Genomic DNA, 57,671 nt, shown 5'->3' with positions numbered 1-57,671 from the left:
CAGCAGCTTCAAAGAAAGGAACGTGTTGGAAGTAGTTTGCATCCAAGTCGCCTTCATCCAACGCTACGTTAGGCACAACATAATCATTGTAAGTACTGATATCCAGCGTAACACCTTCTTCTTCTAAAATAGGCGCTGCGAATTCTAAGATTTCCGCATGCGGTGTGTTGCTGGCACCAATTTTGATTGTTGTTTCTTCTGTGTTTCCATTTGAAGTATCTCCAGCATTCTCGCTGTTTCCACATGCAGCTAATAAAAGAGCTGCTCCTACTGTTGCTAATGATTTGATAAAGATCGATTTTTTCATAACTAACTTCCCCCTAATGATTTTTTTAATGGTTAAACCCTATTTTAAATTGACTCTTTCTTTTTAGCGTTTGTCTACTCGGTCAACTACTCGTTCTCCGATGCCTTGTATCAGAAATACCATGATCAAGACGATGACTGTCGCAACTAATGTGACTGTCGGCTGGTTTCTTTGGAATCCTTCCAGATAAGCTAGATTTCCCAATCCACCTGCTCCAATAACCCCCGCCATAGCTGTGTACCCAACTAACGAAATAGCCGTAGTAGTGATTCCGGCGATAATAGAAGGCAGGCTTTCTGGTATCAGAACTTTATAAATAACTTGCCATTTATTGGCTCCCATTGCTTCAGCAGCTTCAATGACTCCTTTATCTATTTCTCTAAAACCAGTTTCTACTAAACGTCCATAAAAGGGTGCTGACGAAATAATCAGCGCGGGTAAAGCAGCCACCGGTCCAATAATCGAACCGACCAGTTGTTTAGTAAATGGAATCAATAATACAATTAAAATAATGAAAGGTACAGATCTAAATATATTTACAAACATACTGACGATAAGGTGCAGTACTTTTGCAAAAACACTTTTTTTCCCAGCAGTTTCATACAATAATAATCCAATCACCAAACCTAAAATAAAGACTGCTGCTACAGAAATAGCTGTCATCAATAAGGTTTCTTGAGTAGCTTCTTGAATTCTTTCCCAGTTGACCTCTTCAAAATCAACATACTGAGAAAAAAGACCTTCTCCTACAATCAGAGATTTAAACATGTTCGATCACCTCAGCTTCTACATTCATTTTAGTTAAATCCGCTAATACTGAGCTGATTTCAGTCGAATCTCCTGTCACTTGAACATACAAAGAACCAATTGAGCCAGACTGTGTCTGTTGGATGCTTCCTTGAATGACATTCAACTCGATGTCGTGATGACGAATCAATTGGCTTAAAACAGGTTGTTTTGAGTTCTCAGCATTGAACGTCAAATGAAGCAGCTTGCCATTCGGGTAATCTTTGAATACTTGAGCCAATACGATGTCTGTCTCTTCGCTTTCCGGATCTGTGTCTTGGCGAATGAATCGTTTCGTGATTTCTTGTTGCGGACGTTTGAAAACTTCCAGCACATTACCCTCTTCAACAATTTTTCCTTTTTCCATCACGGCTACTTTGTGACAGATTTTTCGCACTACATGCATTTCATGAGTGATCATAACGATGGTTAGATTCAATCGTTTGTTGATCTCTAACAATAACTCTAAAACCTCATCCGTTGTTTGCGGGTCTAATGCGCTAGTCGCTTCATCACATAACAGCAATGTCGGTTCATTTGCTAAAGCTCTAGCAATACCTACACGTTGTTTTTGCCCTCCAGAGAGTTCAGCAGGATAAGCATCCTCTCTTCCCTCTAACCCTACTAAACGAATCAGCTCATAAGCTTTTTCCAGCTGGTCATGTTTAGGAACATTAGCAATTTCCAGCGGCAGCAAAATATTTTCGAGAACGGTTCTTGACCACAATAAATTGAAATGTTGGAAGATCATCCCAATTTTTTGTCTCTTTTCTCTTAATGCTTTTCCGGTCAATTTTGAGATCACGCTGTCTCCTAAAGTGATTTCTCCTTTAGTTGGTTTTTCTAACCCATTGAACATGCGGACTAATGTACTTTTTCCAGCACCGGAGTAACCGATGATCCCGTAAATTTCTCCGCTCTCAATGGAGAGATTTACGTTGTCTACAGCAGTTAGCGTTCCTTGTTTCGTATCAAAACTTTTGATCACATTGGATAATCTAATCATTTTTTCTGCTCTCCATTCTTCACTGTTTCTTTCCCATACAATAAAAAAACTTTCGCCCACTATTCGAGTTAATTACTCAAATAAAGGACGAAAGTTGTCGTTTCGTGTTACCACCTTAATTTATCCATCCATTACTGAATGAACCTTAGCCAGTACGGAGCCCATTGCTGACTCTTATACTGTGACTCTATATCGGGAGTTCCCGGAACAAGCTTGTGCATAGCATTCACTCATTCTGCTCAAAGACCATCTTCGATTTTGCTTCCAATACTCCTTTTCAGCAACCGGAGCTCTCTAAAAATTTTCAGCCAAAATTTACTCTTCTTCTCATAGCATGTTATTCTGATTAATCTTGAGACTTAGTTTATCAGTCTCTATGGAGTCTGTCAAATCTTTTTTATAACTGAATATCATTTTCCAGCTTTTCAAATTCACTAATGTCGACGTTCGTCAGTTCAACGATCCAATTGCTCTGTTGATCTTCACTGTTCAAGCCTTCAGGACTATTCAATAGCTCTTCATTGAATTGAACAACCTCACCGCTTAATGGAGATTCCAATTCTGTGACAGCCTTTGCTCCTTCAACACCCAGCAACGAGTCTCCAGCTTTCATCGTTTTGATCTCTTTAGGCACATCTGCAAACATGACTTCACCTAGATCATCTTGACCTTTTTCTGACAAGCCGATACGGTAATGTTCACCGTTTTTTGCTACCCATAAACCATTTGAACTGTATTTTACTTCAACTGCCATTCGCCAACGTCTCCTTCTCTATTACAACAATACTTGATAATTTTCTTCTTTAAATCCAACTAGGACTGCCGTTTCGTCAACAAGTAAAGGGCGCTTTACCAACATACCTTCTGTGGACAACAACTCTGCAGCTTCTTCTTGGGACAAATGCTGAAAACTTTCTTTCAGACCTTTTTCTCTATATACCATGCCGCTCGTATTGAAAAAGCGTTTCATCGGTAAATCAGTCTGTTTAAACAGTTCCATCACTTCTTCTTTAGCAGGAGGATTTGTTTTTAAATTAATTTCCTCAAATTCAATCTGGTTTTGCGTTAACCATTTTTTGGCTGCTTTGCAGGTTGAACAAGTTGGAATACAATAAAACTTTAGCACACAATCTCCTCCAACACTTTTCATCTCTATTAGTATAACGCTAATGTTTACAAAGTAAAAGGACCTATCTAAATTCTTCATCCTCTTCTGAGAACATGTAACTCTTGTAGTGGTATCTCATCGACATGATCAATCCGACTCCCATCATATTCCCCAACAAGGCCGATCCCCCTTGAGAAATAAAAGGTAATGGAATACCCGTCAAAGGCAGTAACCCTATACTCATACCCACATTTTCAAATACATGGAATACGATCATCATGATAACGCCTGTTGAAATATACGTATAGAAAATGTTTTTCGTGTCTAAGCACACACGAATCATTTGATACACCAACATAAAGTAAATCAAAATCAGCACTGCACCGCCGATGAACCCAAAGTTTTCACCGATCGTTGAGAAAATCATATCTGATTCTCTTACAGGCACATATACTTCTGAAACGCCAAAACCTTTACCGAACACCTTTCCTGAACCGATTGCTTTGATACTTTGCAGCAATTGATAAGCTGCTCCTTGAGTATCGTGGTATGGATCCAACCAAGAGTCGATACGAGAAAATTGATAATCTTTAAATCCTAAGTTGTACAAGAATTCGCGGTTATAAACAACCAGCAACAATAGCGTTGTTCCTATTGTAGCCACCGAACTGTACAAAGGCACTAATATTTTCCAAGTGATACCCGACATCAATACTAACCCGATTACAATAGCAATAAATACCAATGTGGTTCCTAAGTCATTTTGCAGCAATACCATCAACATCGGCGGAGCTGATACTAAGGCGATTTTCCCTAATAAGATGAAGTCGGCTCTTACATTGTGATTTAAAAAAGCTGCATTGTGTTGTGTTACTGTCCTAGCCAACATCAATATAAAGGCTATCTTCATAACTTCCGAAGGCTGGAAGGTCAGTGGTCCAAACTTGAACCAGCTTCGTGCCCCAGTTCTTAAAAAAGTAGGCTCGTCATATAAAAAGAGGACTAATACAAGCAAGACTAACCCTAAACCATAAGCATACGGAGTAATTTTCCAAAGTTGTTCTGAATCAAACTGCATAATGACGATGATGGCTACGGCACCTACTATATACCAAGCAACATGCATGATCGTTGCTCGAAGACCACCATTACCGATCAATGAAATAGTTGAAAACATGGTTGCTATACTGATAATAGCCAACAGCAGTATAGATAGCACTATCCCATAATCTATTCTAGATTCTTTTTTTTCACTCATATTTTTTTCACTTATCTCCTTGCAATCAAATAAAATACAGCTTTTCCTTATTCCTTAAGCTTCAACTATTATATAAGAAAAAGCGGCTAAAAAAAAGGACTGTTCCTATTTCTTAGTAAAAATGACATAAACTTTGACACATAGTCATGAAAAGTTTTGCACTTTAAAATGTATCCCTTTAAATTCGGAATCTGCAACTTAAAAGGAGCAAAGATTTTCATCCCTGCTCCTTCTCATATTATTGATTTTTCACTTCTTTTACTTTGACCAACTTTTTCCGTTGTTTAGGCAATTTTTTCTTCTTATCATTCTCAGAATGTTCTTCATCTTCTTGTTCAATCGCTTTCTGCACGCTCTTACCATTTTTGTATTCAAAGTAAATCGTGTTGACTAAACCGCCCAACAAGAGAACCATTGCGGCTAAGTAGAGCCATAGCATCAAAATAATGAAGACCCCAAATGTCGCATTCGCAGCTGCGTCTCCTCCGGCAAATTGCAGATAGATGGAGAAACCTTGCGATAAGGCCAACCAGCCAATAGTTGCAAATATAGCACCAGGAACAGCATATTTGATTCCTAGATGATGATTCGGCACTAAGAAGTAAACGGCTGTAAACAATGCCAATAGAACAATCAGCAAAATCAACCAACGTAATTGGAGTATTTGCATAATAAATCCTAAATCAATGTTCACTAGTCCTTCTACAAATTCTACGATGATTTCACCAAATACAAAAGCAAATATGATGACCCCCACAATAGAGACAATGGCTAATTGTACCAATAAGGAAACTAAACGAACCAAAATAAAATTCTTTCTTGGTTTTACTGCGTAAACTTCATTTAAAATGTTTTGCAAGGAATTAAATGCTTTACTTGCTGACCACAATGCAGTTACTAACCCGATAGAAATAACACCACCGCTAGAACTGCTTAGATAACCTATCAATATCGGTTCGATCACACTAAAAATATCGGGCGGAACCGCAGATTCCAAATAAGATAATACTGCGTTTACATCAATTGGGAACAACGGTATTACGTTAGCAATAACCAATAGTATCGGAAATAGAGACAGCAAAGAAAAATACGCCAATTCTCCAGCTTGAGAAGATACATTCGCTCTACTCCAATTATCTTTTATGATGTTAAATAATTTGATCATCCGTTGTTTAAACGGAAGGTATTCTACTGTATCTGCCTCCATAGAAATCCACATCCTTATAGTTGGGTTATTCCTTACACATTACGTATTGAATTTCGTTTTACATATAATGTAAGTTGTAATCCATTATTAAATTATTGATAGCTTCATCAATATTTTTAGCTTTCGCTTGATTGCCATTTTTATTGATCGTTGTGATGGCTTGCTCTTTTTCTTGTTGGATAGTCCCAATTTTTTCATTGCCCACAAACAATTCTAATTCTGTAAAATCTTCAGAATTTCTATTTGTCTCTTTAATCATAACTTCGCTTTTCTTATTTCTTTTTGACATAGTAATCTTGATCCTCTTTTCACTCTCTACAATGGGAGATGTATTAAAATAGTCTGCTGGCTGATATAAAATCGATTCCCAACGATTGCGCCACTTCTTTGTGTGTTACTTGGTTATTCATCACATTGATTCCTGTATAAATCGTAGAATTTTCTTTCGCTGCTTCGACGATTCCTTTATTGGCAATAGCCACAGCATAAGGAGTCGTTACATTCGTTAAAGCTTGAGTAGCAGTTTTAGCTACGCTGCCTGGAATATTGGCCACTGCATAGTGAAGTACTCCATGTTTTTCATAAACAGGATCTGCCAATGTAGTGACTCTATCTGCTGTTTCGATGATACCTCCTTGATCCACACTGATATCCACGATAACGGATCCTGGAGTCATTTGTTTCACCATTTTTTCACTGACCAATTGTGGAGCTTTTGCTCCAGGAATCAATACCGCACCAATCACTAAATCAGCCGATTTCAGCTCTTCTTCAATGTTGTATTCATTGGACATGACTGTTTGGATCGAGTTGCCGAATAGTTCGCCTAGTTCGCTCAATCTAGCAGGGTTGTTGTCTAAAACGACCACATTTGCCCCCATACCTACAGCAATTTTCGCTGCGTTTGTACCCGATACACCACCGCCAATAATCACAACTTTTCCAGAACGGACCCCAGGAGTACCGCCTAGCAAGATTCCTTTGCCGCCATTGCTGTTTTCCAGGTAATGCGCTCCGATTTGGATAGACATTCTACCAGCGATTTGACTCATTGGTGTCAGTAAAGGCAAGGAATTGTCTGGACCTACCATTGTCTCGTAACCGATAGCTGTTACGCCTTTTTCTGCTAATATTTCTGTCAGTTCTTTGTTTGCTGCCAAATGCAAGTAAGTGAATAAAATCAATCCCTCACGCAAATAATCAAACTCTTCTTTTAAAGGTTCTTTAACTTTAATGACCATATCTGCTGACCAAGCCTCTGAAGCAGTAGGAACAATAATTGCACCTGATTCAATGTATTGCTCGTCTACGAATCCAGCTGTTTCTCCTGCTCCTTGTTCAACTAAAACTTTATGCCCTGCTGACACGAGTGCTTTAACTCCAGATGGAGAAAAAGATACTCGTTTTTCATTATTTTTGATCTCTGTTGGTATACCGATATTCATATAAATCCTCCTATTTTTTTCGTACCGCAAACCTATTTAATACCGTTTTTTATCTTTATTAACGTATCAAATAAACGATAATTACTTAACTCTCTTCCATTATAACGTTATTTTGCGAAAAATCCAAAAGTTGCAGCTTAATCGCTGTTTAAGCGAATTTCAAAATAAATTTACTTCTGAAAAAAAATTGGTTATGATAAAGTGAAACTTTTTTACAAAGGAGATTCTATTTTGATTTAGTGGATAGACATACTTGCATTTACTTTAATGCAGATGGGTCGATTCCATACAGGAGGAACACATTCAGCAATGACATACAATAAAAATATCGACATCATGAAAGGCATCTCCATTCTATTTGTTGTTATCATCCATAGTTTGAAAGATGATACTTTGCGGTCAATTGGAGGCCCTTTTTTTATTTTGCAAGCAGTTCCTGTTTTTCTCATCATATCAGGATACAATCATTCACAATCTTATACTCGTTCTGGAATATTATCTTTAAAAGATTTTTATCGACCTTATATGCTGTTGAAAAAATTTTATCGCCTTTTACCTATTGCATTAATAGTTTACGCTTTGCAAGCTGCGGTAACACCTGATGAACGGTCTTTTTTCTTCTATTTAATTGGACGCGGAGGTTTTGGTGGGTACTATATCTCTATTATGATTCAAGCCATTTTCATACTGCCTATTCTCTTCTGGTTCAGCCGAAAAACCACCCCTTTGATTATGTTGGGTGGCAGCTTTATCATTAATCTCTTTTATGAGTATTCTTTTTATTACTGGGAGTTTCCCAGCTACCTTTATCGGCTGCTGGTTTTTCGTTATTTTTTCGCTTTAGCTTTAGGAGTCTGGTATTTTTTTGACAGAAATCGTTCATACTCTAAGAAACTGACACTAGTTGCTGCATTTTTCAGTGTTTGTTACCTTATCAGCGTCCATTACTTTGAATGGTCGGTCCCTTTTTATTCCTTTGGTACTTCTTGGAGAGGTCAAAACCCTCTTTCTTTCTTTTATGCTTTATTCTTGTTTCATTTAGGTTTGACCTGCTTTTCCACAAAGTCGCCTAGTGTAATAATAGATTCCTTAGTTTTCATTGGTAAAAGATCTTATGCGATTTTTATTGTTCAAATGGTTTACTTCTGGTCGATCTCCTACTATATAAAATGGCCTGAATATTATTTCTTATTGGATTTGATGGTTTCATGCACTTTAGGAGTAGGACTTTTTTATATAGACAATCGTTATATCAGTGGAAAAATAAAAGCGTATCTTTGATTTGTGAAAAATTAGGCAATTTTGAAATCTTTCAGCAAGTATTCTATACTTAAATCAAGAAGGTGATTTTATGAGGATCGTCCATTTCAAAAAACAAAATATTTCACGAATTGGAATCAAAACAGAACAAGGCATACTAGATGTAAAAAATGCTTCAAAAGAACTTGGTATCCCAGCAGCCAACTCTATGAAGAAAGTGCTCAGTGACGTACCAAAAGCATTGTATCAATTAAATAATTTACTTCAAGAAGTACAAGATAAGGCATTATTAGACTTTTATATCAGTGAGGAAAACATCTGTTTTTTGCCGATCAACACAGATCCAGACAAGATCATTACGATAGATTACAATTACCTTATGCACGCTTCTGAGCAAAACGGAGATATTCCTACTGCTCTTTCTTTTGGCGGAAAATTCAAAAATAGTCTAGCTGCTCATAATCAAACCATCCCATTACCTACATTTGCTGAAAAGTATGATTATGGTGCAGAGTTGGTTATTGTAATTGGAAAAAAAGCCAAAAACGTTTCTAAAGAATCCGCCTTTGACTATATCCTAGGGTATACTATCGGAAATGATTTATCTTCGCGTGATATTCAAGAAGCTGTACAGAATAAGCTGTCCGGTAAAACGCTCGATTATTTCGCACCTGTAGGACCTTACTTGGTCACCAAAGATGAAGTTGATCCCGACCATTTAGATATCCAATTATCTCTAAATGGTGATATTCGACAAAGAAATAATACGAAGAATATGCTGTTTTGCACTGCGGATATCGTCAGTATGCTTTCACAATATCTGACTCTGTCTCCAGGAGATATGATTTTTACTGGCACTCCTGAAGGGGTTACCAGTGGTTTAGGTATGATGAGCGGTTTTAAAGAGCATGCTCCCGGCTCAAATTGGATTTCTTCTGGGGATATCATCGAAGTTTCTATTCAGTCAATAGGGACACTCAGAAATACTTTTTTCTAATTATAAGTTTTTAAGCGGCTTTAAACGTTTGATAAGAACGTTTCGAGCTGTTTTTTTTCTTGAACGGAATCGACTCAATTCAACATAGCCTCATATACAGGAGTGAATTATCTTAGAGGAAAAGAGGTCTCTTTATGACATTATTTACAGAACGTGTGCTTCTCATTATCCAATCTATACCTGCAGGAAAAGTGATGACATATGGCCAAATTGCTGCACTTGCCGGCAATCCGCGCGGTGCTAGACAAGTGGTACGGGTTTTGCATTCCATGAGCCGTAAGCATCAACTACCTTGGCATCGAGTCATTAATGCTAAAGGAGAAATTGCTTCAGCAGACAAAATGTTTTCTCAAAAAGACCGGTTATCTTCTGAAGGAATTCTTTTTACTGAAACTGGAAAAATCGATCTTTCTCTTTATCGGTATGAACCTACTTTACATTGGATACCTGAATCTGATATGTAAAAACACTGCATTCAATACGAATGCAGTGTTTTGCTTATAGAGACTTAATGATTACCGTGTCCTCGACTGTTAAGTCAAAATCAAAGATATCTAGATTGGACAGTTGTCTTTCTTTATTATGTGATTTTGGAATGACGACCACTCCACGTTGGATCTGGTAACGGAGCAGAACTTGTCCCCAGTTTTTCCCATAGTTCTCACCGATTTTTTCTAGACGAGCTTTTTGTTCGTCCGTTACTCGGCTTAACGGCCCCCACGCTTCCGCAATGATATCATTATTTTTCATATAATCGATTACTTCATCGTTCCATGTGTGAGGATTGGATTGAATCTGATTGACAGCAGGCTGGATACGAGCAAAACTTTTTACCGTTTCTAACATTTCTATTGTGAAATTTGACACTCCGATAGACTTGATTTGTCCTTTATCTACAAATGTTTCCAGAACTTCCCAAGTATGTTTTAATTTTTCGATAGATTCGATAGGATGGTGAACCAAATACAAATCAATATAGTCTGTTCTTAAATTTTCTAGACTGTTTAAAATCGTTTGTTCCACTAATTCTTTTGATCCAATATAACTATCTTCAGAAGGTATTTTTGTCGTTAAATAAAATTCTTCACGAGGTATTCCGCTTTCTGCAACCGTCTTTCCAACACCCGCTTCATTTCGATAAGAAATAGCTGTATCGATCAATCGGTATCCAGCTTCTATAGCTGACTTCAACGCACTGAAATTCCCGTTCAACTCTCCATTGTATTGATTATTTTCTTTTCCATGAGTATTCGTCCCTGTTCCTACTATAGGTATTTCAAATCCATCTGCTAAAGCAACTTTTTCCATTCATTTCATCTCCTTCAAACTGATCTTGTTCATTATTATAACAATAATCTATTCAACTGCATAAGACATTGAATAGTATCCTTTTGTCTACCGAACGAAACCACGTTTAAAATTATCGTACCAATCTTCTATAGCTTCTACAGTGTCGATTTCCAAGAGCTTATAGATTTCATAAGCAAACTCAAGAGAAGCTGTTTCATTGGCTGTTATTATATTTCTGTCACGTACCACCTGAGCTTCTACAAATCGACTTTCCCCTTGGTATTCAGTATATTCTTTGAAAAAATCTTTACTGTCGCCTGTATGATTCACTTTATCCAAAAAGCCATGGCTGCCAAGGAAAACGGTTGCTCCACAAATAGCCGCTATAGGAATATCAGAACTCGTTACCTGCTGAATAAAAGCAGCAATTTCTTTATGACGCTTTTTGTGCCAAGAAAATCCTCCAGGTAAAATCACCATAGCCAAATTGCCAAAGTCTATGTACTCTGCTATTGAAAAATCAATTTCAGTCCTCAGTCCTCCAATAGAAGTTTTTGATTCTTTATCCACTGCAATGGTCCTTACTGTATATTGAGGCACAGAATTGATTTCTGCTATAGCTTGGGCAGCTTCCCAATCTGCCCAATCATCTGTTAACAGTAATAATACATCTTTTGATTTCATATAATTCACGCTCCTTGACTGCGATTCCTAATTGATTCAAAATATTTTAGATAAAAAAATATCCTGCCATTCTTACTAAAGGCAGGATACTCATTCTAAGTTTCAGATTATTCAGCTACAGTTACTTCTCCAGTTACTGTACCTTCATCCATTTTTGCAGAATCCATTAATTCTTGAGTTTCAAAAGTTACATTTCCTATCCCTTTTAGTTTACCGATAATCATTTCCCTAAGCAACTATGAGCAATCGAGTAGGAGATAAATAATTAATTTATTTATCGTCCTCTCACACCACCGTACGTACCGTTCGGTATACGGCGGTTCAATTTCATATAACATGCTTTTGTCTTAAATAGTAACTATCTGGAGATACTAGACCTTTGAAGGCTAGTATCTTATTGGTTACTGTGGTTGTCATAACCCAGGACAGGGCTATTCGGGCAGTTCCTTTGGAACTGTGGCTATTCATGTAGGCGTTGTAGTCGCTCATCCCTAGTTTAGTGAGGGCTCTTCTTCGATTTTTGGCTGTTTTCCATTGGTGCCAGATACACATCCTCAGTCGATAACGAAGATGACTCGCTATTTTCTTGAGTTTTGTGTGCATATTACCTATTTTGAAATAGTTCACCCATCCTCTGATGACTTGATTCAATTTAACGATGCGGTAAGCCATATCAATGCCCCAGCTTTTCTTGCTTAGCTGATGAAGCTTATATTTAAACGTCTCGATTGATATGGCATGAGGCTTTGCTTGATAGCCTTTATCTGCTTTCGACCAATAGAATCCAAATCCCAAGAATTTAAAGGTTGGGTCATTAGGTTTAATGATTTTCGATTTACTCGTGTTCACAGTTAAACCCAGAGTTTCCTCAATATATCGTGTAACCGAACGCATTACGCGCCTTGCTGCGAATTCGCTCTTAACGAGGATAATGCAGTCATCTGCGTATCGCACGAAGTGTAGACCTCTTCTCTCTAGTTCTTGGTCGAGTTCATTTAAGAGGATATTACTCAATAATGGCGAGAGGTTTCCCCCTTGGGGAGTGCCAACTGGACTTTCCTCATATTCTCCGTTTACCATAATGCCACTCACGAGATATTTCCGAATCAATGATATCACATCACCATCGGTTATTTTCCGAGAAACTAGATTCATCAGTCGATCATGGTTAACAGTGTCAAAGAACTTCTCTAAATCAATGTCGACAATCCAGTGATAACCTTCGTTCATATCTCTTAGCCCTTGCGCTATAGCCATATGGGCGTTGCGGTTTGGACGGAATCCATAACTACTGTTGTGGAAGTGTTCGTCAAAAATGGGTGTGAGAACTTGTGCAATCGCTTGTTGAATAACTCGGTCAACCACTGTCGGTATACCCAGTAGTCTGACCCCACCCGATGGTTTAGGTATTTCTACTCTTCTGACAGGTTTAGGTTGATAGTGACGTTGACGAATAGTCTGAATAAGCTCTTCTTTGTGCTGACGAAGATATTCTTTAGCCTCTTCGATAGACATACCGTCAATGCCTGCGGCACCTTTATTCCGTTCCACTTGTCGAAAGGCTTCGTTTAAATTATTTCTGGATAGGATTCTATCCAGTGTCCTGTTTTCCTGCATGCTTGTTACTCCTTTTCTGCTCTCGTAAGGCAGCTATCTACTTTTACGCTGTCGTAGCCAATAGTCTTTGGCGGCCTCCAATAAAGATGTTTGTAACGATAAAATTGTTCGGTCCTTCGCTCTTTCTAGCTTTCACTAGCTGTCTTCACTACTACGACCTCTGCTGACTTCTCATGAGTCAAGCACTTATCACTAAGTGTATTTGGTATAACGTCATGAGACCTCCCCAGTTAAGGTGCGAACTCTTTCACTCCATCTATCTGCCACATTTATGCTTCGAGTTAGGACAGTTATCGGACTTTAGCTTCTTTCGCAGCCTTATCCACTCGACTCACCTCTTATGTGATTTCTGTTCGTCAGACCAGAGTTTTGCCTTAGGCTTCCTTCAGATTCCACCTCACGGTGGACACCCTTGCCGTCAGCTATATGCTTACCACTGTCAGGTCGCATTCGGGACTTGCACCCGTTAGAGTTCGCCCATGCTGGGCGAACAAAAAGCCGTTAAAATAACAAGTATTTTAACGGCTTTTAAACTGTTTTTTGTACTGAAATTAAGACTTCTTTTTAAATAGAGAGTTCACACCAAGTTTCACTACCTCGAAAAAACTCAAAGAATGCACCATATGATCTGGATCTACATACTCTTTTATTGCACGAAGTACTTTTTTAGGATTCTTCGAAGAGAAAGTATACGTTCCTGTTTGTTTAGTTTCAATCGCATAACGAGGAATCCATCTTCCCTTGAACATTACAGAGGCAATTACTAAATTTACTTCTTCCCAAGGGATTTGAATAAACTTGCGCGGGTCACGTGTATTATAAAATTCGAAACCTTTATCACCAATCATGATTTTTCCATAATCTGTTAACCCTGTAAAAGCGGTAGCGTCGATTACCAAATCTACCTTTGTATTAATTGATTGAACCATTCTGACCGCTCCATTTCATTTATCTTGTTACATTCATTATACGTTTCTTTATCGAATTAGGCTACAAAAAAACGACTGAGATAAAGAATCCCAGCCATTTTTTGCGTGATATATTATTCATTTTATAGAATTCAATCGACTGATGCTTATTGCTTTTATTATAAAAGACCGATTAAATGTCCACCGATACCTACTACAAATAGACCAAGGATGATAACGATAGGGCTGACATTTTTCTTCAATAACCACATACAGAACAATGTTAGTAATAATGGTGCTAGTCCTGGAATCAATTGATCCAAGTTGTTTTGTAAAGTAGTTACTTTAGTTGGAGATAGCGACATCCCTGAATTTACTTGTTCAAAGGCTTGACGCATTCCTTCTCCGCCTGCTGGAAGTTCATCCCATTTGATGAAAGCTCCCTCGTCTAATTGAACTTCAGAGACGACAGGTTTGAAGTTGATGGATACCCACCGCTGTACTAATGCTGCCAGTACAAACATCCCTAATATAGATGCTCCTTTAGTAATGTCTTGCAATAAACCACCTGAAAGGTCTTCTGTGATTTTAGAACCGGCTTTATAACCGAATTCTTGTGTATACCACATGAATCCCCAACGAATTAAGTTCCAAGCTACGAAGAACAAGATTGGTCCTAAGATGTTTCCGCCAATTGCTAATGAAGCTCCTAAAGCACCTAACATCGGACGTACAGTAAACCAGAACACTGGGTCACCAACACCGGCTAGAGGGCCCATCATACCAACTTTAACCCCTTGGATAGCTACATCATCAACTGGAACGCCATTTGCACGTTCTTCTTCAAGAGCTAAAGTAACACCAAGAATAGGTGAAGCGATATACGGATGTGTGTTAAAGAATTCTAAGTGACGTTTCAATGCTAATGAGCGGTCCTCTTTTGATTTGTACAATTTTTTAATGGCTGGAATCATTGAAAATGCCCAACCGCCGTTTTGCATACGTTCATAGTTCCAAGAACCTTGGATAAATGTTGAACGCCATGCCACTGCTAAGCGATCTTTTTTAGTTAAAGTAATTTTTTCTTCCATGTCGTTTTCTCCTCCTTCAGGATTAATAATCGTTTAAGATATCACCAAGCGGGTCACCTGTATTGTTACCGCCGTTACTTGAAGATCCTCCCATTTTAGAAAGGTTCAAGTACACAAGAGCAATAGCTACACCAATCGCTCCAAGACCAATAAGAGTGATTTCAGATATAGCTGCAACTACAAATCCAAGAACGAAGAATGGCCATACTTCTTTGTTTGCCATCATGTTGATAACTAATGCATAACCAACGGCAACAACCATTCCACCACCGATAGCCATACCGTCAGTTAACCATGCAGGCATTGATTCCAAGAAACCTTGAACTGTAGCTGCTGGGATGAATAATAGTGCTGCTGCTGGAATTGCAATACGAACACCTTGCATACAGATAGCTGCAACTTGTAAAATCTCAATTTTTCTAAAGTCTCCATCTTCAGCTGCTTTATCCATTGCATGTACAATAGGAACAGCCAACGTACGAACAACCATTGTCAAGAAAAGTCCTGCAACTGCAAGAGGAACTGCGATAGCGATAGCTGCTGGAACACCAGCTACTCCTTGTCCACCTAAAACCAAAATAATTGCTGATGCAACAGATGCTAATGCAGCATCGGGTGCTACGGCTGCTCCAATGTTAGCCCATCCAAGTGCGATCATTTGAAGAGTACCGCCAAGAACGATACCAGCTGTTAAATTTCCTGTTACTAATCCGATCAAAGTACATGCTACTAGAGGTTGATGAAATTGGAATTCATCTAAGATTCCTTCAATACCGGCTAGAAAAGCAACAAGTATTACTAAAATAATTGATATAATAGACATAATAGCCCTCCTAATTAATTTATTTCTATTTATTGATTAAGCTTTTGCTAAATCAGTTTTTGCTTTTTTCAAAAGTTCATCGATATTAGCACGAGAATCGTTAGGCACTTTACGTACATCGAATTTGATTCCTCTTGATTTCATATCTTCAAAAGCTTTTACATCTTCTTGTCCCATAGAAAGAACTTTATTTACAACTACTTTTCCTACAGAGTGAGCCATTGAACCTACGTTTACTTCTTCAATCTCAACGCCTCCGTCAAGAGCACGAATAACATCTGTCGGGTTTTCAAACAATAGCAAAGCTTTTGTATTTCCAAAACGAGTATCTTTTGAAATTTCCACTAATTTTTTGATTGGGATAACATTGGCTTTAACTCCAGGAGGAGCAGCTTGTTCAATCAATTTCTTACGCATATCGTCATTGGCTACTGAATCAGAAACAACAATAATACGGTTTGGTTTTACTGATTTAGACCACGCTGTTGCAACTTGACCATGTAATAAACGAGAGTCTACACGAGTTAAAACAAATTTGATCTTTCCATCTCCAACTACTGTGTTTGGCGCAAGCGGTGCTTGAGGTTGTCCATCTTCAGCGACTGGAACTGTAGCTGTTATAGGAGCTAAGTTTTCAGGGTTCACCTTCACTCCGTCTCTTCCTGCTTCAACGATATGTGATGCGATCTCTTGAGCAGAGGTCATAGATAAACGAGAACCGTAAGCTTCGATCAGCATTGGTAAATTCAATCCTGCAACGATTGCCCATTTGTCTTTGTGTTGTTCAAATAATGTGTTCGCTTGATTAAATGGTGTACCTCCCCACAAATCAACTAAGAACAATACTTCGTCTTGATTGTCGAAAGAAGCAATCGCAGCTTCCATCTTAGCTCTTACATCTTCTGGACCTTCACTAGGCATTAATGTAATAGCTTGAACATTTTCTTGTTCTCCGAAAATCATTGCTCCGGATTGCAAGATGCCTTCAGCAAATTCGCCATGGCTTGCTAGTATAATTCCTACCATATTTTTACCTCCTAAATAATTTATTCATTTCCTTACTGCTTTTCCTGAATGAAACACTAGCTTAACTAATTTGACTCATCCCTTTTGATTGAGACAAGCGCCCCCTTTCAATCGAATCCTGCCTGATTACCAAGCGAAGGTACTTCACTTGATTCATCTATCCGCTAAATGCCTCTTATTTTTTCCACACTATATTCGTGACTAACAAGTGACTTTAACGGCGCAGCAGTTCATCGGTATCCATTTGCTTAACGGACTCATTTTTCGCTAGTTTTGATTCTACTGTATCAGTTGTTTCATCCGTCACTATTATATTAGCAAGTATCGTGCCAATTTTAGTGTGTTTTAAATAAACGCTAATATATCAACGATTCACCTATCCTATTCCTACAAAAAGACACACTGGTTAGTGTGTCTTTTTGTTTGTTAGAGAGTTTTAAAGCAGTATTTTTTTAGTGTATTATTTATGTCTGATACTAGATGAACCGAATATACCGCTACTTTCTTATTGATTAATTTAAATCCTCTTTTATTTGTTTCACTCCTGCAACAAATTCTTTCTTTCCACCTTGTGCAGGATGTCTTACTTTTTGACATTTTATACCTAATTTAGTTAAGCTTTCATATGCTTTATTTCCCATAGCTATTATCTCTTCTATTTGATACAGTCGGACCAAATCTAAAAGGAAGGGCTCCCCTATCATCAACTCCTTTTTCGTAGGCATACGATTGCTTTTTTCTTCATTTATTCTGTGCGGATGAAACGGAAAAGCATTCCACGATAGAAAAACCAACTCCTCTTTTAGCATCGTTTCCCAAATAATCGTAGCCGTCGCTTCCTTCAACAATTTTTCTTTCTCTATCGGCAATTGGTAGCCGTTTTCTTCGCCAAATAGGATCAACCCTCCCTTATTATGCATCAATAAATATTCACTTGTAAAAGGGACACCCGTCAAACGGCTCCCTCTATAACCAGGCGCTTCTCCTACCAACATTATTTTTGGCTTAACATTTGCCATATGCTGCAAATAAATTCCTAAGTTCTTTCGTCTGACGGAACTTTCTGGATAATCATCAGAATATTGGTTATATACATTTGATGGCACGTTAGTTGTTGCCAATTTTTGGATAAATCTGTCTATTTCATCTATCATAACTTCCTCCTTTTTCGCATCATTCTCGCCTAGTGGTCTTCTATTCTTAGAATATAACAAAAAAACTAGAGCATCACACCTTAAAGGGTGCGATACTCTAGTATGAGTTTACTGTTTACTTAGGCTTCTTCTAAAGGTAGTTTCCCTAATTCTTGAGCTTTGAATCGTTTCTCAACCGCTAAGATAAACGGCAAGTATAGAAGAACATCTAGGACAATCAAAACGATTTGCAGGATAGATCCACTAATACTTCCTGTTACTAAGAAACCACTGATAATAGGCGGCATCGTCCATGAAGCAGCTGTTCGAGTCAACGGAACTAATCCTGAAGACATGGCCAAGTATGCTACAACAACGTTGATCATAGGTGCAATAACAAATGGAACAAACAACATGACATTTAATACGATAGTAACTCCAAACATCGTCGGTTCATTGATATTAAATATTCCAGGTACCACTGTAATTGGAGCCAACACTTTTGTTTGTTGACTGGTTTTTTTCTTACGAGCGAGATAACCGGTCAATTGATTTCAGAAAATTTGATTCATGAGATTGGAGAAGAAGTAACCACTGAAACAAAATCTGGACGCAGAAAAATATTATGGATGATTTCTAATGCACATAATTATTACATCGGTATTGAGCTGTCTGAGAAATTCTTTTCTTTTGTATTGAGCGACAACAAAGGAAACAAAGTAAAAGAAAAAGTCATCTCGTTTCAGACTTCTGCTGAAAAGGAAACATGGAACACCACCAAACTCATCAAAGAATTGAGTACTTTTTTGGAGTTGTGTAAAGAATACAACCCTGAAGCCATTGGTGTAGCATTACCGGGTCACTTTGATAAACAGAGCTGTACCATATTAACCAATAATCCTTTTTGGAAAACATTCACCTTAAAAGAATTAGTGGACAACAGTCCTTTACCCATTTATTTTGAAAACAACGTACAAAGCATGGCGTTAGCAGAACGTATTTTTGCGGAATGCCATAGAGATCATAATTTCGCTGTGCTCCACGTAGGCCGCGGAATGTTTTGTTCTTGCATTTGCGAAGGAGAACTTTATGGAAAAAACAATGTATTGGCAGGCGAGATCGGCCACACAATTTCTCATCCAGATGGCGAACTGTGCGAATGTGGAAAAAGAGGATGTCTCCAAACATATGCCAGTGAAGCATGGATCATCAAAAAATCACAGATTCTTTATCAAAACTTTGACAACACTTATCTTCGTCAACTGGCTGACACCCCTGGGGATATTACCATTGAAACCATTTTACGTGCTTATGCTTTAGGTGATGAAGGGGTAATAACGATCCTGCATAACGCTATTAAATATTTGTCTATTGCCATCAACAATATTTCTATGATGATTGATACAAAAACGATGATCGTTCATGGTCAGCTGTTCGATGAGCCGCAGTTGATAGTTCTTTTAAAAGAACACTCTGATCGGCATGTCATGATATTAGCTGCAGAACGCAAGTTAAGCATTGAAATAAAACCTTACTCTACTACAAATGGTGCCTTAGCCGCTTGTGGTTTATGCGTACAAAAAAACTTATTAACTGCTTAAGCACATACTATCTTCATTCTACAAACACAAAAAAAGAAAGCTGAATCCAGCTTTCTTTTTTTATGTTCATAACTCTTTGAAAAATCTTTTCTGTAATTTGTCTGCTTTATAACCAATATGTTCATAGAATTTATGCGCTTCTTTTCTATGTTCAGCTGAATTCAACCGAATCCCACTGTAGCCTCTTGCTTTAGCTTCTTGCTCTAACTGCTTCATCAACAAAGTTCCTATACCGTTATGTTGATACTCTTTGTCTACTGCGAGTGCCATGACATTGAACATGGGTTCAGCGTACGTATTTTCATAAACTTCCGCATGAACATATCCTGCTACCTTTTTAATGCTTTCTTCTTCAAAAGCTAAAAAGTAATGATGCTGGGTATCCTCCAACAATCGTTTCAGCTTTTCTTGTGTTGAAGACAAAGGAATAGTGTATCCTAATTGATCTTGATTCAACCGGTTAAGCTCCACCCCGTCTGAAAAAGTTAAGTGTCTGATCATTTGATCTCCCCGCTATATGAAAGTTTTTTGACGTTGTATGCTGCATTGTTGGAGTCTCTTTTATCGAGCTCCCCCTCCGCCGCCTCCACCAGCACCTGCTCCGCCGCCAAAGGAAGTCGCTCCTCCAGTTCCGGATGCTCCTGATGAAGTACTAGAATAAAATCCTCCACTAGCCAAACCGTCAGACCAGTTGCTTCTGAATCCTGTCATGCCATTCCAATACCAATAATGATAAATGAAATTCCCATCATCATATCCGTAATCATCGTTTATTGGGTCGGGAACCATTTCTTTAAACTGGGCAGTGATTTCCTCACTTCTGGCATATAAAATGTTCCATAACAGAAACTCTTCCACACTGAATGGATTTTCTCTGTTTGCAAACCCTTCTAACTCAATTTCTTCCAAATAATTATCGAATTGTACTAAACGATCGAATAACTGATCTCCTTCCGGACTAGCGACTGCAACTAAATGCTTAGTTCCCCAAACCTTGATTTCTTTAAAAGAAACCAGCTTTTCTTTTTCTAGATACTCTGTTGAATAAGTCGTTAAATAATTTGCAAAGGTCTCCACTTCTTTTGCATTCTTTTTAGCCCATTTTTTGATTCTGTCATCCCCGACTACTCCATTGCTGTTTGCTGCATCTAACAGCATCAACCATAATCCCATTTCATAAGACTCATTGCTAGTCTCTAAATTTTCTACATGATCTGAAAATGACTCTGGATGCAATCGACGTTCTTCTTCATACTGTTGAATAGTGATCTCTGTATCAAATTTTTCTCCAAAAATAGAATCATCTTTAGAAGCATTGATCAAGATACGTTCCTCAGTGACCCACTTCAGTAAATAAGCGGAGAAATAGTCTTCAAAATAGCCCTTCTGGAAATCTTGCAGCAAGTATGCGATGCCTGCAATATCTTCTCCGTAATAGGGTATTTCCTCATATAAAATTCCTTTATTGTCTTTCATTCTTTCTAAACCAGAACGCATCCGCCCTGCTTCTTTTTTGGCTTTATTCACTTTGACGGCAAACGCTGTTGCCCCTACAGCGGCTCCTCCACCAACCACTGCCATGCCAATTGCGATGGCTATAGGGATAGCATCGGAAGGATCATTGTACGCCGACCCATTCATAGCCATTTCTCGTTGTTCTTCTAAAGTATCATCCACACTGACTTGAGTATTGAAAAATCCTGGCTGAAATTGTAACAGCACCGTTACATCATTACTGTCATCCACTTCTTCATCGGCTTGCCAAACGATTTTATCGTCTACCAATTCGATATCCCCTTCAAATCCAAATCCCCAAAAACGGACATTGTCTTCCGTAAAAGGTTCAGGACCAGAAATCTCCACCGTTAAATTTTCTGCCGGTATATCAGAAAATGTGTCAAAATTCCATAATAAAGCTTGTCCATCTTCTAGTTCACGCACCAAATTGGATAAAGCGTAAGAAATGTGATACTCATTTGGTCCATAGTCACCGATACCCCACACCAATTCTAATCCGTCATCTGTCTCAATGACACCATATTTCCCAGCTTTTTCTTCTCTGGAATCATCTGAATCCCACTCTGCCACTTCTTCAAAGCCTGCTACTTGAAACCCCAGCAACTCTGAATCTTGCATTTCTTCTAATACAATAAACAATTCCGTTCCTTCGTCCATATTCATCTGACGGTACTCTTTCACCACCCCTGAACCATCTTCCAGCAACTCTATCTCAATTTTTATATCCGACAATTCATTTTCCGCAAAAACCGTTTCTCCAAAGGCTAAACTCAGCAACAACGCCGCACCGATACCTAAGATTCTTTTTATCCTACCCCTCATAACTTATACCCAACTTTCCAAAGTTCAATTGAACTTCTTTTTTTGATGGAGCTTTTGATATGTAATTAAGGATGTGCTGAACCAATTTCTCCTATATTGCTCCAGCACTTCTTTACGTATGTTATCCTAATTGAATTTTAACAAAACAATTGGTCCGAGTACAATGGTATCCTATATATTGATTCGCTAATTCAATCTTCCGTTGCTAACAAAAAAAAGCTTAAGTTTATTCTAGTAAAGATTTAAAACCTTTACTAGAATAAACTTAAGCTTTTTAGTACAAAATAGTTAGTCACAGATCCATTGGCCATCAATCATATTGCAAGCTGACGCATCCGTTCCCATCAATTCTAATCCTTTTAACTGGAACCCTTCTTCTTCAGCGATTTTTTCAATCGTTTGCTCAATGACTTCTTGCGGTTGCGCTCCGCTGATCAAATATTTTTGATTCACCACTACTGCAGGTGCTCCCTGGATACCGTAATCCTGAACTCTTTGGAGATCTTCTCTAACGGCTTGTTCGGTTTCAGGATCTTCAAACTGAGTTCTCCACGCATCAAAATCAATAGACGTTTGTTTGATGACTGCTTCAATAACCGTTAAGTCGGAAATATCTTTGTTTTCCACAATCAACGCATGTTGTAAACCGTCGAAAACATCCCAATACGATTCTTGATCAGCTATGATCCCCGCAGCTTTAGCAGCTTTCAATCCATTTTTAGAGGTTGGAAATAAGAAATCTTGCTCTTTCATTCCTTCGATATTAAATCGGTGTTCGTCATCATTTTGATTGGCACTTTCCCAATGATGCATCACTTCAGGTTTTACAGCTTCATGTGAACCAAACATTTGAACAAATTGCTCTTTTTCCCATCCTAAAGCAAATGACCGGTGCACGATGTCTAATTTTGGATATTTCTTCGCTACTTTTCTCATTCGATAAGACATTGGAAAACAAAAACTGCAAATCACATCATGAAAAAACTCTACTTGCATATCAACACTCCTTGTCGTTTGCGTTATTTCACCCTTTTCAATTTACTTACTTATTGTAACTTAAATACTTCTCCTTATCAACAACTCTTATTTTCAGCAAACTAGTTCCAAATACTATATGATAGAAGTAATACATCTAAAAGGAGAGATACTATGGATTTAACTGTCTATTTAGCAGGACAAATTCACGATAATTGGCGTGAAGATATCATCAAACTAGTAAAAGAAAAGAACTTGCCTTATTCCTTTGTAGGTCCGCAAACCAATCATGATCTATCTGACAACATCGGAGAAGAAGTATTAGGAAAACAACCCAACAATTTGTTTAAAGACCAAGCAGCCAGTGATATCAATAACTTCAGGACTCAAGTATTGATGCAAAAAGCGGACATCGTTATTGCTCTATTTGGAGAAGAATATCGTCAATGGAACACGGCGATGGATGCTGCTGCAGCTGTCAACACGGGTAAACCCTTGATTATTGTTCGCCCTGAAAAGTTGATCCATCCCTTGAAAGAATTGTCTAACAAAGCCAATGTAACAGTGGAATCGATTGATCAAGCTGTGCAAGTCTTGGAATATGTTTTTCGATGATGGAGAATGTATACTGATCTTCTATTTTATTAAACGCTGGGTTCTTATTTAAAGAATCCAGCGTTTTCTGTATTCATTAAAATAAATATCTATACTCGTCCATTGTTGATTCAATTTCGCACGTTATATTTTTATGCATATTGACTATTCGCGCCATTTCTGAGATATTCCTACTATTGTGTATTGATACATGTAATTAGTTTAATTTTCATTGGAGGCAATTTAATGCAAAGAAAAGATATATTTGTAGTTGGTTTTATGCTTTTTGCGCTGTTTTTTGGTGCTGGAAACCTGATTTTTCCAACCGCTTTAGGTTTTCAAAGTGGAGAATATTTTTTATCAGCTATTTTAGGCTTTATTTTGACCGGTGTCGGTCTTCCTTTATTAAGTGTCATTGTCGGTTCTATTTCAGAAAACGGATATAGAGGATCATTGAAACAGATTCATCCGGTATATTCCATTATTTTTTTAATCGTTGTTTACTTAACGATTGGCCCGTTTTTCGCCATTCCCAGAACAGCAACAACGGCTTATGAAATTGGTGTTGTTCCTTTTTTACAACAATCGACAAGCATGAGTTTATTTTTCTTTTCAGTGCTCTTCTTTTTATTGGTTTTATTTGTGGCACTAAACCCGAACAGCTTAGCAGATAATATAGGAAAATATTTAACGCCTACTTTATTAGTAACGATTCTTATCCTTATTATTCGAACAATAACGATGTACTATTCAAACGATCCTCAAGCAGCTGATGTTTCATTTGAATTGCAAGCTCCTTCCATTATAGGCTTTACTGAAGGTTACTTGACGATGGATGCCATCGGGGCAATTGCTTTTTCTATTATCGTTTTGAATTCTATACGAAATTTAGGAGTAACGAATCGGAAGGATTTGCTGATTGGAACTGTGAAATCATCGTTTCTAGCTGCTCTATTACTTGGCCTGGTTTATGTCGGTTTAGGTTGGATGGGTAACCGGATGATGTTGAATACCGGTCTTCCTGAGAAACAAAATCTCGGTACTTTTTTATTGCAATATGTCTCAAATGAAGCCTTCGGTGCTTTAGGGATTATTTTGCTTGGAACAATCGTTTTCTTAAGCTGTTTGACAACAGCTACAGGCTTGATTTCAGCAGTCAGTGAATACTTTAATAGTTTGTTTCCAAAGATTTCTTATAAAACTTTTGCAGTACTATTTACAATCGTCTCATTCATATTAGCTAACCAAGGTTTGGATCAAGTCATCAAAACAAGTGTACCTGTTTTAAATGTGATTTATCCAATCGCAATGAGCACGGTTTTGCTTCTTTTGTTTACGTACTTCATTCCCTCACCACGCCTCAGTTTGCAAATACCGGTTATAGTAGTTTCTCTTATCAGTTTACTTTCCATGGTCCATGCAAATGGTTGGCTTCAAGCAGATTGGCTAAAAATATTACCACTTTACTCTTATCAATTGGAATGGATTCCTCTACTGGTCAGTGGATATGTCATGGGGTACTTAGCAGGAATGAAACAACCAAAAGTCACCTATTAAATTCCTGAGAGATGGAGCTGGGAAATAACTCCCAGCTCCTTCATTTTTACGAATTTTGGTTTCGTAAACGCCTTTTTTCCCACTCTCTTATTTTTTGCACTGAAATCTTGTTGTGACAAACATGTGCAATTTGAATGATCTAACGGTAAAATACATTCTATAATGGACATGAAGTAGTCACTACTTTAATAAGGAGACAACTGAATTGAAAAAGAAAAACTTTAAGTGGAGAGCTATGGTTTTCAACCCAATCGTTTTAGTCGTTTATGGTATTGGCTGCTATTATTTGTCTTTTCTTGCTTGGTATGGTGGTGTTGCAAGAAGAGCACCAATCATACTGGCTACTTTTGGCAGCTTGCTGCTTTGGTTTGGTTGGTGCTTTTACCGATACAGAAAAAATCGTAATGTCGCTAAAAATACTGCTGACAACAAACGACTGACATCTATTTGGGAAAAATTTTGTAAATGGTGGTTTAGGATAGGCCTTTTTTCTTTCACCTTCATTACCCTCGTTACAGGATTCCAAATTTATCAAAGTGCTATCCCTTTTCAAGGAAAGTTAGCTTTTGTCATACACGATTTTTTCAACACTCGTGATATAGCATTCGTACACAATAATGTCTATGAAGATGGCTTAGACGGCTTACTTGTCGATCTGCAAACTGAATTGGAGTTGCCGGAAGAACTGTATCTTTCTAATGAATTTGATTTCACATTCAATAGTGACGGTGAAATTACTTATATATACAGTTTCTTTTATGGTCTTGACGAAAATAAAGAAACGAAAAGTTTTTTATTGAGTTATGATCGTGAAAAAAGCGAGGACATACGTGTTTACTTAAATGGGTTCGCTGATCCAGCTTTTGAGGATACGATGAAATTACAACCTTTGATTGACGGCATAAAAATTCTTCCCCTAAAAGAAACAGTTGCTGAGTGGGGCGAAGAAACGGTCGGCATTTATTATGCTGGTTATCGAAGTTGGGGATACAACACAGAAGGTATTGTTTATCTTGATCAAGAAGGAAATACTCTTCCACTAACAGATACTTCTAATGAAATCACAGGTTATACGATTTCTCTATACGCACCTGATAATGATAGTAAAACACCTATGCGCTTTGTAGATTTTTCTACTGCTGGAACACTTCAAGAAGAAGTTACCATTGAGACAACTCAGCCGCAAAATGATGGCGAAACCTTTTTCCTTAATAAACAGTTAGGGTATCAATTGACCGTCGTTGACTCCGCGGCCGGTTCTCGCTTTTACACCTTGAATCAGTCATTGGATGGCGGAAATACTTGGGAGCTCATCAATCCTAATCCTTTTTTAGATGATTTGGGCGTCTCTACTGGAATCACCTTTATCAATGAACAGCTGGGTTTCATCGGTTTATCTCATAGTGGAGGAAGTTACTCGGAATTGTATCGCACAACAGATGGTGGAGCGACATTTGAAAAAGTAGAGATTCCTCCTGTACAAGTTCCTTTAACGGAAACAGAAAAATACAATCCGTTTGATTTTCCCGAAATGCCATACGAAGATAATGGAGATCTCTTCCTTCCGGTCGGCCAAGGACAAGATGGAGACTACAATAAAGCTAGTCACTTACTTTACCGGTCTACTGATGACGGAAAAAATTGGGAATATGCAGAAGAACTATTCTGGTAATAAAAAAACCATGTTGGATGTCTTTCCTATAAAGATACCCAGCATGGTTTTCTATTTAATTAGTTTATACAATTAATTCTGTTTAACGGCTTTTTGTTTTACATTACTTGCTTTGTTAGCTCTGTTCATGTAGAACAAAATCATTCCAGCTCCCACAAGCGCCATTCCTGCTGAAATCAATAGCGCCATTGAGTAAGAACCTGTTGATTCTCTGATGCTTGAAGCAAGCGATGGTCCTAAAATCGATGCGATTCCATAAGCCGTGAACATCCAGCCATAGTTAGAAGCTGATTTTGATGCTCCACAGTTCTCTGCTGTGATTCCAGGGAAAGAACCTAAGAACCCGCCAAATGATAACGCGATAAAAATCAATCCTGCAATACCGGCAACAGCTCCCAATGTGTTCGCAAAATTTAATAAGATCAATCCAGTTCCTGAAACAATAAACATAATCATAACTGTTTTGCATCTTCCGATTTTATCTGAAACTGAACCCCAGAAAATTCTTCCTAATGTATTTGCCAGACCTACGACCATGACAATAACCGCTCCTGCTCCTAATGAGTAATAAGAAGCTAAGTTAGCTGCGTGACCAATGACCATTAATCCACTTGTTGCTGCAAATGTATAAATTGCCCATAAAATCCAGAAGTTTGAATCACGAAGCATTTCTTTGTAATTTTTGTCTTTGTCAGAGGTTAATCCAACAACTTTTTCTTTTACAGGTGGGTTTTCCATTACAAAAGATGATGCACAAATGACCACCAATAGAATTCCGCCTAAGATTTTAAAGGTATCATTTACTCCTACACTCTCAATCATATTTGTAGCGATTGGAGCCAGCAAAATCGCTCCAGATCCGAATCCAGCTGCCGTCAAACCACCAGCCAAACCTTTTTTATCTGGGAACCATTTTACAGTTAAGGCTGTAGCCGTTCCATATCCGGCACCGATCCCTAACCCTAAAATCACTCCATAAGTTAAATACAACATAATAATGCTGTTTGCAAAACCAGTTAAGAACATTCCTAAACCAAACAACAACCCAGCCGCAAGAACGACTTTCTTACCGCCGTGTTTGTCAACGATTGGTCCGCAAATGATCATCCCAACCGGAACCATCGCAAATGAGATACTAAACGCTAAAGACGTTTCACTCAACGTCCAATCCGTATTGGTCTCTAATAAAGCCGTTTGGAACACTGACCAAGCATAACCTGCTCCTAATGCCAAATTTGTTATGATAGCTGCAATCAAAATTAACCAACGATTCTTTTCTTGTTTCATCTACCTTCCTCCTATAATCTTAAGTAATATGACTCCGTTTTATAAAGCGTTTTCAATTACATATTCTATAGAGGAATGATTGAAGAAACCACCAAGTAAAAGTGAACTCTATGATAAGAATTCCTTATAGGCATTAGCATTACTATTAACATTACCCTAAAACAAAATCCTTTAATAAAAAATAAATCCTAGGATCTATTTTCTTAATAGCATCCTAAGATTTATGAGTGTATACCTATACTACCCCACTGACCCTTCCATCTCATAAGCGATCAATCGGTTCAATTCTACTGCATATTCCATTGGGAGTTCTTTCGAGAACGGTTCAACAAATCCCATGACGATCATTTCAGTGGCTTGTTGTTCCGTTAAACCTCGGCTCATCAAGTAATAGAGTTGTTCTTCCGATATTTTTGAGACTTTGGCTTCGTGTTCCAGAGAAACATTTCCGTTGTGGATCTCATTGAACGGGATCGTATCAGATTTAGACAAGTCATCCATAATAATCGTGTCGCATTCAATATGAGAAATCGACCCACCGGAATTTTTTCCGAAAGTTACTTGTCCGCGGTAGTTGACTTCTCCGCCATCTTTCGCAATCGATTTTGAAACGATAGAACTGGAAGTGTTCGGAGCATTATGAATCATTTTGGCTCCCGTATCTTGGTTTTGTCCAGCTCCTGCCATCGCAATGGACAACATCGTTCCTCTGGCTCCGCGTCCATTCAATGCAATGCTCGGGTACTTCATCGTTGTTTTGGCTCCAAGGTTGCCATCGACCCATTCCATCGTCGCTCCTTCAAGTGCGACAGCTCGTTTCGTTACCAGATTGTAAACGTTGTTCGACCAATTTTGGATCGTAGTGTAACGGCAGTACGCGTCTTTTTTGACGACGATTTCTACGATAGCCGCATGCAGACTGCTGGAAGAAAACGTGGGTGCTGTACACCCTTCTACATAATGCACACTCGCTCCTTCATCCACCACGATCAGCGTCCGCTCAAATTGACCCATCGCTTCATCATTGATACGGAAGTACATTTGCAAAGGAACATCACATCGGACACCTTTCGGCACGTAAATAAACGTTCCGCCAGACCAGACAGAAGCGTTTAATGCAGCCAGTTTATTGTCCGTTGCCGGTACGACTGTCCCAAAGTGTTCTTTAAAGATTTCCGGATACTCTTTCAGTGCTGAATCTGTATCGGTAAAAACGATCCCCAGTTTTTCGAATTCTTCTTTCATGTTGTGGTAAACGACTTCCGATTCATATTGTGCTCCAGCACCTGCTAAATATTTTCGTTCTGCTTCTGGTATTCCTAAGCGTTCAAAAGTTTCTTTGACTTTCTCTGGTACATCGTCCCAACTGCGTTCAGGTTGATTGCTGACGGTCTTATAATAAGTGATTTCATCAAAGTCGATTGCTGATAAATCCGCTCCCCATTCAGGCATAGGTCGTTTCAAAAAGTGCGAGTAGGCTTTTAAGCGATAGTCCAGCATCCACTCCGGTTCATTTTTGCGTTGCGAGATTTCTCTGACTGTCTTTTCCGTAAGGCCTTTTCCAGTCGTGTAAATAGAATCCACGTCATCATGGAACCCATATTGATACTGTTCGCGTTCAGGTACTTCCATTTGTTCTCCTCCTTACAATTCTTTCATTCCGCTAATGCTTTTTCTAGCGCTTTCCACGATAACGTCGCGCATTTGATACGAGCTGGGAATTTGGCAACTCCCGACAGCAATATCGCATCTCCTAATTCTTCCACATCCTGCACTTCTTCTCCTTGGACTAAAAGCGAAAACTGTTTCTCCAATTGCAACGCTTCTTCAAGTGTTTTCCCTACCATAAGATCCGTCATCATACTGGCACTAGCTTTACTAATTGTGCAGCCATGACCGCTGAAACGAATGTCTGTGATGCGATTACCTTCGATCAAGAAGTGAAGTTGAATCACGTCTCCGCAAGTAGGATTGTTCAATTCAATCGTGCGAGTCGATTCGTCAAGCTTCCCATAATGATGAGGGTGTTGCGAATGGTCTAAAATCACTTGGCGGTACAATTGATCCAATTTAGATAGTCCCATAACTAAAAAACTCCTTTGTCGCGATTAGTGCTTCAACAAATTTGTCAGCATCTGCGGTTGTATTGTAAACATAAAAACTGGCACGAGCTGAAGAACCGCATCCCAGTCTAGTCATCAATGGCTGAGTACAGTGATTGCCTGCTCGAATGGCTACACCTTCCATATCCATCGCTGTTGCAACATCATGCGGATGGATGCCTTCTAAATTAAAAGTGATGATTCCGGTTCGTTGTTCCAGTTTTTCCGGTCCATAAATGGTCAATCCAGGTATAGCCGTTAATTTAGGCCATAAGTACTGCATCAATTCTTGTTCATGTTGTTGGATGTTATCTACTCCAACAGTCTCCATATAATCAATTGCTGCACCAAGCCCGATCGCTCCTGCAATATTGGGGGTTCCGGCTTCGAACTTCCATGGCAGCTCTTTCCAAGTACTCTCTTGTTCCGTAACGACTTCGATCATTTCCCCGCCAAATTCAACGGGTTCCATTTGCTCCAGTAAATGTCGTTTTCCATATAGAACACCAATCCCTGTTGGTCCAAGCATTTTGTGACCACTGAAGGCGTAGAAATCAACATCCAGTTCTTGCACATCGACTTTTTGATGCGGAACAGCTTGAGCTCCGTCCACTACCAATACGGCTCCAGCTTCATGTACTAAGTGAGCGATTTCTTGTATCGGATTTACTACCCCTAATACATTGGATACATGGGCAAGAGAGACGATTTTTGTTTTGCTGGTCAATTGGCTGCGCAAACTGTTCATATCCAACAATCCTTCAGGAGTTATGTCAATGTACTTCAATACCGCTTGCTGTCTTTTTGCCAATTGCTGCCAAGGGACGATATTGGAATGATGTTCCATGATAGAAATCACTATTTCATCTCCTGGTTGAACAACTGCTTCTCCGTAACTCTTAGCCACCCAGTTCAAACTAGTGGTCGTTCCTCGAGTAAACAAGACTTCAGCTGATTCTTTTGCATGAATGAAGTGCTGCACTTTTTGGCGAGTTACTTCATATTGTGCCGTAGCTCTTTCAGCTAAGGTATGAACTCCTCGATGAACGTTGGCATTGTTTTGGCGGTAATACTGTTCTACGGCGGCTAAGACGGTCGTTGGTTTTTGAGACGTTGCGGCATTGTCCAAATATACTAACGGCTCTTCATTGACGAGTTGGTTTAAGATCATAAAATCAGCTTTTATCTTGTTCGCAGAAAAACTCATTCACTCAACTTCCTTTCAATCGTCTCCACCAATTCTGTGCGCATCGCTTTTAAAGGAATCGCCGTGATCACAGCACCTAAAAAACCTCTGATGACCAATCGCTCTGCTTCTTGTTTAGGAATACCGCGACTCATCAAGTAATACAATTCTTCAAGGTCAACTCTTCCGACACTAGCTGCATGTCCTGCAGTGACATCATTCTCATCAATCAGCAAAATTGGGTTGGCATCTCCTCTAGCATGTTCAGACAACATCAAGATTCGACTTTCTTGTTGGGCGTCCGCTCCTTTGGCTCCTTTTAAGATGTGTCCGATACCGTTAAATGTCAGCGTAGATTTGTCTAAAATCACTCCATGCTGCAAAATATGACCAGTGGTATGCCGACCGAAATTAGTCACTCGAGTGTCGATTCCTTGAATCTGATTGCCCATACTGATGGCAACGACTTTTACTTCACTGCTGGAACCTTCACCTACTAAATCCGTATCAAAATCTGCGATCACATTCCCTGTGTTCATAACCCCTACTGCCCAATCGATAGAGGCATCTTTGTCCGTATGTCCTCGCCGATTAAGATAAGATGTTGTGTGCTCTCCTAACTGATCCACTGCAGAAACTTTTACTGTCGCACCTGGTTTAGCAACAACTTCCACTATGATATTGGCTGAACCCTTTTCAGTTCCGACCGTTTCATATTTCTCCACATAGGTAAAAGAGCTGTAGCTGTCAGCATACACCAACACATGTTTGATCCAGCTATTTTTGTGCAGGCTATTTTGAACAAAAGTGGCTTCTAGAGGTTCCTCTATGACTACATGTTTCGGAACATATAAAAACACTCCGCTTGTCATAAAAGCAGCATGAAAAGCTGTCAGTTTGTCTTCGTTCGGTTTGACCGCTCTATTCATGTAACACTCTTCTACTAAATCCGGATATTCTCTTAAAGCTGTAAAGATGTCCGTAAAAATTACCCCTTGATCTCTGTATTTTTGGGGTAGAAATTCGACCATTGTTTGATGACCTACTTGGACGATTTGAGGAGTTTGTGCGTACTCTTGGTCTTCCGGCAAGATGAATCCTTCAAACGTTGTCAAATCTGGAATCTCGAGCAATGGCCATCGTTTATAGTTGACTCGTTCAAATACAGGCCAATCTAAATCATCAACTTGTTTTAAAGCCGTTTTTCTCACCTTCAGCATCCATTCAGGCTCGCCCATTTCTGCAGAAAATTGCTGTACCATTCCAAAACATTCTTTATACATCACTTCTTGCATTGACTTGCCTCCTTAATCTTCATCTAACACGACTTCTAAACCTAATTCATCTCTGATTCCTTTGTATCCTTCGACTTCTAATCGTTTCGCCAATTCTGCCCCGCCTGTTTTGACGATGATTCCATTCATCATCACATGGACCACATCAGGAGTGATGTAATTCAACAACCGTTGATAATGAGTGATGATTAATGAACCGAAATTCTCTCCTCTCATTGCATTGACCCCTTTAGAAACAACTTTCAGTGCATCGATATCCAATCCTGAATCGATTTCATCTAAAATCGCAAATGTAGGTTCAATCATCATCAATTGCAAGATCTCATTTCGTTTTTTCTCCCCACCGGAAAAGCCTTCGTTCAAATAACGTTCCGCCATTTCTTCCGGCATATCTAAAACAGCCATTTTCTCATCTAATTTCCGAATAAACTCCATCACAGGAATTTTATTGCCTTCTGGACGTCTAGCGTTGATGGCGGCCCGCATAAACTCAGCATTTGTGATCCCTGCTATCTCGCTTGGGTACTGAACAGCTAAAAAAAGTCCAGCTCGAGCTCTTTCGTCGACTTCCATCTCTAATACATCTTGCCCATCCAATAAAATTTCGCCTTTAGTAACGGTGTAGCTGGGATGTCCCATGATCGCTGCTGAGAGCGTCGACTTTCCAGTTCCATTCGGACCCATGATGGCATGGATTTCCCCTGTATTAATGATTAAATCGACGCCTTTTAAGATTTCTTTATCTTCTATGGATACATGCAGATTTTTTACTTCCAATCTCGCCATAAAGCTTCCTACTCTCTAAAGTTTTATAATTATTTCACAAATAGTCATTGAAGAGTTTCTTTGATTTATACCTCTCTATTTTATGACAACAGTGGCTTTTTAGCAACTGTTATTCGATTCAAAGCCCAGCCATTTTCTTTAATTTTTTCATTATTTGTTCAACTACAAACAACAGGACAACAAAAAAACACTGAAGCAACATTTGCTTCAGTGTTTTAAAACTTATTCGCTTTTATAGCCAAAATCAGGCATAGCTGTCCAACGTTCTCTTAATACATGTGCGATCATTTTTGGTTCTCTCGCACGAGTAAAGATCCCTTTTTTGTTTCCTTGCACGCGATTGATGCCGACTTTTGTTTCAAAATCCGCAAAGTTCCACAATTGTTCTCCAATAACTTGTTTGTAATCGTCAAACACCTTGTGGTACATGTTGTAGTAACGTACCTGATATTCTTCTGTAAATGGAATATCATCGATTGCATGATATCCAGGAACAGTATCTGCACCGTATTCTGTAAACATCACTGGTTTACCAGGGTACATTTCTTCCCATAAGTCTAATTCTTCACGCAGACCTTTTTCCCCAGCTTTCAAATCTCCTGTATGGAAATACCAACCGTAATAACGATTCAAACAAATAACATCTAATAAATCAGCTACTAAATCTTTGTCTGGTATAGACATTTGAATATTCACGATGGTTACAGGTCGGTTTTGCGGATCCAATTCTTTCGTCAAGTTAATCAACGGCTCAAAATATTCTCGTGCACCTTCTTCATGCAATGCCGGTTCATTTGCGATTGACCAAAAGACGAGATCATTTTATCTACAAAAGAAAAAATAGTTCCCATAACCCTTGGCGCGTAACGACCTGTTTTATACGTTTCATAGTCTGTAATATCTGGAATCATTGGAATAACGATTCCGCCAGCTACCGTTCTTACTCCATTACCTAATATAAACAATACTAAGAAAGCAATCGTCATGAAGCTCATATTACTAAAGCTGATTGTCGATGGATCTCCTAACCAAAGCAATACAAATAAAGCTGAGTAGACAATAATACACGCCCATGTAGAAACGACTAGTGCTTGTTTAGAACCTAGCTTACGTGCATACCTGGTTCCAACTTGGATAATTAGGAGAGATGGAATCATTGTGTAAGCTGACATTTGTCCATATAATCCGTAATCTCCAATAACGACTCCAAATAACAATACCATTACAATTGAGTTATTCGCGACTGTCAATGCCAATTTATCTGTAGCCACAGCAACAATCAACATTTGTAAGGGACGATTACCTTTTAAAATCGCAAACATATCTTTTAAACCAATTTTTTCTTGTTTTCCTCCAGTACCAAAGTTTTCTGTCTTATCATGTTTCCAGATTCCGATAGTGGCTAAAAGTGTTAGTAAACCTGCAGCTAAAACAACGGTTAGAACAAATTCACTAAAGAAGTCAATATTGAAACCACCGTGTTTTGGTTTTAAGTAATTAGAAATATAAATTGCCGCCCCTGCAAAAAATAAAGATGTATAAGACAAGTCAAAGGTAGAAAACAAAGGTCTTTGGTTAGGATCATTTGTCAATACGGTTTGTCCAGATTTTGTACAAGCAGTTTGAAATGTATAACCAACAATATAAATAGCATAAAGCAATACAAAATAAATCAATCGAACGTTTTGAGGAACTAAATGATTTGTAAAAAATATCAGTAGAACTGTAATGGTCATAACGACATAACCAGCAATTATAAATGGTCTAAACTTCCAAAGTTTACCATCCGTTTTGTCGATCCATAAGCCTACAATAGGGTCCGTAATACCGTCCCAAAGACGACTACCAGGAATAAGAGTTGATACAAGAACCGTTCCTAAACCGACGATTCCAGTTGCATAATAAGAAACGAAAGTCATCAAAAACATAAAAATATTCGTAGCCGTATTGTTTAAAGCAAAAGCTCCAATCTGCCAAGTTTTTGCTGTTCGATAACTACTAGGCCTTTTTGTAGCAAGATTATCTGGATGTACATCAATTACTTTTTCCATTTTCACACACTCCTCTATTTTATTGCCACCACTCAAGTTAACGTTTACATTTATTACTGTTGGAAAATTAGCTCCTTTCTTAATCACTGAAATACTTTAGGTTTCAAGATAGTTTTTTGACACTACGTCTCACTATAAGAAACTGCTTTCACTTATATGAAACTCATTATATAGTATCTACCATAAATAAAATTGACTCAGAAGACTCAAGAATCGAAAAAAATTGACTATTCATCTTTGAAATAGAATAAATTTAGTTTTTTTGTCTGTTCTTTCGTTTTCCCGAGCGAACAAGCTTTCTTTTTATAAGGAAATGTGCTATACTGTATCCAGAGTTAGATAGATGACTATTATAGTACTTTAAGTACTAAGTCTGTACTCCCTTTTATTTCGGGGGCGTTACGGATTCGACAGGCATAGGTCGAGCTTGGATTGCGTTTCGTAGGTTACGGCTACGTTAAAACGTTACCAGTTAAATATAACTGCTAAAAACAATAACAACACTTACGCTTTAGCTGCGTAAAACCAGCTAGCGTAGATCCTCTCGGTATCGCCCATGTACTCGAGCAAGGGTCCTATAATCAGTGGGATACGCTAAACCTTTCCGTCTGGAAGTTTTAGAAGAGATCATCAGACTAGCAACGTATGATGCCGGTTGTGTGGCTAATACTAAGCGAAACCTTAATAGCATAACTATAAACGTAGAAGTCTAAGTGTCGTTATGTTTGGACAGGGGTTCGACTCCCCTCGTCTCCATAATTACAAACAAACAGCTTGTAAAACTGGTCAAACAGTCTTACAAGCTGTTTTTTATTCTCTTTAGTAATAGTTTAATTTACAAAAACACGCAGTCTAGATTCCATCTACACAAAACAAATATTTTTTATGTCACTCAATTATCTGCTACTCTTAAAATAATAGAAATGTACTTAGGAGGAGGATATGCGTTGAAAAATCAAATCGAACAACTTCAGCACTATATCATCAATCCAAAAAAATAGCTTTTTTCGGTGGTGCAGGTGTTTCAACAGAAAGCGGCCTTCCAGATTACCGGTCACAAGAAGGTACGTATACAAAGATGGAAGAAAAACAACTGAATCCAAAAATCCGCATGAGCAAACGTTTCATGCTGGAAAATCCAGAGGAGTTCTTTAAACCTAGAGATAATCAGACTAAGCCTTTTATTCCTGAACCCAATGCCGGTCATCGTTTTTTAGCTGAGTTGGAAAAACAAGGAAAAGATGTCCGTATCATCACTCAAAATGTGGACGGCTTACACCAAAAAGCCGGCAGTAAATTAGTGGTGGAACTGCATGGGAATAATCGGCACTTTTACTGTATGGAATGCGGACGGGAATACCCGTACAACGAAATTCCCAGAGATGACACTAATGTTCCACGTTGTCCTATTGATAATGGCATCATTCGGGCAGATGTGATTTTATTTGGTGAGAATTTAAAGCCGGGTATTTTAGATCGAGCCAAAGAATTGATTGCTGACTCAGACTTATTAATTATTGCGGGGACTTCCTTGTCTGTGTATCCGGCAAAAACGTTGATTCGTCATTTCACAGGAAGTGAAGTCGTCGTCATCAATCAATCTCCTTTAAAAATAAAAGATGTACAAGTTGATTTGACGATCACTGAACCGGTCGGAGAAACATTCAGCAAATTAACTGTCCATGCATAAAAAAGCGAGGCTGGGAAATAACTCCCAGCCTCACTTTTATTTTTAAATCAATTGAAACTTTTTGAGTCCTTCGATGATACCGCCGTCTACATTACTGGCAGAGGTTACATAATCAGCTACTTCTTTCACTTCTCCTACACCATTTTGCATAGCGATGCCATAGTCAGCATACTGGATCATTTCTTTATCATTCGGACCATCTCCAAAAGCATAGGTAGGAACATTTTCCAATCCAAGCAATTTTTCCAGCTCTTTGATTCCTGTTGCTTTCGAATTGTTTTTAATGATGGTATCTACACTATAAGGAGTGTTTCGGTAAAAAGACAATTCTGGGAATCGTTCGCGGAAGTGGTTGTCATAACCAGCATCATCGTTAATGATCAATGCCATCAAAACCTCTTCGTTCAAATGAAAATCCTCATCCACTTTCGGAGGCATTGTATGAATATTTTTGTATGCTGTAACCATTGTCTCGGAATCTTTAGTCGTACGAATCTTATTGTGCGTATACATAGATAATGGAAAGTCGTGTTCGTCCGCAGCTTCCTTTAATTCTTTCATTAAAGGTTGAGGGATCACACTACGGTAAACTTCTTTTCCTTCATAAACGATATACTGTCCATTTAGTGTGATGAAAGAGTCGATTGGACTATTTTCTAAAACATGTTGGATCTCCAACGGGCTTCTTCCTGTAGCCACAAAAGGAATAATTCCATTTTGTTTCATACTTTCCAGTGCTTCACTGATTTCTTTGTCCAATTCTGATGTAGCATTCAACAACGTTCCATCCAAATCAAAAAATACTAAGCCTTTTGGTTTCACTCTATTTCCTCCATTGTCTCATTTAACAGATGATTTTTACTCGATGTCTTTGAAATGTCTTACTTCATTGTATTTCTCCAAATGATACGCCCCATCACGGTAAGTAGCTACTGAAACGCTCGCATTCAATAAGGGTTGTGGATTTTCCAGTTCAGCAACTAGATTATTCAATAAGTAGCGGATGGTATTGCCATGAGCCACTACAAGAATTTTTTCGCCAGTATCGCGGTGTTTGCTGATCAATTTCATCAGACCTTCTTCAATTCTTGTCCAAAACGTCAAAAAGTCCTCTGCATCATTATGAGGGTCTGCTTTTTTCGTTGCATTCATTCGTTCAGGAATACTGGATTGAGCGTACATCTCTGCAACAGACGGATAATTTAGTTCCTTATTGATTGCAGCCCAAGCTTTATCTACGTCTTCTCCTTCAAATGAACCAAAAAATACTTCTCTGAATTCCGGCATCATTTCAATAGTCAGCTCATCAGCGTACTTATTTTCTTCTAAAATAATACTGGCTGTTTGAACCGTTCTGCTCAAATCGCTCGTATAAACAGCGTCGAACTTCACATCCGCTAAACCTCTGGCACTGCGGTAAACATCTTCCGTGCCTTCTTCGGTCAATGGAGTATTACTCCACCCCTGGATCTTACGGTAATGATTAAAATACGTTTGACCATGTCGAACGAAATAAAATGTACATCCTTTATTCATTCTTTCTCCTCCACTTCTTTTCTAGCACTATACTCTATTTACTTATTGTAACAGAAACTCTTAGTAAGTTAATGAAAAAGAGGTTTTATCTTTGTAAAGAAACACTGACTCTAAAAGTTTATCCGATGGACAACTTTTTGGAGCCAGTGTTTTTAAATGAAAGAAGTCCTTCCATTTTCCGGGATATCACCATTTCGATAAGCTTCTAGCAATTCTTTCAAATCACATACTTGGCTTTGCAGTTTCAGACCAATGTCTGTTTCTTTTACTTTTTTGCGCTCCAATTCTTTATCTACCACTCGTCTTGTCGACACAATATCGATTTCATTTTCGATGGCTTCTTGTGGAGAAGTAAAAGGCTGGTGCGAAACCAATACCATTCCAAATGAATTGTACAGCAAGGTATAACCTGCTAAACCAGTCGTTCCTTGATAAGCTTTTGAAAAGCCTCCATCGATTACCAGCATTCTGCCGTCTGCTTTAATCGGGTCTTCTCCTCTTTTCTCTTTGACCGGAGTGTGCCCGTTGATTATGTGCCCTTTTGCAGGGTCTAATCCAAACTCAGCCAATATTTTTTCACACGTTTCAACTTCATTCCGCATTCGATAATAAGCATTTTTCTTTTCTTCATGGCACACTTTATCTTCAACGTAATAGCGTTCAAAAGTCGTCATTTGATCTTTTCCGAACAATGAAGAAACAGGTCCTGTCCACAAGTACCATACAAGATCTAAATACTTATTGTTGTTTGATCGATTTTGATATAAGAATCCCTTTCTTACAGCATCTTCAAACTTATCCAAAAGCGATTTTCCATAAACATACTTGCCTCTGATTTCCATTCCCATAAAGCTGCCGTCTTCGTTTAATGGAATACATCCGTGAAACAATAAATTATCATTATACGTCAAATACATACTGCCTTTATTGATCAAATAAGAAATATGTTTTTGCAGTTTTCCACTGTTCTTAAATCCTTCTTTCAATTTTGCGACAATTGTTTTTTCTTCCTCTGTCAACGTGTATGGGTCATTGGGATCAATTGTCGGGAATTGATTGCTGAGTAAAGGATATTCTTTTCCTTTGATCGTAATCGTGCCTTTTTCATAGTCGATCTGATTCAACAGCAAGCGATGCGACATTTGAAATTCTGGATGTCGTTCAATAATAGCCGCTTCCAGCTTGAACTGAATAATCGCAATAGCTTGATGAATCTTTGTATTTTGAATGATCTCTTCTTTTAGAATACTGTCTTCCGGGTGGATCTTGGGCGCAAAACAACTGTCAGGATCTCCCGTATACGTTGCTTCAGCAAAATTAGACAAATAACGCAATGAGATACCATAACTCTCTTCTAAAATATCCAGATTGTTGTATCGAGCAGAGATACGGATCACATTAGCCATACACACTTCTGAACCAGAAGCAGCCCCCATCCATAAGATATCATGGTTTCCCCATTGGATATCAACAGAATGATGACGAATCAATGTATCAATAATTTTATCAGGATAAGGGCCCCGGTCATAAATATCTCCTACTACATGCAAATGATCAACGACAAGCTGCTGAATCAAGTAGGCCAAAGCCGCAACGTATTCTTTTCCTCTATCTAGTGAAATAATACTGTCAATAATCTCACTATAGTATTCATCTTTATTTGTAAAAGTGCCGTCTTTGAACAATAATTCTTCTGTAATATAAGAAAATTCTTCCGGCATCGCTTTTCGTATTTTCGATTGAGTATACTTAGAACCGACAAAACGGCACAATTCGATCAAACGAGAAATGGTGATACGATACCACTCATGTACTTCTTCTTGGGTTTCAAAAGACTCTATAATATCCTCAGTTTTTTCTTCCGGATAGTAGACAACCGTAGCTAGTGCATTCATCTCTTTTTGCGTTAGTCGATCCGTAAACATTTCTCCAATTTTTTCTTTGATATTGCCTGAACCATTTCTCAAGACATGTTGAAAGGCATCGTATTCTCCATGGATGTCACTGACAAAATGTTCTGTAGCTTTTGGCAAGTTCATGATAGCTTCTAAGTTGATGATTTCTGAAGTGGTGGCACCAATCGTTGGATATTCTTTAGCTAGCATCGTTAAATATTTATTTTTCATTTCCATCTCAACATCTCCTCCCTTAAAACCTATACCAATTAGTATAGCATGGTCCATTCTATTTCATGAAGGTAAAAATAAAAAAACTACCTGCGTAGTTTTTCAGCATCAATTCAAACGAACCCTGCAACTACAACTAAATGGGTGATTTCAAAATGTCATGATAAGCATTATGTCCAAATCATGCTCTGTGTTCACTTATCGAACAACCTTCTTTCACCTCTACCAATTCTGCTTTTAAAAACGACTTAAAGAATGTTGATTTCAAACATTTTGTTTTTTTTATTTTTACTACCCTACCATTTTTCTGAAAATAGTACAACATTGTGTTCTTTAAACCAAAAATCACTCTTAAAAGCTGTAGACTTTTAAGAGTGATTTATCGGTTATTCGTATTTTTGTTCAATCAACTGTTGAATGACCTTAACCGCATCATCAGCCGATTGTTTCGCTGATTTGTTTCCTGATACTGTGTCAAAAATCATGTTTTTAGCATTATCCCATACCTCAGCTGTTTGAGGAATATTTGGCATGGGGTTGGCATTTTCATACTGCTCAACAACTGCTGCTTCCACTTCCGTACCTTCTTCCAATAAGACTTTTCTTGTTTCTATGTTAGCTGGTATTTGTTGGACCGTTTCGTAAAATTCCAGTTGGTTCTCATGAGTCGTGATGTATTCCAACCACGCTTGAGAAAGGTCGATATCTTCAGCATAATTGCTGATCACCCAACCTCTGCCTCCAGCAAATGGTTGATAATTTTCACCGTTAGGCAATGTAGGAATCGTCGTTACTCCAAAATCTACTCCGCCTTCTTCATAGTTTGCTGCTCCCCATGGACCATTGATCACAGCAGCTGTCTTCCCATCAATAAAAGATTGGTCTACGAAATCGCCTACTGTTCCTTCATCCAACATTCCTTGTGGCCATTTAGCATACCATTCTGTCAAATAGTTCAAAGCCTCGACAGACCCTTCATTATTCAACCCGATATCAGATGGATCGGTCCCGTCATCTCCAAATATATATCCTCCATAGCCGGCAAACAGACCATAAGAATAATAGAAATCAAGCCAGTTGGCTAAAAACCCGGTATTCATTCCACTTTCAACTTCAAAATCGTATTGGTCGTCTTCCATCAAAGCTTCTAAATCCTCAAAAGATGTTGGTTCAGTATCGAGTAAATCCTTATTGTAGTAAAGTACCAGAGTTTCTAATAAGTAAGGCATACCATAAATCTGATCATCTACTGTTACCTGCTGAATATCTGTCTCATTGAATCTTCCGTCATCAGGTATGGTGACTGTTGCTAGATGTCCTTGTTGCGCCAGTTGTCCAATACGGTCGTATGGGATCATCATTACATCTGGTCCGATATCTGCTGGACCATCCAACGGCAACGCCTCAGCTTGCTCTAATTGCTCTCTGAAGACGAACTCAACAGTCACTCCATGCTCTTCTTCAAAATCCCCTTTGATCGCTTCAAAATAATCTGAATAGTTTTCTTCAATTGATACAGTTAAAACTCCCTCGCCTGAATTTGTTCCATTACCGCCGGATGTATCCGATTCATTATTCCCGCATCCTGCTAATACTGCTGCCCCTATAAACAAGATTCCTGTCAAAACTCTTTTGAAACTGCTCTGCATGCTGAACCATCCCCTTCTATATTCTTTCTTTCAGCATACATAAAATTGATACCGTTTTCAAAAGAAGCGGACTGACAGTTTTTAGGACCCACCTGTTCAGCCCGAAGACTTCATTTCTCTTTCTTTTTTGACCAATAACTGAGCTAAGTCTTCAGAATATAACGGTTCGATATGTCCATATTGTTCAATGACGACTCTGTCTATTTCATCTACTTCTCCATTGATGAAATAGATTTTATCACGGTTATCGCTGTTCTTGATAATGATTCTTTGGAGATCGATATCATACGTGAGGGAATACCCAATGAAAATGATTACCTCTGCTTCTTCAACATCTTTTTTGAGTACCGTCGCCCATTGATTCTCTTCTAGAGATTCCAATGCGTAACTGACTTTTGTCAATTTTACTTCTTTATTCAGCGTGTCTTCTACCATATCTTCAATAAATCCGTTCAAATGAATCACGATTTCTCGCCTATCTCTTGTTTGATCCAACTTATTGCTCAACGTTACTGGAATTCTATAAATACCATTTTCAATAGAAGCTTGTTCTGCTGCATCATCATAATTAGTGGTATAAATCCTTTTCCAGTTGTATTTCATAATGGTTTTATGCGTCCCGGTTACTTCTTTGATGGAATATTCATCTCTTAATAATTCCAATAAACGAGCTCGACCTTCTTTTTTCTGAAAATACTCTGAAATAACATTTAAACTCTTTTCAGGATCATAGGGCATTCCCATCTCTGCAAATAATTTCTGAGACAGTTCTTTTGCATCTTTGACTTGCTCATGATTGCTGTTGATAGCTCCTTTAGAAAATCCGGCACCTAAAAACAAAAGTGCTTCCCCTTTTAAAACATATTCTAATGCTTGATCTAAGTTCATGTCATTCCTCCATAACTCATCCAAATCACTATCCGTTAGCTGATTTATTCCATTATTTTAGAAGTTGAATGCCAAAAATCCAACAGTTAAAAGATTTCTCTTTACCTGTTGGACTTTTCAAATCAAACTAACGAGCTTTCATCGCTCTATCGATTTCTCTTTTTTGGTCTTTCCGTTTCAAATCTTCCCGCTTATCGTATTTCTTCTTCCCTTTACCCAGACCGATCAATACTTTTGCGTAACCGTCTTTGATGTAAACTTTTAAAGGGATAAGGGTATAGCCGCTGGATTTTGTTTCTCCAACTAAACGAGCGATTTGTTTTTTATGCATCAATAATTTACGTGTTCTTACAGGATCATGATTGAAGACATTTCCTTGTTCGTATGGGCTGATGTGAACATTCTGAAGGAAAATCTCTCCATTTCGAATAGTAGCGTATCCATCCTTCAAGTTTATCCGACCTGCTCGGATCGATTTGATTTCTGTTCCTTTAAGGACGATTCCAGCTTCAATCGTATCGATAATAGAATAATCATGACTCGCTTTTCTATTTTGGGCAAGAACTTTACCGCTGCCTTTTGGCATAAGTCTTAGCCTCCTTCACTCATTTTTTTCTTTTTTTCTTCCCGGTCTTTTTAGCAACATCTTTATAGAAAGGTTTAGCTTTTTTAGGTTTGCTTCCGGTATGTTTTTTCCCTTTTTCAGCAGATCCTTTTCCATCTTTTTTAGCTGGACCTCTTGAAGAACGTTTATCATTCCGTCCTTTCCGCTTGCCTTTTTTAAGGGCATTTTCGTCTGCTTTGACTTCCAGATTTGGATCTGGGATCAATTCAAAGTCAATTTCACGTAGCTCTGGATCAGCTTTTGTGACTTTTATTTTTACTTTTTGTCCAATTTTATATACAACACCAGTACGTTCTCCGATCAGCATCAATTGTTCAGGAATGAAGTTAAAGTAATCATTTTTCATATTAGAAATGTGTACTAATCCTTCAACTGTATTCGGCAATTCTACGAATAAACCAAATTTCACCACTGAACCGATTACACCTTCATAAACTTCTCCTACTTTATCTGCCATGAATTCGGCTTTTTTCATAGAATCTGTTTCACGTTCTGCATCTACTGCTCGGCGTTCCATCTTCGAACTTTGCTCTGCAATATCTGTCAGCAAACCTTCCCATTTTTGCTTTTCTTCTTGGCCAGTGCCATTTTGTTCATAAGCTCGAATCAAACGGTGCAAGATCAAATCTGGGTAACGGCGAATAGGAGAAGTAAAGTGAGAATAGTATTGAGCACCTAAACCATAATGTCCTAAAGGTTCTACATCATACTTCGCTTGTTTCATACTCCGCAGCATCATAGTAGAGATAACTGCTTCTTCAGGTTTGTCTTTCACTTGATTGATAACTTTTTGTAGTGCAACTGGAGTTACGTTTGAACTAGATCCTCTCATCGTAATTCCAAAAGCTGTTACGAATTCCATAAATCGTTGCATACGATCGCTATCCGGCTGCTCATGGACACGATAGATTAATGGAACTTCCATTTTTGAATAGTGTTCCGAAACAGTTTCATTGGCTGCCAACATAAAGGATTCAATCAAACGTTCCCCAACGCCTCTTTCACGTACGATCACGTCTGTTGGATGGCCAGATTCATCCACAACGATCTTAGCTTCCGTTGTATCAAAATCAATGGCACCTCTATGAACACGGCGGTTCTCAAGTATATGATGCAGCTCTTCCATCATTTCGAACATATCAAGTATATCCGCATGCTTCTCGCGTACTTCCGGATCTTTATCCGTCAGCATTGCATTGACATCAGAATACGTCATTCGGCGGTAAGAACGAATCACACTTTGGAAAATGCGGTGGTCAACTATCTCACCTTGCGGATTCAATTCCATTTCACAACTCATCGTTAATCGGTCTACATTTGGATGCAATGAACAAATACCGTTTGATAAGCGTTGCGGCAGCATTGGAATCACTCGATCTGTCAAGTAGACACTTGTTGCTCGTTCAAATGCATCACCATCTAATGGACTGTCTTCTGTCACGTAGTAAGATACATCAGCAATGTGGACTCCTAAGTGGTAATTGCCATTCTCTAAACGACGAACCGTTACGGCATCATCCAAGTCCTTAGCATCTGCACTATCGATCGTTACGACGATTTCATCTCGTAAGTCTACTCTGCCCTCTATATCTTTGTCGGTTATTCTGTCCGGCACCTCATCAGCTTGCTTCAAAGCAGCTTCTGAGAACTCAGTAGGGATCCCATTATCGTAAACGATCGATAAGATGTCTACACCTGGATCATTTTTATGTCCAATGACTTTTTTAACGATTCCTTGCATGCTTCTTGGATACTCGCGGTCTGGATAATGAGTAATCTCAACAATCGCAACTGAACCATCGACTGGTTTGACCCCTTCAGCTTTAATAAAGACTCTGTAATCAGTTAATTTTTTATCCCTAGGATCAATGTACCCATATAAACCAGTTTCTTCGATACCTTCATCATCGTAAGCCCAGAACTCTCCCACTAACTGCGTCAAATTCCGTTCTAATATAGCGGTGATCTTCCCCTCAGGTCCTTTATCGTTCCAAGGTTCTGCTGGATGAGTCACATCTACCGTTACTCTATCCCCATCCAATGCAAATTGAGTTTTGTTTGGCGGAATATAAAGGTCTTGTTCTTCATCTTCAATCGACACAAACCCAAACCCGCGATCACTGGCTCTAAAGATACCAAATAATACTGGATCTTCTTTTGGCAGCTTCAACTTGCCGCTGCGGGTCAGAAAAACTAATCCTTCTCGCTCCATTTCAGCTACTGTTGTAACCAATTCTTTGAAGTCTTTGGCGCTGGTTTTATTCAAGCCTTCACTTAAATCTTTGATTTCAAAGGAAATTGCCTTATTTTCATTCATATAGACTAAAATAGCTTGTTTGAGTACTTCTTTGCTTGTCATAGTTTATCCCCCATTCCACTGTAATTCAGTTAGGAAATTTAATACATCTTGTTCCAATTCTTTACGATCTGGTCCTACTGTTACCGAATGAGGACTATTTTCATACCAATGGAAATCAACATCAGCCTTAGCAAAAGCTTCTTTTAATTCATACGCAATGTGACTATTGATCAATTCATCTTTACCACCTTGAGCAATAAACACTGGTTTTTCAACCGACCCATATTGAGGGGCCATTTCATCTACTAACTTCCGAATGTCAGCTAATTGCTTGTCCAATTTTTCTTCCAATTCTGGAAGACGTTGTTGAACGACCTCTTTTGACTCTCCATTTTTGTATTTCTTCGCGATCATAAAGTCTAAAAATTCTTTTCTGACATTTGTAGTATCATTATGGATAGCTGGTGAACTGAATGTCCCGCTGGCCAATAGATTTTCATCCAACATCAATTTAGTTGCGATGATACCGCCTAATGACAATCCAAAAGCAGCTACCTCTTGATATCCTTCTTCTCTCAAGAACTGAAGAGCTTTTTTAGCATCTTCTATCCAATCTTTAGGAGAAACTTCTAAAATATCTTCTAGATCATGTGTCCCATGTCCACTAAACGTTGGGCTGTATACTGTATAATTTTCTCTTTCTAATGCTCGTCCTAACATGCGTACGTCATTAGGTGTACTACTATATGCGTGGAATAATAAAACGGCTCTTTTTCCACCTTTAAAATAAAACGATCTGTCTTTCATGCAATGCCTCCTGTTTTTCCCTGTTACTTATATTTTACTTGAAATTTGTGTATTTTCCTATCAATACACAATGAAAAGCGCGCTTATACACCACTTTATTAGAGTCGTATATATATAAAAAAAGCCGCCCTAATGATTCGGCAGCTTTTTAAAGTATTTAATTTGCGGATAAATAAGCTAATACGATAGCTAATACGATGAACAACGTTCCTAAGACCGATGTAATACGCTGTAGCACAGCTTCAAAACCGCGTTTTTTTTGTTTTCCAAATAATTGTTCTGCTCCTCCACTTAAGGCACTGGAAGCACTGTTTGTTTTGCTTGGCTGCATGGCAACAATAATAATCAGTAACACAGATACGATCAATTCAGCAATTAAAAGTGTATTGTACAACTTCATTGCCCTCCCGTCTAGCTTTTCTTCTACCATTCACTTTAACATACCTTATTCAAAATTACTAGAAGAGATTCACGTTTTTATCGTTCTATCGCTCTTTTTTCCACTACACTTATTTTACCAAAACCATCGTGCCATAAGGACTTAAAGTCAAAAGAGTATTTTCTACTTTATTGTTGCTGTTCGTTAGAATGATTTTTGCCTCCGAAACTTCTTTGGTCAACTCTATTGTTTCTTCATTGTCTGAAAAATTGCAATAGACCCAGCCTTTTTCATCTCCAAGATTTCGTTCATAGACCACTAACTGGTCTTTCGTTTCTTGCATATGATAGTCGCCATCCCTAAAAAGGGGCGTCTTTTTCAATGAAATCAACTGTTTATAAAAGTTTAGAATACTGCTTGGTTTTCCTTGCTGACTTTTCACGTTGTATATCTCTTCTCGATTATAACGAGTCCATGGAGTTGCCTGCTGAGTAAATCCAACTTTTTCACTCTCATTCCATTGCATGATTCCTCTTGAAGTATCTCGTGATGTGAAGTTTAGGTTGTACATGATTTTTTCATGATCCCATCCTAGTTTTTCTGCCTCCTCATAAAAGGATACAGCTTCTTGGTCTCCCATTTGTTCTGGATTAGTGTATTCGAAATTCTGCATTCCGATTTCTTCCCCATAATAGATGATTGGGATTCCCTTTTGAAGATACAATAGAGCAGCGGTCATCGTTTGGCTGTTATCTCGGTACTGTTTGGTATTGCCGTATTTGTGCTGATGTCTTGGTTCATCATGATTATTCCAATACAGTATCGGTCCGCCAGTATAAGAGACTTTCTCTTGAAATTCTTTTTGAATTTGTTTGAACTTTTTCAAATCAAGTGGAGCCCATTGCAGTTCTTTCGGTAATCTATCTTCTACCTGACTCGTATCTTCAGGAAAATGAGTGAGCGTAATGATTTTATCTACTCTGTCCGCTTCTGGCAGGGTGTATTTCTTTGTGATCTCAGCAGTCGCACTGGTAGCTTCTCCTATTATCAGAATATCTTCATTTCTAGCTTTGATTCTTTTCTTGATTTCATTCAAATAGTCGATCAATCTATCCCCATACTCTACCATCTCTGTTCCAGGTCCTTCTTCGTCAGGATGGTCTGGTAAGTTTTTGTCGACAGACATGTAAATAAATGCATCAAAGCGAAATCCGTCGATTCCTTTTGCGATCAAATAATCTAGAGTATCTAACATTTCTTTTCGCAAATCAGGATTATCCCAGTTTAAATCTGCCATACTTTGCTTGAACAAATGCAAATAAAATTGGTCACCGTTTTCCTCTTTCGTCCACACAGATTCTCCAAGTTCCGCCGTCCAATTCGTAGGATGAGATTTCCCTTTTGTAGCATCCGCCCAAATGTAATAATCCCGATAAGGGTTGTCTTTCCCTTTTATGGCTTCTTTAAACCATGGATGTTCGATAGAGGTATGGTGCAATGGAAAGTCATAAATTAGTTTCATCCCTCGTTTATGGACTTCCTCGATCAACTTTTTACCTTCACTTTGTTCGCCAAACAACGGATCGATTTTTTTGTAGTCTATGACATCATATCCGTTGTCGTCTTGAGGAGACAATGCCAACGGATTGACCCATAAAGTATTCACGCCTAGAGACTGAACGTAATCTAAGCGCTGCAAGATTCCTTCAATATCTCCTATTCCGTCATCATTCGTGTCTTGAAAACTTCTTGGATAAATTTGGTAAATAATCGCTTCTTCCCACCATTTTTTATTCGACATCGATTCACCTTCCCAGTAAAAATCATGTAGTTGATTAAAGTTTACCAATCTTCGCTTTCTCATGCATGTATTCTAACTCGTTTTTCTTTTCCACATCTAAACGAAAAAAGCTTTCCTTCCTACTTTTATACAGTAGAAAGGAAAGCTTTTAACTTGTGTCGGCAAATACTTCTATTTGACCGATTAAGAAATTAAATTATTTGTTTTTTAGGTTGTAGAAAGCTTGTAAACCTTCGTATACAGCTAAGTCGCCTAATTGGTCTTCGATACGTAACAATTGGTTGTATTTAGCGATACGGTCAGTACGGCTTAATGAACCAGTTTTGATTTGACCAGCGTTTGTAGCTACTGAGATGTCAGCAATTGTTGAATCTTCAGTTTCACCAGAACGGTGAGAGATTACAGCAGTGTAACCAGCTTTTTTAGCCATTTCGATAGCGTCAAATGTTTCTGTTAAAGTACCGATTTGGTTAACTTTGATTAAGATTGAGTTACCGATTTCTTGTTTGATACCTTTAGACAAGATTTCAGTGTTTGTAACGAACAAGTCGTCACCAACTAATTGAACTTTATCGCCTAAGCGTTCAGTTAATAGTTTCCAACCTTCCCAGTCGTTTTCGTCCATACCATCTTCAATAGAGATGATTGGGTATTTGTTAACTAATTCTTCCAAGTAGTCTACTTGTTCAGCAGCAGTACGTTTAGCACCATTTTCGCCTTCGAATTTAGCGTAGTTGTAAACGCCGTCTTCGTAGAATTCTGAAGAAGCACAGTCAAATCCTAGGTATACATCTTTACCTGGTTCTAGACCAACTTTTTTGATTGCTTCAAGGATAGTTTCTACTCCATCTTCAGTACCTTCGAAACGAGGTGCGAATCCACCTTCATCCCCAACAGATGTTTCTAAACCACGAGATTTCAAGATTGATTTCAATGCATGGAAGATTTCAGCTCCCCAACGTAATGCTTCTTTGAATGTTGGAGCTCCAACAGGTAAGATCATGAACTCTTGGAATGCGATTGGAGCATCAGAGTGAGATCCACCGTTAATGATGTTCATCATTGGTGTTGGCAATACTTTAGTGTTGAATCCGCCTAAATATTGGAACAAAGGTACATCTAGGTAGTCAGCAGCTGCACGAGCAACAGCGATAGAAACACCTAAAATAGCGTTAGCTCCCAATTTAGCTTTGTTTGGAGTACCGTCTAAGTCGATCATAGCTTTATCGATAGCCATTTGATCACGTACGTCAAATCCGATGATTGCTTCTGAGATAATGTTGTTTACGTTATCTACAGCTTTTTGAACACCTTTACCTAAATAACGGTCATTGTCGCCGTCACGTAATTCAATAGCTTCGTGTTCTCCAGTTGAAGCTCCTGAAGGAACCATTCCGCGACCAAAAGCGCCACTCTCTGTATAAACTTCAACTTCAATAGTTGGGTTACCGCGTGAATCTAAAACTTCTCTTGCTAAAATGTCTGTAATGTATGGCATTTGTTTTCTCTCCTTTGAGTTTATCAAATTGGAACTTGGACGCTTTATTGCCCAAATTCAGTTTAGTTAATTTTGATTAGCTTTGCAACTAGAAACATTTTGTCTCCTGTTACTTTTTAGTTTTTAACAATCAATGATTCACCAGTCATTTCAACTGGTTTTTCAACGTTTAGTAAATCTAACATTGTTGGTGCAACATCAGCAAGACGGCCGTCCTCACGTAATGTTACGCCTTTTTTCGTTACGATTACTGGTACTGGTACTGTTGTATGAGCTGTATGAGGCTCTCCAGTTGGTGTTGTCATTGTATCTGCATTTCCGTGATCAGCGAAAATAACAGCATAACCGCCTTTTTCTATGATGGCATCAACGACACGTCCCAAGTTTTCATCTACTGCTTCAATAGCCTTGATAGTTGGTTCTAACATTCCGGAATGACCAACCATATCAGGGTTAGCAAAGTTTAAGATGATAGCATCTTGTTTATCTGCTTCGATATCAGCAACTAATGCATCTGTAACTTCATACGCACTCATTTCTGGTTTTAAATCGTATGTTTCAACTTTAGGAGAAGGAATCAAGATTCGGCTTTCTCCTTCAAATTCCTCGTTACGTCCACCATTCATAAAGAAAGTAACGTGAGGGTATTTTTCAGTTTCCGCAATACGCAATTGTTGCAATCCGTGTTGAGACAACACTTCTCCTAATACATTTTTCAATGCGATAGGCGGGAAAGCAACTTCTGCTTTGATGCTTGGGTTGTAAAGTGTCATCGTCACTAATTTAAGATTGTTAGGACGAACGCCACGATCAAAGAATTCCCATTCATCATTGGTTACAGCGTTTGACAATTGGATAGCACGGTCTGGACGGAAGTTAAAGAAAATAATAGCATCATTATCTTCAACGGTTGCCACAGGTTTTCCATTTTTAAGGATTACTGTAGGAGCAACAAATTCATCCATTTTGCCAACTTCATAGCTGTTTTTCACGGCATCGACTGCTGAGTCGGCAAAATTGCCTTCACCATGGAATATAGCATTGTATGCTTTTTCCACACGTTCCCAGCGTTTGTCACGGTCCATAGCATAGAAACGCCCTGAAACAGTAGCAATTTCACCCATGCCGATTTCTTTCATTTCTTTTTCTAATTGCTCAACGTAGCCTAAACCAGAATCAGGTGCAACATCGCGTCCGTCTAAAAATGCATGAACGTATACGTTTGGAACACCTTTTTCTTTAGCTGTTTTGATCAAAGAGATCAAGTGATTGATGTGGCTGTGAACTCCACCATCTGATAATAAACCAAACAAGTGAAGACTAGAATTCATTTCAACAGCTTGTTTCATTGTGCTGTTCAAAACTTCATTCTGTTGGAATTCACCGTCTGCAATAGCTTTGTCGATTCGAGTTAAACTTTGGTATACGATACGGCCAGCGCCGATATTTGTATGACCAACTTCTGAGTTCCCCATTTGTCCTTCTGGCAATCCAACATCTAAACCTGATGCTTTCAGAGTAGCATGTGGATAAGTTGCCATATAGCGATCAAAATTAGGTTTTTTCGCTTGAGCTACTGCATTACCCATAGTTTCTTTACGACAACCGAAACCATCTAAAATGATGATAGCTACTGGTGATTTACTCATTATTTATTAGCCTCCAATAGTGCTAGGAAAGAATCTGCTTCTAGACTTGCTCCTCCAACTAATGCTCCATCAACATCTGGTTGTTCCATTAACTCAGCAATGTTAGCTGGTTTAACACTTCCACCATATTGAATACGTACTGCATCAGCAGCTGAACGTGAAAATTCTTTTGCTACAGTTTCACGAATTACAGAGATTGTTTCATTTGCTTCTTCGGAAGTAGCTGTTTTACCAGTACCGATTGCCCAGATTGGTTCGTAAGCAATAACGATTTCGCTAACTTGTCCTTCAGTTAAGCCTTTCAATCCAGCTTTAACTTGGTCGCTAACTAATTCATTAGTTTGTCCAGCTTCACGTTGTTCTAAAGTTTCTCCACAACAGAAGATAGGAATCATACCATTTTTGAAAATAGCATGTGCTTTTTTGTTGATTTCTTCATCTGTTTCGTGGAAGATTTCACGACGTTCAGAGTGACCGATGATAACATAGCTTACTCCAAGATCGCTTAAAGCTTTAGGACTTACTTCTCCTGTAAATGCTCCTTCTTCTTCAAAGTAGCAGTTTTGAGCAGCAATTTTTAAATCTGTTCCTTCAGCAGCTTTTACTAAGTCTTGTAAGAATAGTGCAGGAGCTCCTACAACAGAGTCTACTACGTCAGCAGAAGGGATTTTACCTTTAACTTCTTCTACAAATTCGCGTGCTTCAGAAGCTGTTTTATTCATTTTCCAGTTTCCGGCAATAATAGGTTTACGCATGATAAAACCTTCTTTCATTTATTTTTGTTTCGATGATGTCTCCAAAGATTATTTATCAGAAATAGCTGCCAATCCTGGCAATTCTTTTCCTTCTAAATACTCTAATGAAGCTCCACCACCTGTTGAGATGTGTGTGAATTGATCAGCATAGCCTAATTGTTGAGCAGCTGCAGCAGAATCTCCACCACCGATAATAGTGATAGCATCTTCTAATTCAGCTAATGCTTTACATACACCAATTGTTCCTTCTGCAAAGTTAGACATTTCAAACACGCCCATTGGACCATTCCATACAACTGTTTGAGCGCCTTCTAAGGCTTCTTTGAACAATTCGATTGTCTTAGGACCGATGTCTAATCCCATTTGATCTTCAGGAACTGGTCCTTCATGAACTTCTGTTGGGACGTCATTGCTGAATTCTTTAGCCGTAACGTTATCGATAGGCAAGACTAATTTGTCGCCAGCTTTTGCAAGTAATTCTTTAGCTAATTCGATTTTGTCGTCTTCAACTAATGATTTACCAATTTGGATGCCTTGAGCTGCGTAGAAAGTATATGCCATACCTCCACCGATCAATACTTTGTCTGCTTTTTCTAATAAGTTTTCAATAACGCCAATTTTATCACTAACTTTAGCTCCACCTAAGATAGCCACGAAAGGACGTTTAGGAGTGTCTACAGCGCCGCCGATAAATTTGATTTCATTGTCCATTAGGTAACCAGCAGCTGTTTCTAAGTGAGAAGCGATCCCAACGTTAGAAGCGTGAGAACGGTGTGCTGTTCCGAATGCATCGTTAACGAACACATCGCCTAAGCTTGCCCAGTATTTACCAAGTTCAGGGTCATTTTTACTTTCTTTTTTACCATCTAAATCTTCAAAACGAGTGTTTTCAACCATTAAAACGTCGCCTGATTGCATTGCAGCAATAGCGTCTTCTAATTCTTGACCGCGAGTTACAGGAACAAACGTTACGTCTTTTCCTAATAATTCACTCAAACGTTCTGCAACAGGTTTTAACGTTTTATCAGCTTTGTCTTCTTCAGTTTTGATTTTTCCTAGATGAGAGAAAAGAACCAATTTTCCGCCTTGTTCCAAAATGTAATTGATTGTTGGAAGTGCAGCTTGGATACGGTTATCGTTAGTAATTTTTCCGTCTTTCATAGGAACGTTAAAATCAGCACGTTCTAAGACAACTTTGCCTTTTAAATCCATATCTGTAACAGCTTTTTTTGCCATATTAAAATCCTCCTCGGTGTCCTTTACTTGCATGCTTTAACAATGAAAAAAGCGGAGAAGCGCGTCGCTTCCCCGCTTATCATTGTAATTTTATACTCCTAACAAATAATTGTTATTCGTTAAATTACAGTTTTGCAAAGTATTCTAAAGTACGAATCAATTGAGAAGTGTATGACATTTCGTTATCATACCAAGCAACAGTTTTAACAATTTGTTTGTCACCAACAGTGATAACTTTTGTTTGAGTTGCATCGTATAATGAACCATATGACATTCCTAAGATATCAGAAGAAACGATTGCATCTTCAGTATATCCGTAAGATTCGTTAGCTGCTGCTTTCATTGCTGCGTCTACTTCTTCAGCAGTAACTTTAGTTTTTAATACAGATTGTAATTCAGTTAAAGAACCAGCAGCAACAGGAACACGTTGTGCAGCTCCATCTAATTTACCTTTTAATTCTGGTAATACTTCACCGATTGCTTTAGCAGCACCAGTTGTATTAGGGATAATGTTAGCTGCTGCAGCACGAGCACGACGGAAGTCGCCTTTTGGATGTGGAGCATCTAATGTATTTTGGTCACCTGTGTAAGCGTGGATAGTTGTCATTAATCCTAATTCAATACCAAATTTGTCATTTAGTACTTGAGCCATAGGAGCTAAACAGTTAGTAGTACAAGAAGCACCTGAAATAACTGTTTCAGAACCGTCAAGAGTTTCGTGGTTTACATTGTAAACGATTGTTTTCATGTCACCAGTTGCTGGTGCAGAGATAACAACTTTTTTAGCTCCTGCTTTAATGTGTAATTCAGCTTTTTCTTGAGTAGTGAAGAAACCAGTACATTCTAATACGATTTCAACTCCAAGTTCTCCCCATGGAAGTTCTTCTGGGTTACGGTTGCTTAATACTTTAACGTCTTTACCGTTAACTGTAAATGCACCATCTTTAACCTCAACGTCTCCATTGAAACGTCCTTGAGTTGTATCATATTTTAATAAGTGAGCTAACATTTTTGGATCTGTTAAGTCGTTAACCGCAACCACTTCAATACCTTCTAATTCTTGAATACGACGGAATGCTAGACGACCAATACGTCCGAAACCATTAATACCTACTTTTACTGACATAACTAGATTTCCTCCTTTAGAAAATCGAAAATTTATTTATTTTAAAGGGTTATCCCTTTTAAAATCTGGTTAGCGGCACCTTCATCCGTGATCAACCACGTTTGAGACGGTGCGTTTTTCATATAAGCTTTGATCGCTTCTGCTTTCGATTCTCCGGCAGCAACAATAATGACACTAGGTATCGTTGTCAACTTACTGGATTGCATACCGATGCGCGGGATTTTATACACCACTTCACCTTCTGCATTGTAAAACTCTCCGAAAGACTCTGCAACCGCAGCATTATCTTCAAGCAGCGCGAGTATCTCATTATCAAGTCCTCGTCGCTGTGCCATATGACTTGCGTCTCCTATACTATAGATTACACAATTTGCTTTTTTTATCAAATCTAACGTTTTTTTCACGCTGGGTTCTTTTAACAAAAAGCCATATGTCTCTTTTCCTACTTGTTCTGGTACGTACAATGCTTGATTCTTTCCGCCAGTTGCCTCAGCTAATTTAGCACTAATAGAGTTTGCTTGTATTTCAACAGACTCTCCTAAACCGCCTCGAGCCGGAACGAAAAACAATTCACGGTTCCTTGACAGATTTTCATCAAAGCGATTGGCTACTGCAGCCATCGTTGTACCACCCATGACAGCAATGATATTTTTTCCATCCGGAAGCAAAAAATCCAACGTTTCATAAGTCGCTCTGCTTAAATCAGTAATGACTCTGGATTGTTTGTCCAAGTTTCCAGGAACAATGATGCATTGCTCGATTTGGAAACAGGCAGCTAGATTTTTCTCGCGATTCCCCATACCTAATTGTTGTCCCATCAATTGGTCAAAAGAACGATAGACTTCTTCTCCCAAGGGCGTCAACAACATACCGGATTTAGTTGAATGGACTAGATGCTGTTTTTTTAAAACATCTACTTCTGTTCGCAAGCTTCTTTCTGAAATACCTATTTTATCTGCTAAGATGCGTCTTCCAATTGGTCCTAACAAATAGATGTTCCTTAAAATTTGGTGTCTCTCTTTCAGAGTGTCCATTACGTCAGGAGCTACTTTTTCTATCACAGACAGAACCTCTTCCATGAGCCACCTCTTTCTTACTGGGTCGTTTTTTGTCCACGTCAGCCGTTTAGCGACCCTCGTTGTCGAAAAAAACAAAGAGATTAAAATGGAAAAAGACAATTGATTTCAAATCATACGCTTATTTCTACATTTTCACAGAACTTTAAAGCCTGTTTGATCTCTTACAGCATCTATTCTACCAATTCTAGCCCCAACATGCAACCTATTAATTCATCAGTTTTCGTTGTGTAAATGAGTTCACTTTTTCATCTATGGCAAAATCTTGTCAAAAAGCATTACTGAGAGAGTTGATCTTTACAAAAAAAGCTTTTGAAAAATTAAACTCTCTCTTACTTTTTGTCAAAGTTGTTACCAAACAACGACCAGGACTCATACTATTTATTTTTCTCGTATTCGGAATCAATGATAGTTTTCAGTTCTTCTAGAGAAATATTCTCATCAAAAATATTTTCTCCAATAAAGACAGAAGGAACAAAAAAGACATTTGCTTCTTTAGTTTCATTGAGGATGCCATTGATCTCAATCTCGTTCGGTTGATGAGTCAATCCACGCTTTTCGACCGCATATTCAGCAATCTCCTCATGACTTTTCAACATTCCCCACTCATTTTGATGCGCTAATAAGTAATCGATCTCCATCAAAGCTTCTTCTGGTTTCTTGTAATCCAAATGATGATGAAGGACATTCCCTCTTTTTAAACTTGGTTTTTCTTTATCAAAAAGTTTGATGACGCGTTGAACTTTTCCTTCTTGTACGTACTCATTTAATAGATCTTTGGTATCAAAGTACCATTTCTTACAGTACGGGCAAGCCAAGTTAATAAATTCAATGACTTTAACAGGCGCACTTTCCGGTCCAATTTTAAAACCATAGGTTACATTTACTTTATCTGCATTCATATTACTCGTATCCATATCGTACCTCCTCTTAATGTTAGTTATTAGTATACCTTCTATTTCTTCAATTGAAAACCAATGTCGTTTAAGATGACTCCCACCGTTACGCTGTGAGTCTTTTGCTATGAGTCTTTTATAGAAGCAAAAGACTCCCTACTTTAAACAGGAAGTCTTTTGCAAAAAAACTATTTATTGGGTAACTCAGTGTTGTTTTCCATTACTTCATCGATCAAGCCATAC

Annotated in this window: 54 protein-coding genes, 1 other RNA gene, 1 pseudogene and 1 other annotated feature (2 of these 57 running past the window's edge); of the genes and pseudogenes, 9 read left to right on the top strand and 47 right to left on the bottom strand. The window is 38.5% G+C overall.

Translation table 11 applies throughout. The features are described 5' to 3' along the window. The 9 genes from LMF32_RS08665 to ald form a co-directional block, all read right to left on the bottom strand. Positions 1–307, bottom strand: the 5' end (the start) of a protein-coding gene (locus LMF32_RS08665) for a MetQ/NlpA family ABC transporter substrate-binding protein (protein ID WP_230524508.1). The gene continues 539 nt to the left of window position 1, outside the view; the window shows 307 of its 846 coding nt (coding positions 1–307); the start codon lies at positions 305–307; its stop codon lies beyond the left edge, outside the window. 63 nt (positions 308–370) lie between these two features. After that, on the bottom strand, positions 371–1,075 hold the full coding sequence (locus LMF32_RS08660) for a methionine ABC transporter permease (protein WP_188204522.1): 705 nt from the start codon (positions 1,073–1,075) through the stop codon (positions 371–373). Continuing rightward, positions 1,068–2,099, bottom strand: a complete 1,032-nt coding sequence (locus tag LMF32_RS08655) for a methionine ABC transporter ATP-binding protein (protein ID WP_188204521.1) — start codon at positions 2,097–2,099, stop codon at positions 1,068–1,070. Before LMF32_RS08655 ends, LMF32_RS08660 begins: the two co-directional genes overlap by 8 nt. Positions 2,100–2,179: 80 nt before the next feature. Next, positions 2,180–2,439, bottom strand: a binding site (T-box leader). 57 nt (positions 2,440–2,496) lie between these two features. Then, the gene (locus tag LMF32_RS08650; RefSeq protein ID WP_092480636.1) at positions 2,497–2,853 is read right to left on the bottom strand and encodes a glycine cleavage system protein H; all 357 of its coding nucleotides are present in this window, start codon (positions 2,851–2,853) and stop codon (positions 2,497–2,499) included. Between the two features lie 21 nt (positions 2,854–2,874). After that, positions 2,875–3,225 (bottom strand): arsenate reductase family protein, encoded by a 351-nt coding sequence (locus LMF32_RS08645; RefSeq protein ID WP_218147504.1) that lies wholly within the window; start codon positions 3,223–3,225, stop codon positions 2,875–2,877. A 64-nt stretch (positions 3,226–3,289) separates the two neighbouring features. Further along, positions 3,290–4,465: an FtsW/RodA/SpoVE family cell cycle protein gene (locus tag LMF32_RS08640; RefSeq protein WP_230524507.1), complete on the bottom strand. Its 1,176-nt coding sequence runs from the start codon at positions 4,463–4,465 to the stop codon at positions 3,290–3,292. 238 nt (positions 4,466–4,703) lie between these two features. Then, the gene (locus LMF32_RS08635) at positions 4,704–5,672 is read right to left on the bottom strand and encodes a YihY/virulence factor BrkB family protein (protein WP_092480634.1); all 969 of its coding nucleotides are present in this window, start codon (positions 5,670–5,672) and stop codon (positions 4,704–4,706) included. 58 nt (positions 5,673–5,730) lie between these two features. Then, on the bottom strand, positions 5,731–5,961 hold the full coding sequence (locus LMF32_RS08630) for a DUF2969 family protein (RefSeq protein WP_092480633.1): 231 nt from the start codon (positions 5,959–5,961) through the stop codon (positions 5,731–5,733). Positions 5,962–6,004: 43 nt separating this feature from the next. Further along, a complete protein-coding gene (gene ald, locus LMF32_RS08625; RefSeq protein ID WP_230524505.1) occupies positions 6,005–7,117 on the bottom strand; it encodes an alanine dehydrogenase in 1,113 nt (370 codons plus the stop codon). A 309-nt stretch (positions 7,118–7,426) separates the two neighbouring features. Between ald and LMF32_RS08620 the strand changes: the two genes are divergently transcribed. From LMF32_RS08620 to LMF32_RS08610, 3 genes are all read left to right on the top strand, one after another. Next, the gene (locus tag LMF32_RS08620) at positions 7,427–8,398 is read left to right on the top strand and encodes an acyltransferase family protein (RefSeq protein WP_230524504.1); all 972 of its coding nucleotides are present in this window, start codon (positions 7,427–7,429) and stop codon (positions 8,396–8,398) included. A gap of 70 nt (positions 8,399–8,468) precedes the next feature. Further along, positions 8,469–9,374, top strand: coding sequence for a fumarylacetoacetate hydrolase family protein (locus LMF32_RS08615; RefSeq protein ID WP_230524503.1), 906 nt, complete (start codon positions 8,469–8,471; stop codon positions 9,372–9,374). Positions 9,375–9,508: 134 nt separating this feature from the next. Further along, positions 9,509–9,838, top strand: coding sequence for an MGMT family protein (locus LMF32_RS08610; protein WP_230524502.1), 330 nt, complete (start codon positions 9,509–9,511; stop codon positions 9,836–9,838). A 34-nt stretch (positions 9,839–9,872) separates the two neighbouring features. Here LMF32_RS08610 and LMF32_RS08605 read toward each other — a convergent pair whose 3' ends face one another. The 9 genes and pseudogenes from LMF32_RS08605 to LMF32_RS08565 all read right to left on the bottom strand — a co-directional run. Continuing rightward, positions 9,873–10,682 (bottom strand): aldo/keto reductase, encoded by an 810-nt coding sequence (locus LMF32_RS08605; protein WP_230524501.1) that lies wholly within the window; start codon positions 10,680–10,682, stop codon positions 9,873–9,875. Between the two features lie 87 nt (positions 10,683–10,769). Next, positions 10,770–11,348 (bottom strand): type 1 glutamine amidotransferase family protein, encoded by a 579-nt coding sequence (locus LMF32_RS08600; RefSeq protein ID WP_230524500.1) that lies wholly within the window; start codon positions 11,346–11,348, stop codon positions 10,770–10,772. A 327-nt stretch (positions 11,349–11,675) separates the two neighbouring features. Next, positions 11,676–12,965 carry a group II intron reverse transcriptase/maturase gene (gene ltrA / locus LMF32_RS08595; protein ID WP_230524382.1) on the bottom strand — a complete coding sequence of 430 codons (1,290 nt, stop codon included), beginning with the start codon at positions 12,963–12,965 and terminating at the stop codon, positions 11,676–11,678. 551 nt (positions 12,966–13,516) lie between these two features. Then, complete coding sequence (locus LMF32_RS08590; protein WP_188204515.1) at positions 13,517–13,894, bottom strand: DUF956 family protein; 378 nt, start codon at positions 13,892–13,894, stop codon at positions 13,517–13,519. A 158-nt stretch (positions 13,895–14,052) separates the two neighbouring features. After that, on the bottom strand, positions 14,053–14,964 hold the full coding sequence (locus LMF32_RS08585) for a PTS system mannose/fructose/sorbose family transporter subunit IID (protein WP_188204514.1): 912 nt from the start codon (positions 14,962–14,964) through the stop codon (positions 14,053–14,055). 22 nt (positions 14,965–14,986) lie between these two features. Continuing rightward, entirely contained in the window at positions 14,987–15,787 is an 801-nt protein-coding gene (locus tag LMF32_RS08580; RefSeq protein ID WP_092480624.1) for a PTS mannose/fructose/sorbose transporter subunit IIC, read from the bottom strand. Positions 15,788–15,823: 36 nt separating this feature from the next. Beyond that, positions 15,824–16,813 carry a mannose/fructose/sorbose PTS transporter subunit IIA gene (locus LMF32_RS08575; RefSeq protein WP_092480623.1) on the bottom strand — a complete coding sequence of 330 codons (990 nt, stop codon included), beginning with the start codon at positions 16,811–16,813 and terminating at the stop codon, positions 15,824–15,826. A 512-nt stretch (positions 16,814–17,325) separates the two neighbouring features. Continuing rightward, complete coding sequence (locus LMF32_RS08570) at positions 17,326–17,967, bottom strand: uracil-DNA glycosylase (protein ID WP_230524499.1); 642 nt, start codon at positions 17,965–17,967, stop codon at positions 17,326–17,328. 119 nt (positions 17,968–18,086) lie between these two features. Continuing rightward, a pseudogene (locus LMF32_RS08565) lies at positions 18,087–18,488 on the bottom strand (PTS transporter subunit EIIC); the annotation flags it as partial. A gap of 6 nt (positions 18,489–18,494) precedes the next feature. On the opposite strand from LMF32_RS08565, the gene LMF32_RS08560 reads away from it, so the two are divergent. Beyond that, positions 18,495–19,547 carry an ROK family protein gene (locus tag LMF32_RS08560; protein WP_230524498.1) on the top strand — a complete coding sequence of 351 codons (1,053 nt, stop codon included), beginning with the start codon at positions 18,495–18,497 and terminating at the stop codon, positions 19,545–19,547. A gap of 66 nt (positions 19,548–19,613) precedes the next feature. Here the strand turns inward: LMF32_RS08560 and LMF32_RS08555 are convergent, their stop codons facing one another. The 3 genes from LMF32_RS08555 to LMF32_RS08545 form a co-directional block, all read right to left on the bottom strand. Continuing rightward, a complete protein-coding gene (locus LMF32_RS08555) occupies positions 19,614–20,048 on the bottom strand; it encodes a GNAT family N-acetyltransferase (RefSeq protein WP_230524497.1) in 435 nt (144 codons plus the stop codon). A 60-nt stretch (positions 20,049–20,108) separates the two neighbouring features. After that, positions 20,109–21,887, bottom strand: a complete 1,779-nt coding sequence (locus LMF32_RS08550) for a DUF2207 domain-containing protein (protein WP_230524496.1) — start codon at positions 21,885–21,887, stop codon at positions 20,109–20,111. A gap of 288 nt (positions 21,888–22,175) precedes the next feature. After that, positions 22,176–22,883 (bottom strand): DsbA family protein, encoded by a 708-nt coding sequence (locus tag LMF32_RS08545; protein ID WP_230524495.1) that lies wholly within the window; start codon positions 22,881–22,883, stop codon positions 22,176–22,178. A gap of 153 nt (positions 22,884–23,036) precedes the next feature. Here LMF32_RS08545 and LMF32_RS08540 point away from each other — a divergent pair, with 153 nt between their 5' ends. From LMF32_RS08540 to LMF32_RS08530, 3 genes are all read left to right on the top strand, one after another. Beyond that, entirely contained in the window at positions 23,037–23,477 is a 441-nt protein-coding gene (locus LMF32_RS08540; RefSeq protein ID WP_230524494.1) for a YtoQ family protein, read from the top strand. 225 nt (positions 23,478–23,702) lie between these two features. Further along, positions 23,703–25,013: a branched-chain amino acid transport system II carrier protein gene (gene brnQ / locus LMF32_RS08535; RefSeq protein WP_230524493.1), complete on the top strand. Its 1,311-nt coding sequence runs from the start codon at positions 23,703–23,705 to the stop codon at positions 25,011–25,013. Positions 25,014–25,218: 205 nt separating this feature from the next. Next, positions 25,219–26,685, top strand: coding sequence for a hypothetical protein (locus LMF32_RS08530; RefSeq protein WP_230524492.1), 1,467 nt, complete (start codon positions 25,219–25,221; stop codon positions 26,683–26,685). A gap of 72 nt (positions 26,686–26,757) precedes the next feature. On the opposite strand, the gene LMF32_RS08525 is transcribed toward LMF32_RS08530, so the two are convergent. From LMF32_RS08525 to LMF32_RS08490, 8 genes are all read right to left on the bottom strand, one after another. Further along, positions 26,758–27,972, bottom strand: coding sequence for an OFA family MFS transporter (locus LMF32_RS08525; RefSeq protein WP_230524491.1), 1,215 nt, complete (start codon positions 27,970–27,972; stop codon positions 26,758–26,760). A 240-nt stretch (positions 27,973–28,212) separates the two neighbouring features. After that, positions 28,213–29,604, bottom strand: a complete 1,392-nt coding sequence (gene sufB, locus LMF32_RS08520; protein WP_230524490.1) for a Fe-S cluster assembly protein SufB — start codon at positions 29,602–29,604, stop codon at positions 28,213–28,215. A 23-nt stretch (positions 29,605–29,627) separates the two neighbouring features. Beyond that, positions 29,628–30,056, bottom strand: a complete 429-nt coding sequence (gene sufU, locus LMF32_RS08515; RefSeq protein ID WP_230524489.1) for a Fe-S cluster assembly sulfur transfer protein SufU — start codon at positions 30,054–30,056, stop codon at positions 29,628–29,630. Next, positions 30,043–31,281, bottom strand: coding sequence for a cysteine desulfurase (locus LMF32_RS08510; RefSeq protein WP_230524488.1), 1,239 nt, complete (start codon positions 31,279–31,281; stop codon positions 30,043–30,045). Before LMF32_RS08510 ends, sufU begins: the two co-directional genes overlap by 14 nt. After that, on the bottom strand, positions 31,278–32,555 hold the full coding sequence (gene sufD, locus LMF32_RS08505; RefSeq protein WP_230524487.1) for a Fe-S cluster assembly protein SufD: 1,278 nt from the start codon (positions 32,553–32,555) through the stop codon (positions 31,278–31,280). The genes LMF32_RS08510 and sufD overlap by 4 nt, the downstream gene beginning before the upstream one ends. A 12-nt stretch (positions 32,556–32,567) precedes the next feature. Continuing rightward, positions 32,568–33,341, bottom strand: a complete 774-nt coding sequence (sufC, locus tag LMF32_RS08500) for a Fe-S cluster assembly ATPase SufC (RefSeq protein WP_230524486.1) — start codon at positions 33,339–33,341, stop codon at positions 32,568–32,570. Positions 33,342–33,563: 222 nt separating this feature from the next. Further along, complete coding sequence (locus LMF32_RS08495) at positions 33,564–34,124, bottom strand: glycoside hydrolase family 2 TIM barrel-domain containing protein (RefSeq protein ID WP_230524485.1); 561 nt, start codon at positions 34,122–34,124, stop codon at positions 33,564–33,566. Further along, complete coding sequence (locus tag LMF32_RS08490) at positions 34,085–35,392, bottom strand: MFS transporter (protein WP_230524484.1); 1,308 nt, start codon at positions 35,390–35,392, stop codon at positions 34,085–34,087. Before LMF32_RS08490 ends, LMF32_RS08495 begins: the two co-directional genes overlap by 40 nt. 392 nt (positions 35,393–35,784) lie before the next feature. Here LMF32_RS08490 and ssrA point away from each other — a divergent pair. Both ssrA and LMF32_RS08480 read left to right on the top strand, forming a co-directional pair. Next, positions 35,785–36,151, top strand: a transfer-messenger RNA (tmRNA) gene (ssrA, locus tag LMF32_RS08485). A 181-nt stretch (positions 36,152–36,332) separates the two neighbouring features. Further along, a complete protein-coding gene (locus LMF32_RS08480) occupies positions 36,333–37,082 on the top strand; it encodes an NAD-dependent protein deacylase (RefSeq protein WP_230525097.1) in 750 nt (249 codons plus the stop codon). A gap of 42 nt (positions 37,083–37,124) precedes the next feature. Here the strand turns inward: LMF32_RS08480 and LMF32_RS08475 are convergent, their stop codons facing one another. The 18 genes from LMF32_RS08475 to clpP all read right to left on the bottom strand — a co-directional run. Further along, positions 37,125–37,904: a Cof-type HAD-IIB family hydrolase gene (locus LMF32_RS08475; RefSeq protein WP_092480607.1), complete on the bottom strand. Its 780-nt coding sequence runs from the start codon at positions 37,902–37,904 to the stop codon at positions 37,125–37,127. A gap of 36 nt (positions 37,905–37,940) precedes the next feature. Next, on the bottom strand, positions 37,941–38,618 hold the full coding sequence (locus LMF32_RS08470; RefSeq protein WP_230524483.1) for a histidine phosphatase family protein: 678 nt from the start codon (positions 38,616–38,618) through the stop codon (positions 37,941–37,943). 152 nt (positions 38,619–38,770) lie between these two features. Next, complete coding sequence (locus tag LMF32_RS08465; protein WP_278046282.1) at positions 38,771–40,750, bottom strand: fructose-1,6-bisphosphatase; 1,980 nt, start codon at positions 40,748–40,750, stop codon at positions 38,771–38,773. A gap of 380 nt (positions 40,751–41,130) precedes the next feature. After that, entirely contained in the window at positions 41,131–42,393 is a 1,263-nt protein-coding gene (locus LMF32_RS08460) for an extracellular solute-binding protein (RefSeq protein WP_230524482.1), read from the bottom strand. A 96-nt stretch (positions 42,394–42,489) separates the two neighbouring features. Then, on the bottom strand, positions 42,490–43,281 hold the full coding sequence (locus LMF32_RS08455) for an SIR2 family protein (RefSeq protein ID WP_230524481.1): 792 nt from the start codon (positions 43,279–43,281) through the stop codon (positions 42,490–42,492). A gap of 127 nt (positions 43,282–43,408) precedes the next feature. Beyond that, positions 43,409–43,867 (bottom strand): SsrA-binding protein SmpB, encoded by a 459-nt coding sequence (smpB, locus tag LMF32_RS08450; RefSeq protein ID WP_092480602.1) that lies wholly within the window; start codon positions 43,865–43,867, stop codon positions 43,409–43,411. Between the two features lie 19 nt (positions 43,868–43,886). Then, entirely contained in the window at positions 43,887–46,265 is a 2,379-nt protein-coding gene (gene rnr, locus LMF32_RS08445; protein ID WP_230524480.1) for a ribonuclease R, read from the bottom strand. Positions 46,266–46,268: 3 nt separating this feature from the next. Continuing rightward, entirely contained in the window at positions 46,269–47,012 is a 744-nt protein-coding gene (locus tag LMF32_RS08440) for an alpha/beta fold hydrolase (RefSeq protein ID WP_230524479.1), read from the bottom strand. Between the two features lie 157 nt (positions 47,013–47,169). Continuing rightward, on the bottom strand, positions 47,170–47,406 hold the full coding sequence (gene secG, locus LMF32_RS08435) for a preprotein translocase subunit SecG (protein WP_092480599.1): 237 nt from the start codon (positions 47,404–47,406) through the stop codon (positions 47,170–47,172). 115 nt (positions 47,407–47,521) lie between these two features. Further along, a complete protein-coding gene (locus tag LMF32_RS08430; RefSeq protein WP_188205130.1) occupies positions 47,522–49,192 on the bottom strand; it encodes an alpha-amylase family glycosyl hydrolase in 1,671 nt (556 codons plus the stop codon). A 196-nt stretch (positions 49,193–49,388) separates the two neighbouring features. Further along, positions 49,389–50,690 (bottom strand): phosphopyruvate hydratase, encoded by a 1,302-nt coding sequence (eno, locus tag LMF32_RS08425; RefSeq protein WP_230524478.1) that lies wholly within the window; start codon positions 50,688–50,690, stop codon positions 49,389–49,391. A gap of 116 nt (positions 50,691–50,806) precedes the next feature. Continuing rightward, positions 50,807–52,339 carry a 2,3-bisphosphoglycerate-independent phosphoglycerate mutase gene (gene gpmI / locus LMF32_RS08420; protein ID WP_230524477.1) on the bottom strand — a complete coding sequence of 511 codons (1,533 nt, stop codon included), beginning with the start codon at positions 52,337–52,339 and terminating at the stop codon, positions 50,807–50,809. Then, positions 52,339–53,094, bottom strand: coding sequence for a triose-phosphate isomerase (tpiA, locus tag LMF32_RS08415; RefSeq protein WP_092480594.1), 756 nt, complete (start codon positions 53,092–53,094; stop codon positions 52,339–52,341). The genes gpmI and tpiA overlap by 1 nt, the downstream gene beginning before the upstream one ends. Before the next feature lie 48 nt (positions 53,095–53,142). Next, on the bottom strand, positions 53,143–54,330 hold the full coding sequence (locus tag LMF32_RS08410; RefSeq protein ID WP_188205127.1) for a phosphoglycerate kinase: 1,188 nt from the start codon (positions 54,328–54,330) through the stop codon (positions 53,143–53,145). A 124-nt stretch (positions 54,331–54,454) separates the two neighbouring features. Further along, positions 54,455–55,456 carry a type I glyceraldehyde-3-phosphate dehydrogenase gene (gene gap / locus LMF32_RS08405; protein WP_230524476.1) on the bottom strand — a complete coding sequence of 334 codons (1,002 nt, stop codon included), beginning with the start codon at positions 55,454–55,456 and terminating at the stop codon, positions 54,455–54,457. Between the two features lie 41 nt (positions 55,457–55,497). Beyond that, complete coding sequence (locus LMF32_RS08400) at positions 55,498–56,535, bottom strand: sugar-binding domain-containing protein (protein WP_230524475.1); 1,038 nt, start codon at positions 56,533–56,535, stop codon at positions 55,498–55,500. A 374-nt stretch (positions 56,536–56,909) separates the two neighbouring features. Then, positions 56,910–57,449: a thioredoxin domain-containing protein gene (locus LMF32_RS08395; RefSeq protein ID WP_092480590.1), complete on the bottom strand. Its 540-nt coding sequence runs from the start codon at positions 57,447–57,449 to the stop codon at positions 56,910–56,912. 167 nt (positions 57,450–57,616) lie between these two features. After that, a protein-coding gene (clpP, locus tag LMF32_RS08390) for an ATP-dependent Clp endopeptidase proteolytic subunit ClpP (RefSeq protein ID WP_092480589.1) crosses the window boundary here: on the bottom strand, positions 57,617–57,671 show its 3' portion. The gene runs 545 nt beyond the window's last position; the window shows 55 of its 600 coding nt (coding positions 546–600); its start codon lies off the right edge, out of view; its stop codon occupies positions 57,617–57,619.

This window comes from Desemzia sp. C1 (assembly GCF_020882875.1).
Lineage (GTDB): Bacteria > Bacillota > Bacilli > Lactobacillales > Carnobacteriaceae > Desemzia > Desemzia incerta.
Note: the sequence above shows the minus strand (reverse complement) of the source record. Positions and strands in the feature narration are given on the sequence as shown.

Bases quoted from the DNA above. Each gene is read 5' to 3' on its own strand.
- LMF32_RS08660 (WP_188204522.1), bottom strand. From the start codon at position 1,075: ATGTTTAAATCTCTGATTGTAGGAGAAGGTCTTTTTTCTCAGTATGTT.
- LMF32_RS08655 (WP_188204521.1), bottom strand. From the start codon at position 2,099: ATGATTAGATTATCCAATGTGATCAAAAGTTTTGATACGAAACAAGGA.
- LMF32_RS08650 (WP_092480636.1), bottom strand. From the start codon at position 2,853: ATGGCAGTTGAAGTAAAATACAGTTCAAATGGTTTATGGGTAGCAAAA.
- LMF32_RS08640 (WP_230524507.1), bottom strand. From the start codon at position 4,465: ATGAGTGAAAAAAAAGAATCTAGAATAGATTATGGGATAGTGCTATCT.
- LMF32_RS08635 (WP_092480634.1), bottom strand. From the start codon at position 5,672: ATGGAGGCAGATACAGTAGAATACCTTCCGTTTAAACAACGGATGATC.
- LMF32_RS08630 (WP_092480633.1), bottom strand. From the start codon at position 5,961: ATGTCAAAAAGAAATAAGAAAAGCGAAGTTATGATTAAAGAGACAAAT.
- ald (WP_230524505.1), bottom strand. From the start codon at position 7,117: ATGAATATCGGTATACCAACAGAGATCAAAAATAATGAAAAACGAGTA.
- LMF32_RS08620 (WP_230524504.1), top strand. From the start codon at position 7,427: ATGACATACAATAAAAATATCGACATCATGAAAGGCATCTCCATTCTA.
- LMF32_RS08615 (WP_230524503.1), top strand. From the start codon at position 8,469: ATGAGGATCGTCCATTTCAAAAAACAAAATATTTCACGAATTGGAATC.
- LMF32_RS08610 (WP_230524502.1), top strand. From the start codon at position 9,509: ATGACATTATTTACAGAACGTGTGCTTCTCATTATCCAATCTATACCT.
- LMF32_RS08605 (WP_230524501.1), bottom strand. From the start codon at position 10,682: ATGGAAAAAGTTGCTTTAGCAGATGGATTTGAAATACCTATAGTAGGA.
- LMF32_RS08600 (WP_230524500.1), bottom strand. From the start codon at position 11,348: ATGAAATCAAAAGATGTATTATTACTGTTAACAGATGATTGGGCAGAT.
- ltrA (WP_230524382.1), bottom strand. From the start codon at position 12,965: ATGCAGGAAAACAGGACACTGGATAGAATCCTATCCAGAAATAATTTA.
- LMF32_RS08590 (WP_188204515.1), bottom strand. From the start codon at position 13,894: ATGGTTCAATCAATTAATACAAAGGTAGATTTGGTAATCGACGCTACC.
- LMF32_RS08585 (WP_188204514.1), bottom strand. From the start codon at position 14,964: ATGGAAGAAAAAATTACTTTAACTAAAAAAGATCGCTTAGCAGTGGCA.
- LMF32_RS08580 (WP_092480624.1), bottom strand. From the start codon at position 15,787: ATGTCTATTATATCAATTATTTTAGTAATACTTGTTGCTTTTCTAGCC.
- LMF32_RS08575 (WP_092480623.1), bottom strand. From the start codon at position 16,813: ATGGTAGGAATTATACTAGCAAGCCATGGCGAATTTGCTGAAGGCATC.
- LMF32_RS08570 (WP_230524499.1), bottom strand. From the start codon at position 17,967: ATGATAGATGAAATAGACAGATTTATCCAAAAATTGGCAACAACTAAC.
- LMF32_RS08555 (WP_230524497.1), bottom strand. From the start codon at position 20,048: ATGATCAGACACTTAACTTTTTCAGACGGGGTGGAGCTTAACCGGTTG.
- LMF32_RS08550 (WP_230524496.1), bottom strand. From the start codon at position 21,887: ATGAGGGGTAGGATAAAAAGAATCTTAGGTATCGGTGCGGCGTTGTTG.
- LMF32_RS08545 (WP_230524495.1), bottom strand. From the start codon at position 22,883: ATGCAAGTAGAGTTTTTTCATGATGTGATTTGCAGTTTTTGTTTTCCA.
- LMF32_RS08540 (WP_230524494.1), top strand. From the start codon at position 23,037: ATGGATTTAACTGTCTATTTAGCAGGACAAATTCACGATAATTGGCGT.
- brnQ (WP_230524493.1), top strand. From the start codon at position 23,703: ATGCAAAGAAAAGATATATTTGTAGTTGGTTTTATGCTTTTTGCGCTG.
- LMF32_RS08525 (WP_230524491.1), bottom strand. From the start codon at position 27,972: ATGAAACAAGAAAAGAATCGTTGGTTAATTTTGATTGCAGCTATCATA.
- sufB (WP_230524490.1), bottom strand. From the start codon at position 29,604: ATGGAAGTACCTGAACGCGAACAGTATCAATATGGGTTCCATGATGAC.
- sufU (WP_230524489.1), bottom strand. From the start codon at position 30,056: ATGGGACTATCTAAATTGGATCAATTGTACCGCCAAGTGATTTTAGAC.
- LMF32_RS08510 (WP_230524488.1), bottom strand. From the start codon at position 31,281: ATGAGTTTTTCTGCGAACAAGATAAAAGCTGATTTTATGATCTTAAAC.
- sufD (WP_230524487.1), bottom strand. From the start codon at position 32,555: ATGCAAGAAGTGATGTATAAAGAATGTTTTGGAATGGTACAGCAATTT.
- sufC (WP_230524486.1), bottom strand. From the start codon at position 33,341: ATGGCGAGATTGGAAGTAAAAAATCTGCATGTATCCATAGAAGATAAA.
- LMF32_RS08490 (WP_230524484.1), bottom strand. From the start codon at position 35,392: ATGGAAAAAGTAATTGATGTACATCCAGATAATCTTGCTACAAAAAGG.
- LMF32_RS08470 (WP_230524483.1), bottom strand. From the start codon at position 38,618: ATGAATAAAGGATGTACATTTTATTTCGTTCGACATGGTCAAACGTAT.
- LMF32_RS08465 (WP_278046282.1), bottom strand. From the start codon at position 40,750: ATGGAAATGAAAAATAAATATTTAACGATGCTAGCTAAAGAATATCCA.
- LMF32_RS08460 (WP_230524482.1), bottom strand. From the start codon at position 42,393: ATGCAGAGCAGTTTCAAAAGAGTTTTGACAGGAATCTTGTTTATAGGG.
- LMF32_RS08455 (WP_230524481.1), bottom strand. From the start codon at position 43,281: ATGAACTTAGATCAAGCATTAGAATATGTTTTAAAAGGGGAAGCACTT.
- smpB (WP_092480602.1), bottom strand. From the start codon at position 43,867: ATGCCAAAAGGCAGCGGTAAAGTTCTTGCCCAAAATAGAAAAGCGAGT.
- rnr (WP_230524480.1), bottom strand. From the start codon at position 46,265: ATGACAAGCAAAGAAGTACTCAAACAAGCTATTTTAGTCTATATGAAT.
- LMF32_RS08440 (WP_230524479.1), bottom strand. From the start codon at position 47,012: ATGAAAGACAGATCGTTTTATTTTAAAGGTGGAAAAAGAGCCGTTTTA.
- LMF32_RS08430 (WP_188205130.1), bottom strand. From the start codon at position 49,192: ATGTCGAATAAAAAATGGTGGGAAGAAGCGATTATTTACCAAATTTAT.
- eno (WP_230524478.1), bottom strand. From the start codon at position 50,690: ATGCCATACATTACAGACATTTTAGCAAGAGAAGTTTTAGATTCACGC.
- gpmI (WP_230524477.1), bottom strand. From the start codon at position 52,339: ATGAGTAAATCACCAGTAGCTATCATCATTTTAGATGGTTTCGGTTGT.
- tpiA (WP_092480594.1), bottom strand. From the start codon at position 53,094: ATGCGTAAACCTATTATTGCCGGAAACTGGAAAATGAATAAAACAGCT.
- LMF32_RS08410 (WP_188205127.1), bottom strand. From the start codon at position 54,330: ATGGCAAAAAAAGCTGTTACAGATATGGATTTAAAAGGCAAAGTTGTC.
- gap (WP_230524476.1), bottom strand. From the start codon at position 55,456: ATGTCAGTAAAAGTAGGTATTAATGGTTTCGGACGTATTGGTCGTCTA.
- LMF32_RS08400 (WP_230524475.1), bottom strand. From the start codon at position 56,535: ATGGAAGAGGTTCTGTCTGTGATAGAAAAAGTAGCTCCTGACGTAATG.
- LMF32_RS08395 (WP_092480590.1), bottom strand. From the start codon at position 57,449: ATGGATACGAGTAATATGAATGCAGATAAAGTAAATGTAACCTATGGT.